Below are 57671 nucleotides of genomic sequence, written 5' to 3'. Positions count from 1 at the left end.
CGGGCCTTGCTCTTGTTTCCGTGCTTGCTGCTTTTCCTGCAAAGCCTCTTGTTTGGCCGCTCCCGCTCCAATCAGCTTGCAAGGAGGCGGGCTGCTCATAAGCGAGGTGCAGACGAGGTCAACTTTTAACTTTTTGGCAAGAAGCAGTGCGTCTTTCGTAGACATTACGCCTAGATCTTCACCCTGGAGCCCAGTGACTTGAACTTCAGATGCTTTAATTTTCTCATTCTTAATAATCATTGTGAATACACCTAATCTTTCGTTATAATGAACCCATCCACCCGTAGGTGGATAGAAGTTGGCCTAGCACATACATCATTTTGCCATGAAGTTATATAAGGAGATGTCGATTACCCCATGAATAATAAACAATTAGAAGAACAAATGATCGAGAATTACAAACGTGAAGAGCATATGATGATTTTGGTTTTTGCACAGTGGTGTATTAACCATGGTCTGGACCCTGCAGCACTTTATCATAGCGCCTATCCGGACCAGCCGAATAATGAAGCACTAGAGAAAGCTCTTGAACTAACGGTACCAAAAGAGGAAGCTGGCGAGGTACCGGATGACACTTTGCTAGGTGTGCTTTCCCTCTTTGGCAATGAAGAGCTGGCATTCATTGTGACACAAGAAATCGATAAGCGGCCGAAGCGCGCGCGATAAGCGATTTCTCAACCATCTAGCCTCGGCCCGCTAGATTACGTAACTGTGCTGATGACTTAACTGAAAAGCTTCTGCCAACAGTTCCACTGTCTGGAGTCTCGTTTCCACCTGGTGGCCGCCGGCGACGACCATGACTTCATCTACACTGTAGCTCTCAGCGAGTCGCAGGATTTGTTCTCTGACTTCACCTGGATTACCTACGATCATCCGTGAGCGATTGTCTCTCACGCGGGTTTGATCCCAGTCGGAGTACACGTATTCCGCTGCTTCTTTCGGCGATTTCACTCCGGTGAACTCGCCTTTTTCCATTTGCAGAATACGCAAATCGATCGAGGTCGCGAGTTCCTCCGCTTCTGCTGTCGTTTCTGCGCACAGCGCATAGATGCAGACCGTCGCCTGCGGGACGACATTCAATGCGGACGGCTGGAACGAGCTGCGGTAGCTGCGCACCGCATGCTGGCCTCCCGCGCCGTTGATAAAGTGCGCGAAGCAGAAGGCTGCGCCTGCCTGCGACGCATAGACCCCGCTCTGCCCCGTGGAGCCGAGCAGCCACACCTGGGGCATCGAGGCCACCAAAGGGGTGGCGCGGATGCCCTCGAACACGTGCCCCGGTTCCACCGAGTCGGTGAGGAACCGCAGCAGATCCGTGACTTGCGCAGGGAACCGCTCAAGTCCCTCGAACAGATCGGCGCTGACGCCACGCAGCGCTTTAGCTGTATGCGGCGTGCCGCCAGGCGCACGCCCGATTCCAAGGTCGATGCGCCCAGGATAGAGCGCCTCCAGCATGCGGAAATTTTCAGCAACCTTATAGGCGCTGTAATGAGGCAGCAGCACACCGCCGGAGCCAAGCCGAATTCGGCTTGTACGAGCAGCTAGGGTGGATAAGAAAACCTCTGGCGAGGAGCCGGCAAGTCCCGCTGAGTTATGATGCTCTGACACCCAGAATCGGGTGTAGCCGAGACGGTCAGCGAGCTGCGCGAGCGCAATGGTTTGTTGTAATGCTTCACTATGGGTAAATCCGGATGATACCGGTGACTGATCAAGAATACTTAGCTTCAGCATAGTCATCCCTTCTTTCTAAGTCTTCTGCCGATGATGATACTGATGTCAATTATACAACGCCCAGCTCACAAAAGAAAAAAGGACAAACCGAAGTGGCGTTGTCCTGTTGGGCGAGTTGATACCGTGGTAGTCCATATAACGTTATTTTTTTTCTAGAACAAATCGAATGCACCATAAGTCCCTGCCATAAAAGTCAGAAGTAATGGCATTAGCTGGCTTTGAAAAGTCATGATCTCCAGCCAGTTGTAAACCCGCTTCGTCAATTAAGCTTAAAAATTTCTCCACATGTACATCTGGATAATCAACGGTAATAATCAGTTTACCATCATCTTTTAGGACTCGCTTAAACTCTTCAAGGGCACGAAACTGTACACTCATGTCTTCGATGTGTTCCATAACCGAAATACAAAATGCAACATCAAACTTCGCGTCTTCATAGGGCAATTTTGAAATATCAGCTATTGTGATAATTGGCTTACTTAAAGTGGAAAGGTTAATTTGATCTATATTCTCTTTCCTCACATAATATTCCAGCTCTTTGATAATTTCATCTCTATCTAAAATGCGTTCATCCATATCACAAGCGTACACTTCTTTACACTTGTCTACGAGATAATACTTAAATGGATGACCCAAGCCACATGCAGCATCTAGAACAACGTGATCTTTTTCAACAAAATGGGAAGCCCAGATGTATTCATAGTGTCGGCTCCACCAATGATTAGGCAGCGGATAGAATATGTCTTGATTCTTTATATCATCGTATGTAAAAAAGCGAGACGCGTAGTTATCCATATCATTTCCCCATTCAAAGTTCTTATATTTCAGCATCGTTATGTAGGCATTCAGACTTTCATCTCTGATAGTTACTAGAAAACCTTACGTTGGCTATTTCCAGTTGCGCCTCTATTTCTGCCAATCGCTCTTGCTTTCCTGCTCCTAATCGACCGAAGTGCCTGCGTACAACCCATTAGTCCAATCCCACCAGCCATATAGCCAGCTAGCACATCACTGGGATAATGAACACCTAGGTAAATCCGGCTTACGCCAATACATAAAATGACAAAGGCAGCTACAGTTGGTATCCACCATGCGGATCTCCAGGTTTGGCGCACATTCACCCATAACAAATACGCAAGCAGTCCGTAAAACAGAAGCGAAACCATCGCGTGACCACTTGGGAAGCTGAACCCATCAACTTCTACTAACCAACCGTCTGAGGATGGACGATCACGTTCAATAAGTCCCTTAAGTCCTGTATTTAGCCCCCAAGCGCCAAGTACACCAAGGAATAAGACAAGTGTTTCCAACCGATGTTTATATTTAAAAATTAATAGTGCAGCAACTAGAAAAAAGAGAATGAATTCGGTGGATCCACTACCCATGAAGGTGAATACTTTCGCAACGGCAGTCAACAGGTCTCCTCGCTGCTCTTGAATGTAACCGCCTACATGTTGATCAAAATCTTGCAGCCATTTCGCCGAAAAGCTCTGCGACAGTACAATAAAAATAAGGAGCAGAGCACCTGCTCCCCCAAAACCCCATGCCATATCTCTAACGACAACTTTCCCCTTCATCTTTTCTCATGCCTCCCACGGCGAATTGTTCATTCCTTCTCTCTCATGCTGCTTGACGCACTTTGCGGCGCCCTTGTCGTTTCTTAATAATCAATGGGACGATAGCAAAAACGGCATACATCACTACGGCTCCAAGAAACTTCCATGACCAAATATCGTTTAAGGAAGCACCAAATACGTTATACACAATCGCACCTGGAATAATTCCAATGAACGTAGCCCACGTATAGTCCCAAAAGCGGATCTTGGATAGTCCAGCACCATAACTAATACCATCGAATGGAAAGAAAGGCATGAGCCGCATATAAAGTACGACCATGAACCCTTTTTCCTCCGCTTTTTGATCAAAGGATAACAGTTTGGGACTTCGTAAAATACGTTGAAAGCTGCCGCGGCCCCATCTGCGCGTAATGTAGAAAGACAATAAGGCGCCCGCGCCTGCACCTATAATATCGTAGACCGTCCCCCAAAAAGCGCCAAATACATAACCACCATAAAGCGTCAACGGTGTTGCTGGGAATAAAACTAACGGCCGCAACGTATAGGCTAGGATATATAACAGTCCGCCCAGCGGACCTAGATCTCGCAGCCATCTCGTGAGCCAATTCAGATCTATGTGCTTCCAAACACCCGTCCATTTGAGAATCAATAAGCCGATTACAGCAATCCCAAACCAACTAATTAGCAACCAAAGCGGCTTTGAACGCGCCATGGCTCGCCTCCTTCTTACTGCTGATTCCTTATTCTTACAGGTGATTATTCCACTCCATCTTACACAAATGTAGGGGTCTATATCAACTCGACGTAGAAGGTCGATAGGCGGACATCCTTTTCTCTCTTCTCGCTGAAGGAAATCATTGATGCCATCAGTTGGATATGATAAACTGCTCCCATCTTCTCTCCACTTCTATCCATTCATTTCTAATATGCCATGCCACCTATATCCCGCACCCACTGGAGGGGCTACCTATGCTGCTTCGACGCAAAAGTATTTTTCTGACGCTATGGCTCTCTTACATCCTTATTCTTCTCATTCCCGTAACAGGTACGTTCATTTTGTACACTAATATGGAAAAAAATATGGTCGATAACGCCAACCGATCGAATTTGGCTATGCTCGAACAAGCTCGCCAAGTCGTAGACAACAACCTTCAAGAAATCGAACAACTCGGCATTCAGATCGCTACACAACCTAAGCTTCAAACCCTATGGACCATCAAGGACAGCGAAAAATACATTCAATATGAAGAGGCCGTGCGTGCGTTAAAAACCATTCGCAACAGCTCACCTTTCATCGAGGATTTCTACATCTATTTGCGTGATGATGATACGGTTATTTCCCCTAATTTAAAAACAGATGCCCCTACTTTTTTCACAAATCTCTACCCGCTTCCTGGTAAAAGCTTAGATCAAGTCCGTGATGAGCTGCTTACCGGCTATCATTACTTAACCTACCTGCCTACTTCCGACACAACTGCTGATCCTGCAACCAAAAGCGTCATTGCCAGCGCAATCTCTCTCCCTCTTGGCGAGACAAGCAATGTGAAAGGCACAATCGTCATGCTGATCAATGAACAGCAAATCCTGCATCTATTGAAAGGCATTCAATGGGTTAATAATGGCTCCATGTTTATCTTGGATAATACAGGGCAAGTGATTCTCTCTACTTCGAACAAGTACAAACTGTCCCCAAGCTTGCTTGCAGAAACAACGGGCAGTAATGGCTATGAAACCTATGCGGCTGACGGCGAGGCACACATGCTTTCGTTTACGACAGGAGCAAGTGGCTGGAAATATATTTCCCTGGTTCCGAAGAGTGTCGTCTTAGAACGCGTAAACGAAATGAAAACATGGGCCATTTATTTGCTTATTCTTGTTGTCGCTGCCGGAAGCGCTGCCGCTTATTGGATGGCCTACCGAAGCTATAGCCCGATTCGCGATCTTGTCTTTTCGATTAATAAAGGTAACAATGTGCCACGCCAAGGTTTATCCAATGAGTATGAATATATTCGAAACTCCATTGCCGCATCTGTAGCCGAGGGCAAGGCACTCGAACAACAGCTAGCAGGTCACCTTCCTGTTGTACGTGCGAACTTTCTAACCCGCCTCTTGAAAGGGGAAGTGGATCCATCCGAATTAACGGATGATTCCCTCGCCTTCATCGATGTTCAATTCCCCCATCCCTATGTGTGTGTCATCATCCTTGAAGTGGATGAAAGCCGGGATTACCGAATTGAAGAAAGCGATCGGGATCGCGCCCTCGTCCGATTTATTTTATTTAATTTAAGCAGTGAATTCATTGGAAATTCTGGTTATGTCACAGAAACAGATAACAATCGACTTGCGCTGATTCTTAATGTACCCGATGCTTCTGAGGAAACGCTTCTTAACCGAGACCGCTTAATTGCCGAGCTCAAAGGCGTGATTGAGGAACGATTCCGTATGAAAATGACAGTTGCAACCAGTTCGTTAAGATTCGGAAGATCCGAAACCTCACATTGCTACAATGAAGCGCTAAATGCCCTGGACTATCGGATTATTCACGGAATTAATTCTGTCATTCATTACGATGAAATTCGCTTCTTAGAACGAACGTATTACCACTACCCGATGGAAGTGGAAGCTCACATCATTAATTGTCTCAAAAGCGGTGAATATGAAGCCGTTGAACGGCTGCTCAACGAGCTGTATCAGAATAATATGGGGTCACGCGACACAACTCCTGAACTTGGCAAGCTTCTCTTCATGAACTTGTTAGGGACCGTGCTGAAAGTGACGAATGCCCTGAAGCTAGATGAGAAGCAGTGGCAGGAGGATGGCTCCGATCCTGTAAAATTGATTATTAACAGCACTTCGGCTGAGGATATGTTGAAAAAAGTGAAGGAGCTCTGCCTCTTTATTTGTAGTAGCGTACAAGATGCGCGATCGGAACATAGTGAACGTTGGCATGAGCGTATGAAACTATATATCGATCATCATTACAGCGATCATTCGCTTAGTTTAACAACCATTGCTGATCATTTTGGCATGACACCGCAGTATCTGTCTGGCTTATTTAAAAAGCAGTATGGGATCAATCTTACAGACTACATGATTGAGGTTCGAATGAAAGAAGCGAAGCGTTTTCTGGAGACTCCAGGGATGACGATCCTGCAGGTTGCCGAGCAAGTGGGCTATTCCACGGATATTGGTTTTATCCGCGTTTTCAAGAAAGTGGAAGGTATTACACCCGGAAAGTATCGTGAAATGCTGCTAAGAGAGGACCATCTGAAAGATAGTTAGCCCTCCTGAAATATGGTTTACTCTTGATCTGAAGCCGTGTTTATCGTTCAGTAGAACGTATTGTAGGCACCAAAAGTCTGTTCTTCTATATTGAAATTGCGGGCACCGATACCGCAAAACCAATATGTACAGGAGGGTCACACACGTATGAACAGAAATAAAAGAACGATGAAATTGACCTTGATCTCGGCTGCAGCACTTTCCGTCTTAATCACAGGATGTAGTAAAGAGACAGCCACTCCATCACCCGCAGTATCAAGCGCACCTGCAACCACTACTTCGTCTGCAGTCCCAGAATCGAAGTATCCTAATTCCCTTACGTACTGGGTAGCTATGAACGGTAATGCCGCAGCTGTTATGAAGAACTACAATGAAATGGCCGCTTATAAAGAAATTGAGAAGAAAACAGGTACAAAAGTTGACTTCCAGCACCCGCCTACAGGCCAAGAGAAAGATCAGTTCAATATTATGCTAGCATCGAATAGCTTACCGGATGTTGTGGAGTATAACTTTGCTACGTTACCACAAAGTGCAGATTCCCTCATTAAAGGGAAGCAAATACTTCGTCTAAATGAACTCATCGAAAAGAATGCCCCGAACTTAACGAAGGTTCTGAAAGATCATCCTGAATTCCGTAAAATGATTACAACGGATGAAGGCAATATCTATGTGATGCCATTCTTACTTGGAGATGAACTGTTAAGCGTAGTCAACGGCCCTATTTTCCGCCAGGATTGGCTGGATAAACTAGGATTGAAGGCCCCAACAACCATTCCAGAATGGGAATCGGTTTTAACCGCATTTCGTGATAAAGATCCAAACGGTAATGGCAAGAAGGATGAAATTCCGTTCTTTATGAACTTAGGCGGAGATTTCGACGCGAATAACCTGCTTGTTGGTGCATGGGGGATTACGACGGATTTCTACAATGATAAAGGTAAAGTCAAATACGGCCCGATACAGCCTGAATACAAAGAGTTCCTTGCTACGCTTGCCCGCTGGTACAAAGATGGCTTAATTGATAAAGATTATGCCAGCATTACCGACGGCAAGCTGAAAGATTCCAAGATTACGAACAGCCAAGTTGGTGCTTATTCCGGGTACGCGGGGTCTGGGCTCGGCCGTTACTTAACCTTGGTACAACCGACTAACCCTACTTTCGCCTTATCCGGTGTCCCTTATCCGAAGCTGAAGGAAGGCGCTCCAGCCTCTCTAGGCCAATATACGATGCCATTCACAGGTTATGGAGCTGCCGTCTCAGCGAAAGCCAAGAATCCGGAAGAAATTATCAAATGGCTTGATTTTAAATACAGTCAAGATGGTGCAATGCTGATGAACTTCGGTATTGAAGGCCAAAGCTACAAAATGGAGAACGGCTATCCCAAATACACAGACATTATTATGAATAACCCGGATAAATTACCTGTCCCCCAAGCGATGGCAAAATTTTTCCAAGCTAGCTGGAATGGACCCTTCGTTCAAGATAAACGTTACATCGAACAGTACTATACAATCCCTGCCCAACGTGAAGCTCAAAAGACATGGACAAATGCTGATCATTCCAAACAAATGCCAGGTGTTAGCCTGACAGCAGACGAAAGCTCCAAAACAGCCTCCATTATGAATGATGTGAAAACATACCGGGATGAACTGTTCAATAAATTCGTTATGGGTGCTGAGCCCATTGAGAACTTCGATAAATATGTGCAAACCATGAAAAGTATGGGCATTGAAGAGGCTGTTAAAGCTCGCCAAGCAGCCTTAGATCGATTCAACAGCCGTAAATAATCATAAGATCAGACGCTAAACTCACGGTGCGGGAGAAGAGCTCCCCGCCGTGTGGCGTCTTCTTGCACCCATTTTTACCGACTCAACAGCTGAAGGAGGGGCCCCGTGATGCCCACAGCACGTAAAGAACAGACCGGCTCCGTGAAATCAGCCGTCGACAAAAACAAGTTCTCTTACCGTTTCATCCGCGATGCGAAAATGAATAAATATGTGTACATCATGCTGCTGCCCGTCGTCGTTTACTACATTCTTTTCTATTACGTCCCAATGTATGGTGTGCAAATTGCTTTTAAAGACTATGCGCCTGGTATTGGAATTTTGCACAGCCCTTGGGTTGGATTCAAACATTTTCAAGACTTCTTTTCCAGTTATTATTTTTGGCGGATATTACGCAATACCTTGCTGATCAGCGCCTATGATTTATTGTTTTCCTTTCCCGCCTCCATCATTTTGGCGCTTCTGCTTAACGAGCTGCGCAGCCGGTTTCTGAAGCGTACTGTTCAAACGATTACGTATATGCCACATTTTATTTCAATTGTCGTCATATCGGGTATGCTCGTTGATTTCTTAGCCCGTGATGGATTAATTAACAATATCTTAAGCTCTTGGTTCGGATTTGCACCTGTTACGTTCCTGCAAGAATCTGGCTGGTTCCGCTCTGTATATGTATCTTCGAACATTTGGCAAAATATCGGCTGGGGCTCCATCATTTATTTATCCGCGATGTCCGGCATTGATCCTTCGTTGTACGAAGCTTCCAAAGTGGATGGCGCCAATCGATGGCAGCAAACGTTCCGTATTACCCTGCCGGGTATCATGTCCACGATCGTGATTCTTCTCATTTTGCAAATAGGAAATTTCATGACCATCGGTGCTGACAAGATCCTATTGTTATACAATCCAACAACCTATGAAACAGCTGATGTCATTGGCACTTTCGTCTATCGCAAAGGAATTCTCGAATCCAACTTCAGCTACAGCTCCGCTGTTGGACTCTTCAACTCTCTCATTAACTTCACGCTGCTCGTTCTGGCCAATACATTAAGCCGACGCACCAGTGATAATAAGCTTTGGTAAAAGGAGGCTGCAATCATCATGAGTAGAAGCTGGGGAGAACGTATTTTTGACCTATCCAATTCCTTATTCTTAATCCTACTTTCTTTAACAACGCTGTATCCGTTTCTTTATGTATTGATCGCCTCTCTCAGTGACCCAGCTTGGATTGTGCAATTCCGCGGGCTTCTTTGGTACCCGAAAGGTATCAATTGGGAAGCTTACGTACTGGTTTTCAAAAACCCGGCCATCATGTCCGGCTATCTAAACACGATCCTGTACGTCACGCTCGGTACCTCGCTAAACATTCTGATGACATCCCTGGGCGCTTATGCACTTTCAAGGCAGAACCTGATGTGGAAAAATCCCGTCATGTTCATGATTGTGTTTACGATGTTTTTCAGTGGCGGATTGATTCCAACCTACTTGCTTATTAACGACTTAGGCATGGTGGATACCCGCTGGGCACTTCTGATCCCCTCAGCCATGAGTGCTTACAACTTGATTATTATGCGAACCGCTTTTCAAGGTGTACCTGTTAGTTTAGAGGAATCCGCTAAGTTAGACGGCGCTAACGATTTCACCATTCTTTTCCGAGTTATTCTACCACTCTCGATGCCTGTAGTGGCCGTGATGGTGCTCTTCTATGGGGTTGCTCATTGGAACGCCTGGTTCAGTGCTCTGATTTATTTACGAACACGTGACCTTTACCCGTTGCAGCTCATTTTGCGAGAAATTTTGATCACGAATAGTACCGAATCGATGATGACGGGTGTCGGTGGGAACGATAAGATGCCTATCGGAGAAACGATCAAATACGCGACGATTATCGTAGCAACTGCGCCTATTCTATTCCTCTACCCTTTCCTGCAAAAGTATTTCGTGAAAGGCGTTATGATCGGCGCGATCAAGGGTTGATCAACACGGCAACTATTTCATGATCACATAGTGGTCTTATTCCCCGGAATCCCCGATAAAAAGAAGAATAAGCAATTCAAACTTGCTTATTCTTCCGATCTTCTTAAGAAATTCGCCCATCCCCCACACCTTTCCCGCTATTTTCCCCTTTAATCAATTGAGCTAAAGTTAAAAACCAAATAAACAATAAGTACAACCTGCAAGACACCAACGAGTAGGTTTAACGTTAATGCCAATTTGGCATATCTGCTTTTTAAACGACTCCCACTCAAACAAACTCCGGTTATGAAAAAAATGATTCCTAATAAATTAGAAAATAAGAAAAAAGAAATAAACGATAATCCCGCTGCTGCCATGGCTAGCTTGATTCGTATACTCATAATAAGCTCCTCGCATTCGGCTTTACTCAAATTGATTTCAATTGACTAATCGAAAGGTTTGAATTTACACTATAGGAATAATTTAGGTTATTAAACATAAAGGCGTCAAGCTCCGCAAACGTTGCCACATCAACAAGCAGTTAGGAGATACGCATATGAAGAAAATTGTTATTCTACTTCTATTAACTACGCTGTGCCTCTGGCAATATGTAAGAACCTCGTCTGCTGGCGAAGATCCCTTCTTACGCTCCGATTATAGCAAGCTTCGTCCTGTGAAGATTGAGCGGGTCATACCAACCAAAGAAATGAAGCAGCTTCAAGAGATTGTGAACGAGGCCCGGGAGAAAGGGCTCAAGATTTCGATTGCCGGCCAGCGGCACAGCCAAGGCGGGCATACGTATTACAAGGACAGCATCGTGCTGGATATGACCCCATTTAACAAGGTTCTTGCCTTCGACAAGACGGCAAAGATAATAACCGTACAGTCCGGAGCCACTTGGGCGGATGTGCAGAAGTACATTAACCCTTACGGGCTTGCTGTGAAGACTATGCAATCTCAAAATATTTTCACCATCGGAGGCTCGATCTCCGTAAATGCACATGGCCGTGACATTCGAAATGGCTCTCTCATTAGCACGGTTGAATCCTTCCGACTATTGGGGGCTGACGGCGTTACTCGAAATGTTTCACGTTCTGAAAATGCCGAGCTATTCCCGCTCGCGTTAGGTGGATACGGGTTATTCGGTGTCATTTTGGATGTAACCTTGTCGCTGACGGAAGACGAAGTGTACGAGATGACAAGCGAAACAATGACTATAGATGCCTATACTGACTACTTCCTTAACCAGGTTAAAAAGAATCCCGACATCCACATGCATCTCGCACGCATATCTGTCGCACCAGATACATTTTTAAACGAAATGTATGCTACGAATTACAGGACACGGTGGGATCTCCCTGTTACCGACTACAACCAATTAAAGCTGAAAGACAGCTATGTGTTGCCACTCAAGTTTCTGTTTGGGCTCAATCGCTCCTTTGATTGGGCGAAAAATAAATTCTGGGACTTACAACGGTATTTCCTTATTGGCCGCAGCACAATTCTAACTCGCAATAACGCTATGCGATCTGAATCTGATTTTATGGATTACAGCTCGGATACCAAAAACGATCTTCTCCAAGAATACTTCATTCCCGTGGAACATTTTGAGAATTTTATTAACCACATGAAACCTATCCTGCAAGAAGAACAATTAAATCTATTAAATATTACGGTTCGTTACGTTAATCATGATGAAGAAGCTTTGCTCTCCTATGCGAAGAGCGACATGTTCGCCCTTGTATGTCTATTTAATACCCCGCTAAGTCGCGAGGCGCAAGCTCGTATGACTCATGGAATCCAGCGAATCATTCATCAATTAAAGTCCTTTAATGGCTCTTACTATTTGCCCTATGCTCCCTTCCCATCGGTAGAGCAGTTCCGAACGATATATCCTAAAGCGGATGCCTTTTTTCAAGCCAAAGATCAGTGGGATCCACAGCATCTTTTTATGAACCAATTCTACGATGATTATAGGGGGGATTAGGATGAATGTCGGACTACTCATACGATCCCAAAGCTTAGCGACATTAGCAGCGGGAATGATTTACCCTTACTACTTGCTATTCTTGAAAAATCTCGGCAGCACCTATTCGGCCTACGGACTCGCTTTCGCTATTTTTACGATAAGCTCTGCCGCCTCTTCCTTCTGGCTCAATAAACTAGTTGACCGCTCCTCCGTGAACATGATGGCAGGCGGTTCGCTCGGAATGATGGCAGCCATGCTCGTCTTCCCGTGGATTCCTTCCTATGGCTATGTCTTACTTCTACAAGCATGCATGGGCGTCTGTAACGCTATGCAAAAAATGAGCGAACGCGGATTGCTCGCAGATGGGACTGAGCGAGGTAACCGCGGAGGCACGCTTGGCCATTACCATTTCTGGACATCGGTATCTTCAGGTTTCGCAGTACTCATCGGAGGCTATATCATTGATTGGCTGACGATTGATGTGTTGTTTTATGTTAGCGCGGGAATTTATGCGGTCAGTGCATGGATGACGCTACGAATGCGGAAAGATATAGTTAAGAAACATACACTTTCATAAATAGAAATGAAAACCTTGAAAACCGCAGCCTCATGGTTTTGAAGGTTTTCTCTTTATTCACAGTTGGCAAGTAATTCTTATGGATTGTGATCATGCAATTTAGTATAATAGCGGATGGGATTTAATATTGTAGAAAAATGTTTGATTTTGTCGAATTGGAAAATAACCCCTTTGACTATATCCGACTTTTTTAGTAGGATATAAAAGAAGTCATTGGTTCATTCCATATACATATTAGATATAGAGGAGAGAAACACCATGAAAAAAGCAATATTCTCAGTTCTTGCAGCAACTGTATTACTAACAGGCTGTGGGGCAGCAAAGACAGACACAGCATCACCTGCAGCATCCGGTGCGCCAGCAGGCAAATCAGATAAGAAGATTATCCTTATTACACCTGAGAAGATCGGTGTGAACCCGTTCTTTACACAAATGGATGAGGGTGTAAAGAAAGCTAGTAAAGAATTTGGTGTAACCGTTAAAACTGTTGAATCCGCAGATGCGAGCGCGATCGAGCAAAACTTGCGCGCTGCCGTTGCTGACAACTATGATCTCATCATTACAAGCTCTTTCACAGCTGAAGATGCTCTTAAAAAAGTAGCAACTGAAAATCCGAAGAAATCTTTCGCGATTATTGATACCGTTGTTGATCTTCCGAATGTTCGCAGCGTTGTTTTCCGTGAACATGAAGCAGCTTACTTGCTTGGAGCAGCAGCAGGTCTATCTACGAAGAAAAACATTGTCGGTATGGTAGCAGCCGTCGATATCCCACTTATCAAGAAATATACGGTTGGTTTCCAAGAAGGTTTGAAAGCAACGAACCCGAATGCGAAATTCATCGTTAACTATGTAGGCAGCTTCACGGATCCAGCTAAAGCAAAGGAATTGGCATTAACTCAATTCTCACAAGGCGCAGACTTCATTGCAGGCGCATCGGCTGTAGGCGATCTTGGTGTATTTGAAGCAGCAAAAGAAAAAGGCTTCTTTACTTCCGGTCAAGATATCGACCGTACAGTAACAGATCCACAGCATATCGTGCTTTCCCAATTAAAAGGAACAGATGCTGTTGCTTATCAAACCGTGAAAGATTTCGTAAACGGCACGTTCAAATTCGGTGCTGTTGACTACGGCTTGAAAGAAGATGGCGTTGGTCTTACATTTGTTACAAGAGAAACGAAATCGGCACTAAGTCCTTTCGTTGGACAAGATGTCATTACGAAGGTAAAAGCTATCCGTGATGATATCGTTTCTGGTAAAGTGAAAGTAGAAAATCCAGTAAAATAATCGCGCGACAATCGTATAGGTTTGACCTGGAAACTGTTTACGGAGACGTAAGCAGTTTCCGCATGTCTAGGTAGAGGAGCGAAAAACCGTTATGCTGCTTCAAATGCGTCAAATTACGAAAACATATGGCAATTTAACAGCGAATTCCGGCGTTGATTTCTCACTGCGTCAAGGTGAGATCCATGCATTAGTTGGGGAAAATGGCGCTGGCAAAACAACCCTGATGCGTATCTTGTACGGTATGGAGCAGCCTTCGGCTGGTCAGATTCTTTTGAACGACAAGGAAGTCGTGTTTACGAATCCTACGGATGCTATCCGCCACCGTATTGGGATGGTTCATCAGCATTTCATGCTCTTCCCGTCATTTACCGTGGCTGAAAATATTGTAATCGGTAATGAACCCAGAGCTGGCGTTGCTTTTGACCGTAAAAAGGCTATCGCTCAGGTAGAGGAGCTTTGTGCCAAATACCGCCTCCCTATTGATCCCCGCATGAAGGTAGCTGATTGTCCGCTTGGATTACAGCAGCGTGTTGAAATTCTGAAGGTATTATATCAAGGCGCCGATATTATTATTTTGGACGAGCCCACTGGAGTACTTACGCCGCTTGAAGCGAAAGAACTTCTCGTTATTATGCGAAGTCTTGCTAATCAGGGCAAAAGCTTCATTATTATTACACACAAGCTGCATGAAGTTATGGAAGTAGCTGATCGAGTTACTGTGCTTCGGGACGGCAAGGTGACGGGCACCGTTGATGCTGGGGCAACAAACGTTGAAGAATTGTCCAAATTAATGGTAGGCAGAGATTTGAAGCAGCTTGAGAAACGGACTTTGAATTCAGGTCAAACAGTCCTTCAGGTTAATAACATTTCTATTCTTGGTGATAAAGGCAAGCCCGTGCTGAATAACGTTAATTTGCAAGTGAAGGCTGGAGAAATCGTAGGTATAGCAGGTATTTCAGGTAATGGCCAATCCGAATTGATACAAGCTATTTCGGGGCTTCAGCCGATTGATCAGGGTGACATTCAACTACTAGGAACACCGATTCGTGGACGTTCTGTTCGCGAAATCAGGGAAATTGGACTATCACATGTCCCTGAGGATCGGTATCAATGGGGTGCAGCCAAAGAAGGTACTGTGCTAGAGAATGGCACGATGGGCCATCATAAAACGACAAGCCGTTCTGGCTTACTTCATGGTCAGGAGCTTCGCAATTTGGTTAGCCGCTTCATTCAACAGTTCCAGATTAAAACCGGCTCGCAAGATACCAAAGTGAAGTATCTTTCTGGTGGCAACTTACAGAAGCTAATTGTAGCCAGAGAAATTGCCCAGAAGCAACCATTCCTCATTGCGGCTGAGCCGACGCGCGGCGTAGATATTGGTGCTATGGAGTTGATTCATGAAGAGCTGCTGCGCAAGCGGGATGAGCAAGGGGCTATATTATTAGTTTCTTCCGAATTAACGGAGATTCTCAAGTTGTCTGATCGTATTGTGGTTATGTACGAAGGGCGAATTGTCGGGGAACTATCGGCCGAAGACGCAACAGAGGAGCAAATTAGTTTATGGATGGCAGGGGGAAATTCAGATGCTTAAAAGTCGACTCAACCTAAGCGCTTGGATTCAGCCGCTGCTTGCCGTTTTCATCGGTTTACTCGGTGGTGCGATTGCCATTCTACTAATTGGCGGGTCCGTCATTGAAACATACACAGAAATGTGGAAAGGTGCCTTCGGCAACTTCTTCTATTTCACGAATACACTAACGCGCGCGACTCCACTCATTCTTGTTGGGTTAGGTGTTTCTATCGCCTTTCGTGCTGGATTTTTCAACATGGGGTCTGAAGGCCAAATGATTCTTGGCGCATTATCCAGCGCTATGGTTGCACTATACCTGCCTGGACCACCGTTCTTTAAATTGTTGGCGGCCATTCTTGGCGGCATTCTGGCAGGTGGCATTTGGTCCGCTTTTGCTGGCTGGCTCGATGCGAAATTCCGAATGAATTTGATCATTACAACATTGTTGCTCAATTATATTGCGGCTTTATTCGCAGGCTATTTAGTGGCTTATCCATTGAAAGACACATCGGGTTCAGCAGCGCTCGCCCAAACGATGATGATTGATAAAGGCGTATGGCTTCCCAAGCTGTTCCAAGGAATGAGCGTCCATGTCGGCTTTATCATAGCCATTGGACTAGCGATTCTCCTGTTCTTGTTCATTAAATATACCGTTGCCGGTTATGAAATTCGGATGTTGGGCTATAACCCGTTGTTTGCCGCCTATGGCGGGGTAAATAGACGGAAAGTAATGCTAACAAGTATGTTCGCCAGCGGCGGCTTTGCCGGGCTTGCTGGCGCCATTGAGGTACTCGGTATGCAGTATCGTTATACGGATGGCATGATCTCAAATCCAGGCTACGCTTGGTCAGGTATTATGGCGACTCTGCTTTCAGGGGCTCATCCGCTAGGTACGGCTATCGCCTCTTTGCTTCTTGCTGCCTTGCAGACTGGAGGCATGGGAGTAGAACGCAATACAGACATTCCACTGCAGATATCCAGTGTCATTCAATCGTTGCTCATTCTCTTTGTAACTGCTAAATTCAGCTTTACCCTATGGAAACGTCGGAAAGGAGGCAAGAGCGATGGAGCATCTTCTTGATGTATCTTTATTTAACTCCATGTTTCGCATGGTCGCTCCTATTCTTCTTGCAGCACTCGGCGGAGCGATCTGTTCGCGGGTCGGATTGTTTAATGTCGGTTTGGAAGGGTTCGTCCTGGTTGGCGCCTTCTCAGCAATTGTTGGCAACTATTACACAGGCAACGTATTCCTTGCCGTGCTCATCGCCATAGCCGTAACCATGCTGTTTTCACTGATATTTGCTTATATGAGTATTCACTTGCAAGCGAATGTCATCGTCGTTGGTATTTCGTTCAACTTTCTTGCCTTAGGGTTAACCGCGTTTTGCTTGAAAGCTATTTTTAATGTAAAAGGCGCTTATTATGATAAAAATATGATTGGGCTTCCGAAGTGGGACATTCCCTTCATCCAAGATATCCCTTTCATTGGCGGGATCATTTCCGGACATTCCCCGCTGGTTTATCTAGCTTTTGCACTTGTATTCGGGCTTCAATATTTGCTCTTTAAATCGGTTCTAGGCTTCCGCATGATTGCGGTCGGAGAAAACCCGATTGCCGCAAAAAGTCTCGGTATTAAAGTCAATCGGATGCAATATATCGCCGTGCTGATCTGTGGTGTTCTCTGCGGACTAGCAGGTGCTCAGCTTTCCTTGGGACAAGTGACGATGTTCACTGAAGGCATGACTGCAGGCCGCGGCTTCATTGCGCTTGTAGCAACGATGCTAGGACAAGCTAATCCACTTGGCGTTATGGCTTCCAGTTTATTATTTGGTTTAATGGATGCATTCAGTATCCGACTGCAAGGTTTCTCACTACCTACGCATTTCACTCAAATGCTGCCTTATATCGTGACATTGCTTGCCATGCTGTTCTTCCGTAAAAACAACTACTTAGCAGATGCACAGAAAGCCAATGGTAGTTCGCGATAAGTGTTTATACAAGCAAGCTTAGGAGGTTAACAGATGAGCAAAGACACCAAAGCGGAGCGCATCAAGCGCATGCAAATTCCCGCTGTAGATGTACCACAGGAGCTTGCGGGTAGAATTCCACCGGGGCAAATGGTCACGGAGCGATTCCCTATTTTACATGAGGGTGAAGTGCCGGACTACGATATGTCCACATGGTCCTTGCGTGTTTTTGGACAAGTAGCCGAAGAGAAAACATTCAGCTACGACGACATACTAGCCCTGCCTCGTACACAAATCCAATGCGACATTCACTGTGTGACCCGTTGGTCCAAGCTGGATACAGTCTGGGAAGGTGTGCGCTTCAGAGATTTCCTTCAACTGATTGATGTGAAACCAGAAGGAAAATTTGTCATGCTGCATGCAGATCATGACTACGAAACGAATGTGCCGCTCGCTGATCTGATGGGTGACGATATCTTGCTGGCGATGAGTTACGATGGAGAGCCGCTTACGCTTAAACACGGCTGGCCGCTCCGACTCGTTGTTCCACATTTGTATTTCTGGAAAAGTGCAAAATGGATTCGCGGTATCGAGTTCATGGCGGAAGATCGCGAGGGCTTCTGGGAACGTAATGGCTTCCATAACGTCGCAGACCCGTTCGAAGAACAGCGCTTCTCCGGCGAAGCCATTCCAATCCCTGAAGATGAGTGGGTCAGAAAGGAGTTCGATTAAGTTGCTTTTATCTATCTTACAAGTCAATTCGGAAGATTTAACTCCCTATGCCATTGTCTGCGGCGATCCGTTCCGAGCAGAAGCCATTTCACGCAAGCTGGACAACGCACGTGAGCTCTCTTTCAGCCGGGAATATCGCACCTTCGTTGGCGAAAAGGATGGCGTGCCCCTCACCGTTGTGAGCCATGGCGTTGGATCCCCTGGCGCTGCTGTTTGCTTCGAGGAGCTCATCAAAGGCGGCGTCACAACACTGATTCGCGTCGGAACCGCTGGTTCCTACTCAGCCGATGTTCCTCCTGGCAGCCTCGTTGTAAGCACCGCGGCGGTACGTGAAGAAGGCTTAACTCGCCAGTTAGTGCCTCATGGCTTCCCTGCGGTAGCTGATCACGCTGTTACACGCGCGCTGTTTGAAGCCGCGTCCGAGACAGATGGACTCGTAAAGCAAGGGATTACCGTTACCTTGGATGCTTTCTTCCAAGGGGTCGAGGAATTCCCGCATCGTAAATACAAGCAAGCTGGCGCTTTGGCTGTTGAGATGGAAATTGCTGCCCTCTATATCATCGCTACGTTGCGTGGCGTGCGTGCTGGTGCCATCGTCGCTTTAGATGGCTACGCAGACGCTGATTTACGGGAAGTATACAATCCGCATACGGATGTCGTTTCTGGCGCTATTGAACGGGAAATTGATGCTGCGATTCGAGCGATTGTGATGCTGCAACCATCGTTTAATCCATCTTGATGAACACAAAAAACCTTCAACCCACTGTCCGTGGTTTGAAGGTTTTTCTTTTATGCCATTAAGCCAACCATTGCTTCACTTTCGCTGAGAAGTTATTCAGCATCTCAACTGTCCCGAATTGACAGCTGAAGTCTTCAATACCGAGGTAGCCGTCGTAGCCAACTGCTTTCAAATCACCAAGCACTTGCTTCCAGTTCACGATACCCGCATCAATCGGTGACCAGTCACTTTTCCAAAGCTTAATGCCGTCTTGTTCTTCGCCTGTAAGCGTCCATGCAGCATTTTTGACATGCACGTGTGCAAGGTAAGGTCCTAGCAATTCAAGACCCATACGGTGGTTCTCGAAGCCTTCATGCACCATGTTACCTGCATCGTGAAGGACACCAATGTGCTCTGGTTTGAAACCAGATACAAGTCGATGCGCCAATCCAGCACTCGCTGTGATCGTATTGTGATGTGTTTCAACTAGACCTTTCACACCATACTGTTGAGAAAGCTCTTGTACATGGTGAAGGTAGTCCACCGCTTTGGCGAACAAATCATTGTAGTTTTGGCTTTTATCGTAACCAGGTACACCCACGCGGATGAAAGGTACGCCGACCTTTTGAGCAGCTTTGAAAACATTCTCTGTTTCCGCAACATCACAGTTATTCAGATAAGGTGTAATGCTTAGGTTCACTAAATTTTCGTTCAATGCAGCCTGCTTAAAACGCTCAAGTTCTGCATCAGACGCCGCTGGGTCGATCGAGCATAGGTTATTTCCCCAGAAGGAAGGCTTTTGTCCAATTGCATTTGCAGGGATATCTTTGAAGCGCCACTCAATGCCAGTAATACCAGCAGCAGCGGCCGCTTTAGCAAGCTCTTCTGGTGTCAAATCTGGTGTAGCTACAGTAAATACGGATAATTTCATATATAAGCCTCCTTAGGTATAAGCAAGATTAGGTTAAATGTTTATCTCTCCTATATTTTGCAGTATAATAAAAACGTATTCATTGCATTAATTGGGCAAAAGTTTGCTTATATTGACTCCAACTCCAGACAAGGAGATCTTCATATGCAGGAAATGTACAATAATCTTCATCAGTTGTTGACTTTTCGACACGCGGTGACCCATAATCCGATTCCACTGGACTTCCACCAGCATCAGGACCAATATGAAATCTACTTTTTCCTTACAGGTGACGTTCATTATTTTATCGAAAAGCAAGTCTATCCCTTACAGTATGGCGACCTGCTGATTATGCATAGCAACGAGCTCCATCGGCCTAATTTTCAGTCCAAAAAACAGCGTTACGAGAACGTCGTTATTCACTTCAATCCTGCAATTCTCCAGCAATTCAATTCTCAACAGTTCAACTTGTTGGATTGTTTTGATAATCGGGTATTTGGTGAGCAAAATCGAATGAGACTGACGCCGCCGCAAATTGACGACATCATGAAGCTCTATGACCGCATGGAGATGCATCGCCGTCCGCAGGCACTGCCAGGTTCCGAGATTTTATACGTATCCACATTTATTGAACTGCTCGTTTTTATTAATCGGATCTTTCAAAATCAAGGTAAACAAGAAGAGCAAGTCATGATGCCGGACAAGCTCTCCTCACTCTTTACCTACATTGATGAAAATTTGGAACAAGACCTGTCGCTAGAGGTTCTGGAGCAAGTCGTTTTTATGAACCGTTCTTACCTATGCCGACTATTCAAAAAACATACAGGCAGCACGATTCACGAGCACATCCTGTTCAAACGTATTGCAAGGGCTAAGCATTTGCTGCGAGAAGGCTCTACGGTCACCGACACTTGTCAGTTAGCGGGCTTCAACGATTATTCGAACTTCATTCGGACGTTTAAGAAAGCCGTCGGACTGCCGCCTCGACAGTACCAGTCACAGCAACGCCGAATTTAACATCAAATGCATGATAGGAGTTGAACCTTGTGTCTCATCATCAGCTTCAATCCCCTTCGAGTTTGGCCCATCTAGCCAGATTTCGAGATTTTTGCACCAAGCTTCCTGAAGTCGAAGAAAAGGTAGATGAATTTGGTCATACGACTTTTCGTGTGAAAGACAAGCCCTTCATCATGCTTGGCGAGACAGATGGTCAAGTCTCAACAGCACTCAAAACCGAGCTTACGACCCAAGAATTCCTGCTAGGTCAAGAGGGTACAGCCTATCAAAAAACGCCTTACATCGGCCGTCATGGCTGGGTGAGTATCCTAAAGGTTGACCTTGTGCCATGGACTGAAATTCAAGATTTAATCGTCGAAGGGTATGCGCGGACTGCACCTAAGAAGCTTGTGCAACAATTAAAAAATCAATAAACCCTAAATCTTATCTGCAACAAAAAAGAGGTTGCCCACGTCTATGACGATGGACAACCTTTTTTAATACAACGAGAAACCTATTTCAGGTTTTCTGGATTCAAAACGAGAAGCTCAGGCAATACAAAGATACCGTCCTTACGGATCAATACATCGTCAAACCAAATTTCGCCGCCGCCGTATTCCGGACGTTGGATATTAACCATATCCCAGTGGAGCGAGGATTTGTTGCCATTGTACGCATCATCATAACAATTACCAGGCGTGAAGTGGAAGCTGCCGTCGATTTTCTCATCGAACAGAATATCCTTCATCGGGTGCTGAATGTAAGGATTCACGCCGATCGCGAACTCACCAACATAACGTGCGCCTTCATCCATATCAAAAATCTCATTAATGCGATCTGTATCATTCGCAGTCGCTTTAACAATTTTACCATTCTCGAAATGAAGCACAACATTCTCAAAGATAAAGCCGTCATGCGGTGACGGTGTATTATAAGAAATGACCCCGTTAACGGAATCACGCACTGGAGCCGAGTACACTTCGCCATCTGGAATGTTCAGTTCTCCGTCGCATTTCACGCCGCCGATCCCTTTGATGGAGAAAGTTAAATCCGTTCCTGGGCCTACTAGGCGCACTTTATCTGTGCGATCCATAAGCTCTTTCAATGGATCCATTGCTTTAGACATTTTGCCATAATCCATCGTGCACACATTAAAATAGAAATCCTCGAACGCATCCGTGCTCATGCTAGCAAGCTGCGCCATCGAAGACGTTGGATAACGTAGAACTACCCATCTCGTATCCTTGATGCGGACATCGAAATGAACCTGTTGATAATACACGGAATTATAAAGCTTCATCCGATCTGCTGGGATATCCGACAGTTCATAGATATTAGCTCCGCCGCGTACACCTATGTAGCCTTGCATTTGTTTCATTTGAAACGCATCAGCGTCAGCCCAAGTCTGCATTTGCGCTTCCGTACCTTCCATAACCAGCTGACGAATGACAGCATGATCACGTAGGTTTACAAAAGGATGCGCACCCGCTGCGTGCACCTTCTTCACAATTTCCTTCACAAGCGCATTATCAATGCCGTAAGCTTCGATTAAAATATTTTCACCTGGCTGTGCCTTAACTGAATAATTCACCAATACGTCTGCTAGCTTTGTTAGTCTAGGATCCAACATTTGTTATCTCTCCTCTTCGTTCGCGGGTTCGATTGGGTCAAAGCCCCTTTCATGCGTTTGGAAGCCAACCGTGGTCAAATAGAACCAATCCCCGTGTTCTTCTTGTTCAGCATCAAGCTCGTAAATTAGAGCGCGAAACTTCCTCAACCATTCAGTAAATTTCGCTTTACTCATTTTGACTTCAACCTGCGTCATGAGAATTGGCCATTGGGATCGATCGGGTGATGGAATTTGAAACGCCTCTTCAGGCGCATGAATCGCTCTGTTTCTAGCATGTCCAAGTACGCTCAAAGTACGTTCTCGATAATAATTTTCCACCTCAGAAACATACGGAAGCAAATTCTCACCAGGCACAAAACCGCGTGCTACGGCACGATAGAATTTTTGCACAATACCATTCTTAAGCTCCGTACGAACAACAAAAATCAAATTATGACGCTCCAGCTCATTCAAATGATAATGCACCTTGGCGCGCGCCATGCCTAACAACTTAGCCAGTTGTTGCCCGGTATAAGCTTTCTCTATTAAATAAAGCAGTACCCTAGCACGAAGTGGATCACTTATGGTTTTGAGTTGTTCGAGTTCTTCAATGATATAAACAGGCTGCAGCTTCATCGCGGATCCGACCTCCCTCTCTAGTTCCAAGCTGAACGTATGTACTAGATGCTAGAACGAGTATTTCTCTCGTAAAAGTCTTGCAACATGCGCCTCTTAGTCAACTTTTAATCTCGTATGGAGATTAATTAAACGACGGTCAAATCTTTTTAACCGTATCATAATGCTAAACAGAATCTATGTCAATTGCGGTTTCCGATACCTTTTGATTCAGTACCAGACCTTTGTCTATGCGACATTTCACCGCTTTAAAGGGTTACCGAAATTAAGCTTTCTACTATGGTAGCAAAAAGGGACGTTTCTGTCACCAATAAAGGTAGAAACGTCTCCAAGAAAATGCAAAGTTTATTCGTAATTTGGCATCTATTAACACTTATTCCATCTATCAAGTGTAAATAGAGCCACTACCACTCTCTCATGCGCGATCTCACTAATCTAGCTCGCGTGATAACCTTACTTTCCATTCTGACATCCTTAATCTCAATCCTAGCATCCACGAACTCAACTCTTCTTTATCGTAACATTCCTATCTTCTCTCATCGTTCCAATTCGCTGAATGGCAGATAACAGATATTGATTTTTGTCAGTTGATATTCCATGATTTGATGTGGAGAGAAAGTGTTGTCAGTCGGTGTTCGAACTCGCAATGCTAAGCAGCACCCGTAGCGCTTCAGCAGCTTCACGCGGTGAGCGCGCACCCGCGATGGCGCTCACTACCGCCACGCCGTCCGCCCCTGCGCGGATGACGGCGCCGGCATTGGTGGCATCGATCCCACCGATGCCCACGAGCGGTAGCTGGATGCCGCCTGCGCGCATCCGCGTTAGTACGGCAGGCCCCTGGACCTCACGCGCATCGAGCTTCGTGCGCGTGGCGTACTGGGGGCCTACGCCAAGATAGTCGGCGCCTTCCGCCAGCGCCGACTGGGCTTCGCCCAGATCGTGGGCCGATACGCCCACGATCATATTCGGCAGCCGCTTCCGCACCGCGGCGGCTGGAGCATCCTCTTGGCCGATATGAATGCCATCGGCCTCAAGCTCTAGAGCCAGCCGTTCATCATCGTTCACGATGAACGGGATCCCGCGCTGCGCGCAAAGGCGGCGCAGCCGCGCGCCCAGCGCGAGCAGCTCCGGCCCCTGCAGGGCGCCGGGGCCCTTCTCGCGCAGCTGGAACATTGTGATGCCGCCGTCGATGGCGGCTTCCAGCACTTCATACGGGTCAGCCCCCCCACAATTCGGGCTGCCCATCACTAAATACAAACGCAGCGCCTTGCGCAGCTGCTCCTGATTCAAGCTCATCGTACACCTCGTGTGGCCGTATTTTTCATGTCAGCAGCTCGAACACCCTGCTGATAGGCCCAATGATTCGTCGGGCCATGCCCGCTTCCGATATGTAAAGGCTTCGAAATAGCAGCTTGAATGAAGCTTTTTGCCAGTTGTAAAGAAGCCTTCGTCGTGTGTCCTTGCGCCAATCCTGACGTCAAGGCCGCTGCAAATGTACAGCCTGTTCCGTGTGTGTGCTGCGTAACCAATCGTTTCGAAGTGAACTCGGTAAAGGAAACTCCATCATACAGCAAGTCCGTTGCTTGCTCCGTATTCGCTTCATGGCCACCTTTGATCATCACATGCTTGCATCCGTACTCATGAATTCGCAAGGCTGCTTTTTGACGAGAATCTGCATCCGTAATCGCTATCCCGCTAAGCGCCTCTGCTTCAGGGATGTTAGGCGTCACCACATCAGCAAGTGGCAACAACGAATGGATCATCGCTTCTATCGCCTCCTGCTGCAAGAGCGAAGCTCCACCCTTGGCTATCATCACAGGATCAACCACAATCTGATTCCAACCAAATTTCTGAATCGCCGCCGCTACAACACGAATAATATCGCCGCTAAAAAGCATCCCTGTTTTCAAAGCATCAGGTCGCAAATCTTCCCCAATAGACGCCAACTGACGTTCAATCGCTTCCGCGCTCATCGGGTAAACCCCTTGCACACCCAGTGTATTCTGCGCCGTTACAGCCGTAATCACGGACATGCCGTACACGCCGAGTTCTTGAAATGTTTTCAAATCCGCCTGAATACCAGCGCCACCGCCACTATCCGATCCGGCAATCGTCAATGCTTTGTAAATCGCCATGATAGTCCCCCTCTCTCACTCGCTATCCCCATCATCTCAGCAGCTCTTTTATCATCCATCTATGTTCTCAATCAGATGCCTATATCGCCACTATCCCCTTGGCTCAGGTCAGCAAACGTTCAACCATATCCTGAGCCAATGGGATAGTGCCCACATGAATGGGCGTAGGAGTCATCCCCCGCCTCAGCGAGCACTAGTCACAACCTATACGCGGCTCAATCCATCCATCGGAGAGCTCGCCGACGCGTAACGCTTCTTCGGAATGCGGCCTGCTTCGAAACCGGCGCGTCCAGCTTCGATCGCGAGTTTCATGGCATAAGCCATTTTGACAGGATCCTTCGCACCGGATACTGCTGTGTTCAGCAGTACACCATCTGCTCCCATTTCCATTGCCAAAGACGCATCCGAAGGTGCACCAATCCCTGCATCCACGATGACAGGAACTGTCGCCTGTTCGATGATGAAGCTCAGATTCAACGGATTAATGATCCCTTGACCCGTGCCTATCGGTGATGCACCAGGCATGATCGCATGTACGCCAAGTGCTTGCAGACGTTTAGCTAATAACACATCGTCCGATGTATATGGAAGTACGATAAAGCCTTCCTCCAGCAGCATTTCTGATGCTTTCAGCGTTTCCACGGGATCGGGTAACAGCGTCATTTCATCCCCAATAACCTCGACTTTGATCATGTCACACAAGCCTGATGCTTTGGCTAACCGTGCGATGCGGACGGCTTCTTCAGCTGTTTTGGCACCAGCGGTATTCGGAAGCAATGTGAAATTCGACGTGTCCAGCATCGACAGGAAATTCGGCTGACTCGCCTCAAATATATTCATCCGTCGTACCGCAAACGTTAGAATTTGAGACTCGCTGATATCCACCGCTTGTTTTTGAATTTGAAAATCAGGAAACTTCCCCGTACCTAGCAATAAACGTGAACGAAACTCATATGGACCGATTTTTAACATATTTTTATCCTCCTCCAACGAAATGAACGATCTCAATTTTGTGTCCTTCTGCAAGCTCAGCTCTAGCGTGATCCTCTTTATGTAAAATGGCTGCGTTGTGCTCGACCACGAGCATTTTGTCGCTTAAATCGAAGTGTGCCAGCAACTCCACAACTGTACGAATCGTGTCAGGCACGTCAACCTGTTGACCATTAATGTGCAGTTTCAATGCTTATCAATTCCTTTCCTGTCGCTGAAAATGTGTCCTGATCCTGCTGACTCACTCGCTTCGTATTTGGCGAAAAATCCGGGCTGAAGGCATCCAGCCAAGGGGCTATCGCACGATTCCCTTGTTCACCTGCGACTTCTCCGCCCACAATCCAATCCGCTATCACCCTCCCGGTGATCGGGCTCAAAAGAATTCCGTTGCGGTAATGACCGCACGCTGTATACAGACCCTCCACCGTCGGCACTTTGCCGATGTAAGGCAGCCCGTCGGCTGTCTGCGGACGCAGCCCCGACCAAGCCTTCTCCCACTCTGCGTCGCCGAGAGCGGGCATCAGCTCCCGCGCGCGTTCCATCAGCTCGGCTAAGCCCGAAAGCGACACCTTGCGGTCATAGCTGTTCGGCACGACCGTCGCGCCGACCACCAGCCGTCCGCCGGCTTTCGGCACGATATAGCACCCTGGCGAGAACAGGGTTTTCTTTAATAAAGGCTTCGGCATCCTTACGGAGAAGCACTCGCCCTTCACGGGATACATCGGCAACTCGACGCCGATGCTCCCCAACAGCTGACCGCTCCACGTGCCTGCGGCGACGACCACGTGGTCGCTGTAGAGCGGACCGGCGGCCGTCTGCACGCCGATGACGCGCTCCTGCGCGGTCAGCAGCCCTTGCACCTGGGCGAACGGTTGCACCTTCGCCCCAAGCACTTGCGCCGCCTGCGCGAATGCCGCCGCAAGCAGCGGAGCGTCTACCTGCCCATCTTCGGGCAGGTAGAGGGCTCCGCGCGTCGCTTCGCTCAGCGCGGGCTCCATGGCCGTGGCTTCAGCGGCGCTGAGCCATTGGGCCTTCTCGCCCGCAGCGCGTTGAAGCTCCGCCCGCGCGCGCAGCTCCTGTTCTTGAACGTCGCTGAGCGCGACGTTCAGCAGCCCCTCACGGACGAGACCGATGTCGATGCCCGTGAGTTCTCGAAGTTCCCCGCTGAGCTCGGGGAACATCGATCTACTCAGGCGCGCCCACTGGAACAGGGCGCCCGTGTCTTCCATCTCGGACTGCGCGCCGAGCATGCCTGCTGCGGCAGCCGAGGCTTCCGTGCCTAGCTGGCTGCGCTCTAGCAGCGTGACGGATTTCCCTCTTTTCGCTAAGAAATACGCGATAGATGTACCAATAACGCCACCGCCAATGATGATGACATCTGATCTTGTTACTGACATTCAACTCACCTCAATCTGTCTAAGCTGATCTTTATAAGCCAGCACGGCTCCCAGAGGATCCGCCGCTTCCCATACTCCGCTCATCACCGCGATTCCAGATGCTCCTGCATCCAGAACGGACTTTACCCTCGCAGGCGTCATCCCGCCTATCGCAATAACAGGAATGTTAACCTCGTTAACTACTTGTCTTAACTGCTCCAAACCCCTAGGCGGCACTCCTTGCTTGGAGTTTGTTGCAAAAATATGACCGAACATGACATAGTCGGCCCCCTCTTTTTCACGCCATTTTGCCTCGTCTGCATGATGCACGGACACTCCGATTCGTTGTATCCCCCGGCATAATTCATCTTGAATAACGAGCGATGGCGTCGTGCCTGGGAGCTGAACCCCGCCTGTCTGCAAGGCTAGAGCAATAGAAGGAAATCCGTTGACGTACACACGCTTAGCTGGAATCCCTTTCTCCAATAAGTACTGCACACCGATAAACACTTCGTCCAAGGACTTCATTTTCTCCCGAATATGGATCGCCGTGATATACGGGTAAATCTCAAGCGCAATCTTTGCCAGTTCAGACCATGAAATCTTCCCGTCCGATATGACATGCAACTCTTTCTCCGACACCTATCGCTCACTTCCTCTCCAGCAAACATCCCCTATCCTCATATGCAAACAACGATCCTGACATCGTCGTGAAACACAAAAAAACCACTTTCCTCAGAAAAGTGGTTGTAGGCTGCCTAATCATAAATAGCGATTAAATTGGCTCCAAAGCTCGTTCCACTTTCCTCCGCTGGCATAAACCAGATCAGGTTCAAAGGGTTCAGTCTACACTGTCTCAGCCTCTCGGCGCCCCTAGGGATTCATTCGTATGCAATTACTCAATATCATAGCATGACAACCAACTCTTGGAAATAACAATTTTCCATCTCCACTTGCCATCGACCTGTCCTTTCTCAGCATGCTGAGAATTACGTCTCCCTATTGAAACCATTTCCAAAACTTCCCGTATAGCATATCAGTAAATCTTATATTAAGGGGTGTTTGCCATGGAACCATTTGTACTGCCAGAACCCGATCGACGAAGACCCTCTTCCCTCCCGCCAGGCTTGATGACCAAAATTGTTATCGGCCTTGTTATCGTTCTCGCCCTTATTTTCGGATCTTCCACCTTCTACACGGTACAGGAGCATGAGAAAGCGGCTATTTTAACATTAGGCAAATATACGACCGAGAAGGAAGCTGGGCTGCACTTTAAACTCCCTTTTCCGATTCAACAGGTCATTGTCCTTCCTGCTAAAAAGACACAACGCATCCAAATTGGCTTCCGTGAAGTGGGTGGTAAAATTACTCCCGTAGAAGAAGAAGCGATGATGATTACGGGGGATGAAAATATTTTGTCCGCTGATGCTGTTGTGGAATGGAATATCAGTGACATGCGTAACTACTTGTACAATATTGATAATGCTGAATTGTTCCTTCGCAACTCCGCGAGTGCAGCAATTCGTTCAGTTATTGGTGCTACAGCCTTAGACTTTGCCATAACTGAAGGTAAGACCGAGGTCCAAGGCAAGGTCAAAGAACGATTGATTGACATGCAAACCAAATATCAAACAGGTATTCATATTGTCGATTTGAAGTTCCAAGATATCGAGCCGCCAGCAGGCGATGTGCAAAATGCTTTTAAAGATGTAACCAATGCACGTGAAGAGAAAAACACGAAAATTAACGTGGCGACGAAATACGAAAATGATATCCTGCCAAGGGAGCGCGGTAACGCTCAAGCACTGCTTGAAAATGCCGAAGCTCAGAAGAAATCACGGATTTTGAATGCGCAGGGGGATGTAGCGAAGTTTAACGCCCTGTATGCGGAATATGCGAACAATAAATCAGTTACAGAGAGCAGGCTTATCATCGAGACGTTAGAAAAAATATTGCCGAATGCCAAAATTTTTATCAGTGACAGCACTGGCGAAACGGTTAAATACTTACCAATTAACGAGCTGTTGCGCCCACCTGGTACTGCAACTGGCACTGCAACTGGCACTGCAACCGGCACGACGCAAGGAGGAGCTGCGAAATGACCTTACAACGTAAATGGATTCTTAGATCCATCCTTGGTGTAGTTATCGTTTTTCTCTTCTTGATCTCCTTATTTATTGTTAAAGAGGGGCAATACCGAGTCGTTCTCAAATTTGGAGAAGCGGTTCGTATCCAAACAGAACCTGGCATTCATTTTAAAATTCCATTCATCGAATCCGTTCGTACGCTTCCTAAATATCAAATGGTGTATGATAGTAAGCCCACTTCCATTTTGACCAAAGATAAGAAGCCAATCGAAGTTGATAACTATACGGTATGGCGGATCGATGATGCGCAGCAGTTCTTGCGTACGATTCAATCAATTACTGGCGGAGAAGAGCGTATTGATGCTGCTGTGTACAACACCGTCAGACGGAAATTGTCAGAGATCAATTACAGCGATATCATTAGCGAAAACACACAACGTGGTAATTTGAACGATGAGATTACGAAGGAAGTTTCCGAGTTAATGGAACGTGATAACTACGGTATCCAAATCGTTGATGTGCGCATCAAGCGCACGGATCTTCCTGATTCCAACAAGCAAAGCGTGTATAAACGGATGATTTCTGACCGTCAATCGATCGCGGCGAAGTACTTGTCCGAGGGTGATGAGGAGTCCAAAAAAATCACTTCCAAAGCCGACAGACAGGCAAGCGAGTTGATCGCGCAAGCCCAAGCAGATGCGAAGAAAATCGTGGCTGAAGGCGAGCAAGAAGCGGCCAAAATCTACAACACCGCGTATGGCCAGGACCCTGCCTTCTACAATTTCTATCGTACGTTGGATAGTTACTTGGTGTCATTTAAAGGAGAGCCTGTTATCATGCTGCCGATCGATTCTCCTTACACGAAAATTTTACTTGGTAAATAAATATGTTATCTCAGAGCATGTCATCTTTGGATGGCATGTTTTTTTATTTATGGCATTAACCTTCATTTGCAATTTTCCTTGACGTGGGTCATGCATGCGTTTATCGTTGTTTTCATGAAATCCAATACTGCTCATTAAGCGTTCCTCTCATATATTCTACCTAGCAGCCTGCGTATCAGGTTGTTCACGAAAGGATGTACACCTAGATGCTGCCTCAGCTGAATCGACAATTAGAAAAGATTTTGCCGCTCATCACTCCCCTAAGTGTTCTTATCGGGGTTCTACTTGGAAGTCACTTATCTGGATTTACTTATCTATCGCCTTGGTTATTTGCTTTTATGACTTTTTCAGGAAGCATCTCTTCCAGCTTTAAAGAGTTCATCAAAGTCGTCGTTCAACCGCTTCCGCTGCTAGCTACTTTATTCATTCTGCATGTCGGGATGCCGCTCATCGCGCTAGGTCTCGGGCATGTTGTTTATAGTCACGAACCTTTGACGATTACGGGGCTTATTTTGGCGGCAGCCATTCCTACAGGAATTACTAGCTTTGTGTGGGTGGCGATTTATCGAGGCAATATCGTGCTAACACTTTCGATCATTCTGATGGATACGATTCTTTCTCCTTTCGTCGTACCCTACACCCTCTCTGTCCTAGTCGGTACTAAAGTGCAGCTGGATACGTTTGCTATGATGAAAGGCTTATTCTTCATGATCGTCGTTCCTTCTCTCATCGGCATGCTGTTGAATCAATGGACACAAGGCAAAATTAAGGAGCAATGGGGAGGCCGTTTGGGCCCATTTTCTAAGATTTTCATGGGCGTTGTCGTTGCCATTAATAGCTCCGTTATCGCACCTTATTTACGTGACTTTAACGCGAAGTTACTCGGATTAGCAGGCTTCGTGCTCCTCGTTGCTTCACTGGGCTACATGCTGGGTTGGCTTGTCGCCAAGTTATTCCGCTGGGAACAAGATGTCGTGGTTGCCCTTACGTTTAACAGTGGTATGCGAAATATTAGTGCGGGCGCGGTACTCGCTGTTGCTTACTTCCCGCCACCCGTGGCGATTCCAGTTGTGCTTGGGATGCTGTTTCAGCAATCACTTGCTTCCCTCTTCGGCTTTCTGTTAAATCGGAAATATGCTTTGAAAAGTGACACCCCAAGTTTAACCGTTAATGGTGTTAAACAGATGTAAGCTATCCACTCTCCTCTATGGTTGGGCGAATGACTGCTCTGTCGTCTTCATGATGTCATTTAATTTATCGCTTAACGCACCTAATAAATCTGCTAGCTGCGATGTTTTACAAATGAGCTGATCCTGCTGATCGGTCCGTTTACTGACGGATTTCACATTCTTCGCTAATTGGGTGGAGAGATGCGAAATTTCTTCCATCGTCACGCTAAATTGTTGTGTGCTTGCAGACACCTGCTGAGATGCTCCGCGAATATCCCGCGTTTGTGCAGCAATGGCATGTACGTCTTTGGCAATAAGCTCAAAAGCACGCCCTGCAGCAACGACTGCATCGTTTCCGTGTTCGAAGGTCACAATCACTTGATCCATGGATGCTATGGATGCTTGATTATTTGACTGAACGTCTTGAATCAGATCTGCAATCTGTTTGGCAGAGGCACTCGTTGTAATAAAAAGACTGCTCAGCGCATCGCTGGCAGCCTCAAGCATAACTTATTTACTTCGAAAGCCGGGTGAATATCACGTAAGAGTAGAGAATAGGAATACAGGAACTAATGACAATGGCCGCTATAAAAATGACGATTGCGATTGATGACGTTAAGAACGCAGCGATCAGCGAAATGACTCCCCCCACCATCATAAGCGGACCACCTAAACGATGTGTTTTCCTCCAAATTTCCTCATTGGCGAGTGTCCATGGCGTTCGTATGCCAAATGTATAGTTAGGCTTCACTTGCGTTAAAAAATTCCCCATCACGGCAAACAGCAAGCCCAGCAAAATCATTGTCATTTTCTTAAAGTCCAGGCTGTACCCCAAGTTAAAGAAGATGATCCCCCAACCTACAATAGCTAAAAGAATGGAAACCCCGAACCGCGTAACCTCATAAGCAGCGGGAAATTTCTCGAAATTTGCTTTCTTCGGATCGATAGCTCTCATAATTCGCATGAACAGCGGCAGCAGACCTAACAGTACCAGCATGAAAAGTGACATTTCTTTGCTCATCGTACCGTTTACTTCATTATTGACTCCAAAATGACTTGCCATCGTGTCTGGAAGACGATTATACAGGATTAATCCACCTAACGCTGGGGATAGACTAATCACAAATAATAAAATTTCTCTCCATTTCTTCATGACTGTTCCTCCTGATCTTTTTTGTTAAGTATGTTAAACATCCATCCGATAACGTCTTCAACAACCGTAGTGTGCAAGGTGTACATGATATGTTGCCCCTGACGTTCATCCAATACAAGCCCCGCTTGTTTCAGCAGGTTCAAATGATGCGAGATACTCGGCTTACTAATCTTAAAATGATCAGCAATATCGCCAGCATTCATACTCTTTTCTCTTAGCAGCTGTAAAATTTCACGACGAGTCGGGTCTGCTAACGCTTTAAACGCCTCATTCAAATGGGAGTCCCTCCTTATTTAGATATTTATCTAAATATATAATAAAATAATACCTCTGATTTGCGAACCTGTCAATTGGCGCCTGCCCTTCTTCAATTTTGGCGATTGGTCAATGTAGGTTTATAATAAGAAGTTGTACTTACTTCTCGCGCCAGTCAGGATGGATATACATGAACGATAAAATTGTAATGCCCGTTTGGACCATTGGCTTGTTCATTGTTGTTATGAATACGACGATGTTCAACGTCTCCATTCCCAGTATTATTCAGGATCTCCACATCACTGCGGATCTCGGAGCTTGGGTCATCTCTAGCTATTCCATTGGCTATGCCTTATCCACAGTCCTATACAGCAGACTCTCTGATGTTCTTCCCATACGCAAGCTGCTAACCGTTGGGCTTATCATCCTTGGACTTTCCTCTGTTTTTGGACTGTTCGCGCGCGAGTTCCACACCTTACTTGCTGCCCGCATTCTACAATCCGCCGGCTCAGGGGTCATGGCCGGTCTTGGACTCGTACTCGCCAGCCGCTACATCCCACTTGAGCGTCGAGGCTCAGCCATTGCGATGATTTCGGCGGGGAGTGCCATGGCCTTCGGGCTCGGCCCGATCGTTGGCGGTTTCATCAGCGAATATTGGGGCTGGAATGGGTTGTTCGCGATTACCTGCTTGGTCTTAGTCATTCTTCCTATTCTTCTACGATTGCTCCCTAAGGAGCAGCCTGTGGCGTTCCGTTTCGACATGCTAGGCGCGCTATTGACGGTCGTCAATGCCGCTAGCTTGTTACTCGCTGTGACACAGATCTCTGGCGTGTGGCTAGCCATCAGTGCCCTCTCCTTCGGTGTCCATGTGTGGCATCTGCGGCGAGCCAGCGACACGTTCATTAACCCCTTATTGCTGGCCAATCCAGCATATCGGAAGCTGGTTGTGATCGGGTTCTGTATCTTGGTCTTGAACCTTGGCAATTTATTCTTAATGCCATTAATTCTGGCTAAGGTGTTCAATCAGTCGGCAATGACCATTGGGTTGACGATTGCTCCTGGAGCTATTTTGTCCGCATTCTTAACCCGCTTCGTCGGTCGATGGATCGATCGATTCGGCAATATGCGGTTTTTGCTTATCGGACATGGGCTATTAACCCTAGTGATGATTGCCTTCTCGCTGCTTATTGGCGCTTCGCCACTGGTTATTCTGATTGGCTACCTTTGCTTCTCTCCAGCATTTTCCGCAACCGTAGCGTCATTAAATAATGAAACGTCACGTATTCTGCCAAAACAGCTAATCGGATCAGGCATGGGACTGCTGCAACTGATACAGTTTTTTGGCGGGGCGATGTCCGTTGCCATTTGCGGCATACTCCTTGAAATTCAAGAGAATACGCCGCTGCTTCAATCGTATAAACATGTGTATGGCTTGCTCATTGTGGTTGGGTTTTGTTCGGTGGGGATGCTTCTATGGTACAAATTCTCGGGGACGAAGACGGAGCATAAAGCCGCATAACAAACTTGTTTACAACAAGGGGAATGTCCTAGAAGATAAGGTAAAAGCAAGCCGCCGCTGTAACTCGAATTTTTCGACTTGCAGTATCCAAGAGGCCACAATCTGCCACCTTAACTCGAATTTTTCGACTTACAGCACTCAAGAGACCGCGATCTGCCGCTGTAACTCGAATTTTTCGACTTACAGCAACCAAGGGACCGCATTCTGCCGCTATAACTCGATTTTTTCGACTTACGGCATCCAAGGGACCCCATTCTGCTACCGTAACTCGAATTTTTCGAGTTGCAGCACCCAAGGGACCCCGATCTGCCACCGTAACTCGAATTTTTCGACTTACAGCGCCCAATTGACCCCGATCTGCTGCTGTAACTCGATTTTTTCGAGTTACAGCTCCCAAGTGACCCCATTCTGCTTCCGTAACTCGAATTTTTCGACTTACAGCACCCAAGTAACCGCATTCTACTGCCGTAACTCGATTTTTTCGACTTGCAGCGCCCAATTGACTTCATTCTGCTGCTGTAAATCGAATTTCTCGACTTACTGCCCCATTCCCATCATTCCTCTGCTGCTCGCCACTCACGTTTCAACATGCCATAGACAACAAGGTCTATGTAATGATCGTAAAGCCACGCGGCATCACGGATCTGGCCTTCCTTCGTAAATCCTAATTTCTCTGGGATTGCTCGGCTTTTGAAATTTTTATCGCCACATCTAATTTCTACTCGATTTAAGCCCAATTCGTTAAACGAATAATTGATAATCCACTGACAGGCTCGTGTCATAATGCCATGACCTTGGAAGCCTTCCCCTAACCAGTAACCCAGACTCGCGTAATGATTAGCCCAATTGATCGGGTGAAATCCGATGCAACCTGCAAACTCTCCTTTAAACCAAATGCCTGCATTGAAGCCATTATTGGATGCCTCTTGATTTTGACAGTGTTGGATGAATGCTCTTGAATGATCACTATGTTGGGTCGCATCCACCCATGGCAACCATTCTCTCAGGTAATCCCGACAAGTGTTAGTTAGTGCAAATAAGGCTTCTGCATCCTTTGGTTCAAGTGATTTGAGTGTAAGGTCAGCGTCAATTTCGATGCGCATATCATCTTCCCCTCCCAGTAATAGCTCAAGTCGTTCCCTTGGCATACACAACAAAAAATAACATCATTTCGCCGATGATGACATAGTTGGGCATCTCAAACATAAGATCTAGCCCAAGAAATACCACTAACAACCCTAGAAATACCGTCAAATGCGCTACCCCTAAGCGTTGATGTGCATGTCTATACTTGTGAAAAACTAGCGATGTTGAGAAAAAGTACAAAAGAACGGAAGCGAAAATAAAACTTAACATAAACCCATAATGTAATTGCTCTAAGAAAAGCAGCTGTATAGATGCGGCAATCATACACAAGGATAAATAAATGAATAAATGGCCATAGATGATGGTTTGTCCTGCCGTTTCCAGCGCTTTGTTCACTTTCTTCTCTACATTCTCAAAATATTGCCACCACATCGCGATGATCAATAGAAAGGTGAGGGCTGCGAAAACGATGGACTGCCATGTCCAATCACTGGATTGCAAGACCGTGAGTATGCTAATAACCGATTCACCAAGTAAAATCAACGTAAATAACGAGAACCGCTCTAATAAATGATGCGTGTTAATCGGCGTTCTCACCAAGTATTTTCGTCCCATTAGGGGCAGCAGGATATCTACCATAATTCCCACGTACAACACCGCGTATCGAATCCACGAATCGAAAAAAAGGGAAAGTGCCGATATAGCAAGTCCGATCCAGAATCGGCTCCCTAAGTAATATGCGGTACTGCGTAGATGATCTTCTTCTTTTCGATGAACAGCCAGGTATTGAATGGCCGTCATCGCTCTCAAACCTAAATAGCCGATAAGAAAGGGCACAAAGTACTGATCAAAATCGACAGATAAGCTAGCCGTCATAATTAGAACAAAAAATAATTGTAGAATAAGAAAAACACGATGCGAGGTACTATCCCGCCCAAACCGATTGATGAAAACTGACTGTCCCACCCAAGCCCACCAAATCGGTATAAAAATAAGCACGAATTTGCTTAAATACTCCAGTGGGATCGTGCCATGATGTACATGCAGCAAGACGTGACTCGCTTTGGAAACGGCCGCTACAAAAAGCAAATCGTAAAACAGCTCAAGCCAGGTGACCTTTTTTTCGACCATTGCTTTGATGTGGTGTAGCCCTGGTGTGTGATTGTTCATTAAAGGGGCTCCTTCTTTAGATAAAATTTCTGATTGCCTTGCCGTTTCATACTCTTGGATTCAGTCTATATCTTTCGTTACTCCGAATGTCATTTACGACCTCGTTCAAATCTCCAACATGGTGTAGACTCGTATCCAGAAAATGCTTCGCTACTAATCTAGCGCTTTCGAATTCATCGATGAGAATTAAGCAGCGTTCACCCATTTGATGCTGGGGGAGTCTCATCTGATCCCTTTGCAGTAGCGTCGCTTTGTCTGTCCACAAAACAACATACACCACATCAGCATGTAACTCTGCTAACTGCGTTTGGAGCCATTCTGCTTCTTCAGGAAATGTCACATAATCGACGACCACGTCTACGCCACGTGCAATAAAATTAGCTGTAAGCCGCCAAATATTATCCCAAATGAGCGATAGCTCAGATCGGCTTTCCCACGGTTTCTCACGACCATTCACATGCATATGACTGACAGCATCCCCTGAAATATAAGCAGAGTTTGGCAAAGATTTGACCAAAGCCCGTGAAGTGGTGGATTTGCCTACACCCGCTGGACCTGATAGTAGATAGACTGTTTGCATCGTTAACCCTCCTTGCCGCTATAAAACATGTTCTCTTCCATGCCTCTCGTTCTCGCACAAAAAAGCTGTATCCAACTATTCGAGATAAACTTTGTTAATCCTGTCTTTCCCAATTGAAAAAGCCGCGTCCATTGAGGACGCAGCTACTAACACAACACTATCCATACCGCTTATAGTGCTGCCATCAACCGTTGTCTTTCCTCAGAACCTACCAAATGGATCAAGTGAGCGAGCACTTTCTTTTGTTCAGGATTTAATCTAGCAAATACCTTCGGCTCCGCATGACACATCTCACGAATCGCAGCTTCTAGTTCATCCCTGAGGTCCGCCGCTTCCGGATCACCGGTGAACGCTGGGAACGCCTTAGCTTCCGTAAATTCCTTGATGACAGCATCGGATAATTTTCTCAGATAAGGCAGCCTTTTCTCACTAATGAACGTGCCCAGCTCATCTAGCAGGAATTGAAAAGCATCGCTTTTTCGGCTTGCACCGAAGGTGAACGACTGCTGTCCACTCAGATCTTCGCAGCTAAAATCAAACTGATCAAACAGCTTACTCTGAATATATACACTGTGGTAGAAGGCATCGCCTTTATTGTTAAACGTCGTCGGTTGTTTATGCTGCTCTTTCTGTTTCGAGTCGATAAAATACAGCTTCGAATATTCATGATTCATCCGATCTTCCCAACGAATATACGTGATGCGAAATTTCGTCTGCGACATCGGATGCACAGATGTAAAGCTTTCCTTTTCCGCGATCAAGCTTGCGTAATCTAACGGTTCCCCATCAATTCGAATCGTGTAGGGCTTGTCCGCGTGCAATTCTAAGAACCATCCAAATTCTCTGCTCAAAAATGCTAGAAAATCCTCAACGACGAACTCTTTGATAATATTGTTAAATGTGACGGTCGTCCCTCTATCCTTATCGGTTACATCAGGCTTCGTCACATGATAAGCATCCAACTGTTTCGCATGAATGCGGATGCTGTATGTATTTTTGAGCAAAAGCCCATCCTCATAGGTTGTTTGCCAGATCGCCTCGGAAGCAAAATGGTGAAACGTTAAGCGGCCTATCCCATTTTTCCCATGCATTGCCGAAGTCGTTCTCCCTCGTTTGTCAGGATCCACACTCTTCTCGGATTCATAGAAAGGCGTAAACTTTCCTTCTAAATCCTTCAGCTTAATACCATAACCATTGTCTGCAATGATGATTTGATCTACGCCGTTTAGTATGTTTTTATGAAGGGTTATGTCTACCGCCGTAGCCTCAGCGTCGAAACCGTTCCAAATATATTCGGCAATAGCTTGCAAATAATCAAACTTACGAAGCGCTTTTTCGATACCTTTTGAGGATATTTTTATGTTGTTCATGGCGATCAACCCTTTCTTCATATAGTCAGCTTGTATACATACATTTATCATATTGCAAAAAGCTCATTTCGTATGTCGATTGATGTCCGCTCTCTACAAGTCTTTTTCGACAAAAAAACTGACACCAAGGGTGTCAGCTTCCATATCTTAATTCAGTTATCGCTTTTTTGTACTTATCGATTCTTTCATAGTCTTGACGGGTAGGATGTTCAATGCGACTGAGATCACAATTATCTTCTAAGTCCAGGAGCTTCACAAATGACGCTAATGGATTAACTTTAATTCGCTTAATGAATCCTTCATACGACTCATCCGGCCTTCTCGTAAGGCAATCTAGCGCTTCTAGGACAGGTAGACTAAAGCCTTCTTTTTTCAAATCAAATAGGGTAAAGCTGGAATCCTCCACGACATCATGTAAAACAGCAACAATGGATTGTTCGGTTGTTTTTGCTCTGCTGGCTAGTCGAATTGGATGCAAAATGTAAGGGTTGCCCCCTTTATCTGCTTGACCATCATGTGCTTTAGCCGCAATTAATATGGCCTTCGTTAATGTGCTCATGGATGTCTCCCTCTTACACTGTTCGTAATAATAGCTTTTTCACCAGTTATAGCATAACTCTTCGATTTTGCATATGGCTTCTTCGTTGTATAATATAAAAATGAGTATGGTACAAGGAGATCGTTATGAATGATAGAGAATGAACATGCAGCAGACATGAATATGGCTGGTGACCGGTTACATCTGCAAGGAGACTGCGAGCGCTGCTTTGGTCTATGTTGCGTGGCCCTTCCTTATGCAGCTTCAACGGATTTTGCTAATCAAAAAGATGCCGGACAACCTTGCAAGAACCTGCAAGCCAACTTTCGCTGTGGTGTGCATACCCAACTCCGGCAGATCGGCTTTCGCGGCTGTACGGTTTATGATTGCTTCGGTGCAGGCCAGAAAGTTTCACAGATCACCTTTCGCGGACAAGATTGGCGGAATGCGCCTGAGAATGCGAAGCAAATGTTTGAGGTGTTTCCTCTGATGCAGCAGCTTCAGGAGCTGCTTTGGTATTTGACGGAAGCTCTACACGTGCACACAACGGAAGAGCTTCATAGTGAGCTGAACATCCTACTTGCAGAAACCGAGCGCCTCACTAGATTAAATCCAGAGAGTCTGGCCAAGCTGGATGTTGCCGCACATCGAGCCGCCGTGAATGTTCGACTTCTTCAAACAAGTGAAAGTGTGCGCGAAAAGGCGCTCCAACAGCTGCCCGTCACCAAAGGGCGCCGTAAAACCTATGGGAGGGGTGCCGATCTGATTGGCGCTAATCTGAAAGGCGCAGATCTACGAGCTAACAACTTGCGAGGTGCTTATTTAATTGCTGCAGATTTGCGAGGGGCAGATCTACGAAAAGTGGATCTCATCGGTGCTGATTTTCGGGATACTGACCTCCGAGGCGCTGATCTGAGTGACAGTCTATTTCTTACTCAGTTTCAAGTGAATGCTGCCAAAGGCGATATACACACGAAGCTGCCAGCGCACTTAACACGCCCTGCACACTGGTCATCTAACGAGACGTCAGAATGAAATAAGCCGCTATGCGCACGTATGTCGCGCTTTAGCGGCTTATTTGCTACTAGAGATCTTAGAGATCCTTAACCATTCGCCAGACAGGATAGGGTTGATCTTCTTCCTTTTCTAAAAGGCGAAAACCGCAGGTCTCGTACAAATGCAGCGCTCGTACATTCGTTGGAGCCACGCGCAAATGATACGATTTCACCGCATATTTTTCAAAGAAACCTTCCGCATAAGCTATTAGTTGTCGCCCGTATCCCTTCCCTCTGTAGGATGGAATCAAGTAGAACAAGTTAGCATAGCCAATGTAACTGCCTTCATGAAACACAATTTGAAGCTCCAATTGGCCAACTGGCTGATTTTCATCTTCAATCAACACGAGCCCCTCTGGAAAGCGCCTAGCACGATCGGCAATCTTTCTCACGTACTCTTCTTCATCCCCAAAGCCTTCTTCACTCCCGAAGCTCACCACGTAGGAGTCTTTCCGAAAGGCGATGATCGTTTCTCTATCCTTCTCCACATCAATCGTTCTGTACTCCATTTGGCGCCTCCCTCATGGCATTTCATCCACTAATTTTAAGCTGACTTTCAGCTTTTATTCGCTATTCTTTCATAATACCATCGTACAATAACAACGTGGAAAACAAAAATAGGAGTGATACATACACGTATGAATATGAAAAAATTAGCAGGCATATGCATTCTAATCCCCATTCTTCTAGCTGGATGCGGGAATCAATCTGACACACCAACTGCAGCTGCTGGCACCGCTCAGTCCGGGCAGCAAACAGAAAAGGCAGCTGGAAATGGCCAACAAAATAACCAGCAAAACCGTCCTGCGATGGACCCTGCACAGCGACAACTTTTCAGTACTTTTCAAATGCTAATGATGCTGGATAAAGCAGATGGGTTGACCATCACGAAGGAGCAAGCGCAAGCTATGCTGCCAGTCGCTGAAGATATCATCGCGAAGAAAGAGCTTAGTGATGATAATAAAACCAAGCTGCTAGCTAATCTGACAGATGCTCAAAAGACTTACCTCACAGATGCGGAATCACGCATGGGTAATCGCGGTAACGGTGGACCAAATGGTCAAGGCAATTCCGATCAAAATGGTCAACGTCCGAGCAATCGAAATGGTGGTGCCGGTGGTCAAGGCGGTAATGGCAATTCAGGCAAAACGCAGACACCAGCTGTATCCCCTTCTCCGTCAGCCAATGCCACAGGTGGGACAGGAAATGGACAGACAGCCGATGGCCAAAAACAGAATGGCGGCGGCTTCGGTGGTGGCAATCGCCCAGCAGGCGGTCAAATGGGAGATGTCGGCAAGCAATTCGTTGAGCTGCTGCAAAACAAGGTGAAATAAGTCGAATATTTCCGAGGAAATATGAATACGACCTCCAACCCTAATAGGTTTGGAGGTCGTTCTGTTTATTTTAAGATCTCAAAGCGGTGATAACTTCCTCCGCTTTCGCTTCACCCGTGGCAACTTGCTCAATATGCTCTGCAAACATATCGCACATGTACACAAACAAAGTAAGAATCTCTAGTACTTCATCACCTTCAAACGTGCGAGAAGCTGATAGGCTATACACATAACGATAGTGGATTTCGCCTTCCTCATTCACACCAAAGTGACCGATTGGTAAGCGCGTATTAATTTCTAGTAAGAGCGAGGCTACCTCTTCACGGGCACCTGCTTGAAGATGAAACGGCAGTGTACTGTAGATCTGCAACAGTTGAATCGCAACAATTTCCTCATCATTCAATGGTAAGAAACTAAAGTGAAGGAAGCGATCCCGTCCTTTACTATCCTCTTGAAATCCTGCCATAAGCACATGAAGCGGAATCGCTTCGGATTTCTCTAATAAGTTCGTGGCGAGCTCAGCTTCATCCAAAATCTCTTTCAATTGCCCTAATTGCGCCAAATGGCGCGCATGTGCAAGCTCAGTCAACATATGTGTTTAATCTCCTATTCTCTCTTGCCCATTGCTTCAACAATGGCGCCCTTCAGCTTAGCTGGATCGCTCTCGAATTGATACAAAGCTTGAATGCTGACACCAGCTGCTTCTACAAAACTCTCTACTTGTTTGTATCTCGCTACGCATGCTTGGTCCGCTTCATCGTATACAGGGAGCTTCGCAAACATATCAAAAATAAGATCCGTATCGTGCGCACGTTTTTCCAGCTTCTTCTCGGTTGATTTATCCGCGTTAAAGACTGCCTTAGTAATTCCCCATGCGCCTGCTTTCGATGCGCGATCACGCCCAGCTTGCTTCAATGTTCTGGCAATTGGCATAGCTGCACCAATACCTGTGGCAACGATTTTCAGCGGCGTACCTACTTGAGCACCTACCCCAGTGAGTGTCGCAATATCGGCGGCAATCTTCGTAAGCTCAAGCCCAATTTGAATAGCTCCACGATCTGTTCGCTTCACGTTAATATTTTTCATTTCTTTCGCTAATTCGTACTGGGCGATTTCATCAAGTTGTTGGTTAGCTGCTGCCACTTTAGCTGGATCACCTGACGCAATGTCAGCATTTAACTGCACCTTTTTGGCAGCCAGCTTCGCTTTGTCCACACCAGCATTTCGCGTGTACCAACGTTTTTCTTTCAGAATATCTGCATACTCAGCTTTTCCTTTGAAATCACGTTTCATTGTAGTCATGGCGCTGCGGTTCAAACCAGCTTTGATCACATCAACCGTTTTGATAGCAATTTTCACACCGCTTACGGCAATACTGACGCCTGGAATAACAGCTGTCAAACTGGCCGTACTCGTCTCCATGATCTCCATAATGCCCTTCGCCACTTTGATACCAGATTGCGCAGCTTGGATTGCATTACTAATAATCTCAAGCGTCCCTCTTGCTTTCTCACCTTTATCGAGCCCGCCATTTTCAGAAGCCTTACTGTACATATCATAAATGCCTTTAACGGCCATAATCGTATTTTTGACTGCGGAGATCGCTTCCGCTACTGTGCCCGTATAATCACTGACGGAGGAGGATCCACCGACCCCTTTTTCTTTCCCCGTTGATTTGGCTGCTTTATCGACTAGACCAGCCGAGCCGCTGACCATTTTACCGCTGGACTCAACTATGGCTGATCCAGTGCCTGCATACTGCCAACGCTTGTTATGACCCGTTCGGTTTGCATCACCAGAAACAGAGAGTGTTTCTCTAATGGCACTCATAATCTGGAAAGGCCCGCTTACAAGATCTGCGGTAGATGCAACTGCGCCCATCGTAGCTGACTGCTGCGCAGTCCCAGCATCCTTCGTCTTATCGTACGACTCTTTCAAATCATCAGCACGTTTACCAAAGCTGTCAGAGAACGTTCCGCCGACCCCAGATGTCATGTCTGCATTATCCTTGGTATCGTCGCCTGTAGGATGCAGAGTAGAAGCCGAAGGTATCGTTGGTGTTTGCACGGTTGGAGCTGGTGTCTGTACAGTCCCTGTTTGTGTTGGCGCCGGTGTTTGCGTTGTTGTCGTCGTTGTTGGAGCTGGTGTCTGTGTGGTAGAAGTAGACTGTGGTGCAACCACCGTAGTTGGCGCTGGCGTTTGTGCTGTTGACGTCCCTTGCGGTGCTACTACATTAGTAGGCGCTGGCGTCTGCACTACAGGCACTGGAGGTGCAGCAGTCCCTGACCTGCGGCGATGGAAGGCAACTGTTGGTGCCACGACGGGGACTGGTACCTGTTGCGGCGCAGGATTACGCTGAATAATCTGATTCGCGTACGCTTGTGTTGCGCGATTTCCTACTGTACGCTGCATTTGCATAAAGATGTTCGTCCCCATGGGTGACACTTGGGAGGCACTCGCATTGGAGTGAGCCGCTTGCATTTGCTGTCCATACTGATGTGAGGGGCTTGCTGGTTTGGTTTGACCTTGCTTTCCTTGAGGCATCCCGGATTAACTCCTTTACTGCATATAATCATTCTTATTCGTGCTACTTGCCGCCTCGTTGTTGAACAACATGAGTTAATTCGTGACCTAACAATTCTTGCCCCTCACGTGTGTCTGGGTTGTATCGACCTTCTCGGAAAAACACATCATTCCCAGTAGCAAATGCCTCTGCTCCTATAGATCGATTAATCTTTGATGACTCTGAATCATTATGTATATTTACGTTGCTAAAATCTGTCTTAAACGCTGATTCCATCTTCGCTTGAATACTTGCATCCATTTTGCTGCCGCTGCCTTGCTTCGCTTTAATCTGCGATTCAATCCCTGCATCCGCTTCAAAACCACCTTCCGAAGATGGCTTCATCTGCAGTTCCTCATCCTCCGACTCGCCGCCTTCTGAGCGTTGGATCGACTCCGATGATGGCTTCATCTGCAGCTCCTCATCCTCCGATTCGCCGCCCTCTGAGCGCTGGATCGACTCCGATGATGGCTTCATCTGCAGCTCCTCATCTTCCGATTCGCCGCCTTCTGAGCGCTGGATCGACTCCGATGATGGCTTCATCTGCAGCTCCTCATCCTCCGATTCGCCGCCTTCTGAGCGCTGGATCGACTCCGATGATGGCTTCATCTGCAGCTCCTCATCCTCCGACTCGCCGCCCTCTGAGCGCTGGATCGACTCTGATGATGGTTTCATCTGCAGCTCCTCATCCTCCGACTCGCCGCCTTCTGAGCGTTGAAGCGACTCCGATGATGGTTTCATCTGCAGCTCTTCATCTTCCGACTCGCCGCCTTCTGAGCGCTGAACATCTGGCTTAGAAGCTCCACTACTCTCTGACGCAGCAATATGGTCAGCTGCTTGTTTGCCCATTTGATCGGCTTCTTGCTCATACGCATCGCCAGCTGGACCAACGGTCATTTTCGTTTGAATAGTCAACATATTGCCAACAGCGCGATTGCCGATAGATCGTTGAATATTCATCAGATCGGAAGATACGGGAGAATTTGTTTTATTGTTTTTCTGATTCGTATGCAAAGAAGAATCTGGTTGCCGGTTAATATGGGATTTTTGCATGGCATAACCCTCCTAGCGAGCTTTTAATGGAAGCATTCATTGCATGTATTACTGGTCTGCACTTCTACAATTCCGTCCCTGTGTGCAAGAAGTCTATCTAGTAACTATATCACAACGCTTTACAGCGGAGTTTACGATTTTATCGGATTGCGATCAATAATGAGCACGGCAATATCATCCGATTGGACAGCGCCATCTGCGAATAAATCCACATCCATCACCATTTGACCAAGCAAATGTTCAGGCTTACTGCCTTGTTCCCTCACCAATACATCCTGGAGTCGGGCAAAGCCATATTGATGTTGCAGTCGGTCTTCCGCCTCTGTAATGCCATCCGTGTACACAATGATGCGATCTCCTAGATCTAGCGTCACCTCGTTATCCATATACACCATGTCGTCCATAACGCCAAGTGGGAGTCCCTTTTTCCCTTTCAAAAGCTCCACCTCACCGCCAGCCCTCACGATGTATGGCGGACAATGGCCTCCGTCACTATATAGAAGCTGTCCTGTCGCCACGTTCAATACGCCGCAGAATATCGTCGCAAACATCGTGGAGTCATCCTTATAGAGCTCTTGATTGACAGCCGTCAGCAGATCACCTGGGGTCAACTCGGCGGACATTTTACCTTTGAGCAGCGTCATCGTCACCGCCATGAATAGAGCGGCAGGGATTCCTTTGTCAGAGACATCGCCGAGCACAAAGAATATGCGATTCTCGTCGATGCGAAAATAATCATAGAAGTCACCGCCGACTTCGCGCGCAGGGCGAATAATCGCTTGCGCCTCTGCTTGGGCTTGAAGCATCCCATTGCCTCCTATTCCAATCTCAGCATCCACACCACGATACGCCAAGCTTAAACTCTTACGAGGAAGAAACCCCATCTGAATGTCGGTTGCGATCCGCAGCTCGCTTTCCATGCGTTCCTTCGCTGCCGTCGTTACTTTCAATGCATGTATGGACTTCTCCAAGGCATCGTACAGCATGGCATTTTCTAGCGAAGCCGCCGTGGGTGAAGCAATGGACTCCAGCAACTGCAAATCGCGATCTGTAAACGGTGCATCGCCCCGTTTGTTCAGAACTTGCAGCACGCCAATGATTTTCCCTTTGCTGACAAGAGGGACACAGAGCATATTGCGTGTTGGATAATCGACGCGCTTGGCCACCTTTGACGACCAGCGCTCATCCCCAGCCGCATCGTCAATCTTGACCGACTTTCCTGTCTGCGCGACCCACCCTGCTATGCCTTCACCGATCTTGAGGCGGATTTCACGCACCTCATCACCTTTTGCACCGAGCGCAAGGTCGAAAAACAGTTCACCTTTCTCTTCATCGACAAGGATTACGGAGGAGGCCTCTGCATGCATGATTCGGGAAGAGGTTTCCATGATTTTGACCAGTAGATCCTGCTTGCGAATCGTAGAGTTCACTTCCAAGCTCACATCAAAAAGCTGCATCGTCCGCTGAAGCTCCAGCTCTGCTGCTTGACGTTTTCGATTCGCTTGCTGCCACTGGATGACAGCGACAAGACACAAGATGACCAGTATAACTTCCATCCAGCTCAGCTCCTTTACGATTCCATCCATTAGTCAGCTTAACTATTCCGATCCCACGGAAAACTGCTCACATATGTCATTATTTAATGGCATTAATAGCTTCATCCTCTGTCTCATACAGTTTAAAGATGCTGCTAAAACCCGACATATCAAAAACTTCTTTTACATGCTCGTTCATACGCGCTAGGGCAAGCTTGCCTTGAATGACTTTGACCATTTTGGCTGCGGATAGCAAACTTCTTAAGCCTGCGCTGCTGACATACTCCAGCCCTTGCAGATTAAATACGAATTTACCGTTGCCTTGCTCAACTAACTTAGCAAAAGCGGATTCCAAGCTTGCGGATGTATTGCCATCCAATCTGCCCTGTAAGCTAACTAGCATAATATCACCTTGCTGCTGCTCGGTAATGTTCATGAAACGCCCTCCTCTTAGATTCGATTTTTTCTCATTAGCAGTACATTCTCCTCATTCAAACGCTCATAATGAAGCTCGTCCATCACCTGCCTGACGAAATGGATACCCAGCCCGCCGATACCTCGTTCCTCGATGCTTAAATCGGTGCGAGGGGTTGCTTTTAACAATGGATTAAAAGGAATGCCACGATCCGTTAGACATAGCTCCCAACCGTCTGGGGTTTGCTCAACATCAAGGCGAATCGTATGCATCCCATTTGACGCAGAAGGGTAGCCGTATAGAATAATGTTTGTTACAAGCTCATCGCAGACCAAATTGATTTGAAACAGGGACTTCTCATCCATACCGAGGGTCCCTGATAAGCCCTGAATAAAGGCCGCTAGACGTTCTAGCTCTTGTAAATCGTTGCTCAATACGATGGACTCCATACTCACACGATCACTCCTACGACATTTTCAAAAGCATGTTTTCCAGCAATCGTACTCTTGCACTTGAAGCGTGAAGCATCCCGATCCCGATCTCTGGATACAACCTCACTAACCGAGACAAACTCTCTCCTTGTAAAGTAAGGACGCGTACCTCATCGAATATCGCCTGTGCCGTAATGGACGATGGGGAACCGTCTAAGGCCGTTGTTTCACCTACCGCTTGCTTAGGTCCCAAAACGCCAATCGTCGCAGTCTCGCCGACCCCCGTCTCATTACTCAATTCCACATGGCCCTCAATAAGAAGATACATGGCAGCATTGGGTTCTCCCCGCCGCAATAAGTAGGTTAAATCTTCATGAACTTCTTCTGTTGCAATTCCCGCAATTAAACCTAACTCATCAACGGACAAGTCCGCGAATAAGCTGACTTGCTTCAAAAAGATCACTTTATCCAACATCGTTAAAAACTTACGTTCTTCCTTCATATCTGCACGCTCCAATGCACTTAGTGCGTAGATAGCAATATCCTTGAGCCAGCTGTCTGCCCATGTTGTAGCCTCTTGAAGCAGCACCAGTGGCTGTAATTCCTCCATGACAACTGCCACGCCTTCTTGTTTCAATTGATCTAATAATGCATAGGCCAATTTGCGATCGCCGAGACCTTCTGCAAGGACCTCTAAACCATTCTCACGGAGTTCTACATTCGCGTCTTGAATAGCCTCACGCAGCGTCATAATAATCCGCTCATCAACGAGCTTAGCCATGACTGACCATGCCCCGTCTATAAGCGCATCATGCAGCTCACCACAGCGCTCCTTCGCCAGTTCTGCAAGACCCATGAGACCAAGCTTCTCAAGTGCAATCGGCAGCACTCGCTCTTGTGTCGATGCTTGCAACCGCTGCACACAAAGTTCCACCAGCAAGGAACGCAATTTGTCTTCCTCCAACAGCTCAGCGAGCGTTGTGACTATGGCATTCCATATGAAAGGATTCGGATGGTGACTGTACTCAAGTAGTGTAGGCAATGCTTTCTTGCCCATATCCACGAAAGCTTGCAGAATGGCTTTGCGCAGCTCCTGATCTGCCATGGATACCATCCCCAGCATGACTGGAATGCTTTCCACGTGCTGAAGCTTACCTAAACAATGCGCAGCTGCCACCTTCACAGCGGGACGTTCCTCATCGAGTAAGGACATGACCCAAGCTGCATACGTATCCAGCTTCAGATCGGCTACGGTATGGCAGCCATAGACAGCCCATTCTCCGCCGGTATCCAGCATTTTGATAATCGCTTCATCACAGGCCGCAAAGCTCTCTTCACTTTCCAGAGCATACAAAGCTTTGACGCCTTCATGTACCACTTTCGGGTGATGATCGAGCAGCTTCACTCGGATAAAGAAATGAGATTGGCTTCTCAGATGCGTAGCCTTTGATATTAGCTTCACACATTCAGCCCTAACCTCTGGATCCTCATCTTCCAAAAAGGAAGCGACCTGCACGAGGTCCTGAATCGTTGCACCCTGCAAGTTCATCGCACGTAATACCGCAATGCGAATCCGCGAGCTCTCTTCTCCGATCATTTGGATCAAATGAGGCAGGAACGCCGAGTCTTTCGCTTTACCGATAATTTCTAAGGCTAGCTCCCGTACATAATCATTAGGATGCTTCAAATAGGCCAGAATCCCCGATAAAGCCTTGGAACTGCGAATGCCCCCGATAAAAGAGCTCGCAATCTCCGATAAATCACCATGCAAAGATTGTACGCTTTTGACCAATTCCCGAATATACAGATTTCTACCGAACCAAGCTACAACGACCAGTATCCCTGCAATCACGACACCTAACCAAGCTAGAGGGGACAATTGAAGGAGACCAAACGAATGCAGCACGGAAAAAAGCGAACCAATGAGTATACCGCCAGAAGCAGCAACCCCTTGTGCAAAATAACGGTAGCCATCCCGTTTGGTAATCGGCATCATTTTGAAGAAAAGCTGATAACAAGGCTCTGCAATGTAATACAACAATATATAGAAAACCGCATATGATCCCGAAACCATCACTAAGCCAAGTGATTGATTCATGAATAGGGCTGTAAGTCCAAAACCGCCAAAGAAGAGAAGCGTAATGCCTAATAACATATTACTGGCGCCTAACCAGTTCATTAAGCGCGTTGATACCGTTTGTAATAACAAACAGAAAGTAAACTGAATTGCTGTAATTAAGCCATAGAATGAGGTTAAGTCCCCTTCGTTAGAGAACTTAGACTCCGCAGCTGTGAAGTATTGATACTCCATCATAAAATAAACGGCGGGCATGAGTGTCATGAGCGCAACGGCACATAATAGGAAAGGACTTTTCAGCATTTGCTTCGCATAGTAGCCGGAGGACGTCTGCTTCTCTTCCTCTGTGCCCGAGACCAACTGCACTTTATTCAGTCGCCTGTCTTCCTTCAAGGTTAACGGGACTAAATATCGCATAAGCGCTCGACGGAAAAAGACAAAACCGAACACCATGAGTATAGGCGCTAGTGCATACACCGCTTCCGTACCTAGTAGTTTTCCTAGCTGATGAGCGAGTAAGCCTGCTGTAATCCCACCCGTCGTTGTCGCAGCGATGAACACAGGCATAAGTCGTTTCGCTTGTTGAGTAGGACACAAGTCGAAAGCAGTACTCCAAAGGAGCAAAGTCAGCTGTCTCACGACAAAGTTTGAAGTGAGGAATAGAATCGGATAGTAATAGCGATAATCAATGCCGCCGAGTTTAAATCCAAGCAATACGGCACCATTTAGGAAGAGCAATCCCATCAGGATGACGTACAGCGTACTCATCATTTTGGCCTTTGGCAGACGGTTCGCTAGCTTAGCTAGGAGCCAACCTTCGAGCGGCATGATAGCAGCTTCCACCATATAAATATAGGGCAAATATTGCACGCCGAAGCGTTGATTAAAAAGTGCCATGAATGCAGTGTAATTCAAGGATTCTGCAATGCCGCTAAAGTAAAAGATCGGCAGCATCATCCAAAGCTTACGACTGTCTTCCGTGCGCAGCCCTATCCACCCTCTTAAGGTTCCTTGCATCTCATCAGGTCCAATCTATTAGTCTATCTGTCAAGGGGACAGTGGTTTGTAAAAGGCTAATCTAGCTTCGCCTTCATAATAATAATTCGGATACGTACCAATTAATTCGAAGCCATTGGCTCTGAACATCTTTTGAATCGGGATATATTCGGGTAAATCACAGGTGTAGGTTAAAATGTAACGCCCCTGTGCGGCACGGGCAAACGTTTCTAACGCTTGAAACAACACCTTCGCAAACCCATGTCTACGATATTCACGATGCACAGCCAAGTAATCCCACAGGAATCCGCCTGACTGATGTTCATTCTCTTTGCAGCTCGTTACCGCGATGATTTCACCATCTTCATTTTCAATAAACCAATGCCGGTGATTGCGCTGGGTTAAGCTTAGCATTGGCGCATGACGGAAATGCTCCAGTTCGCCTGGCGTATGATGCTGATCATCAAAAGATACTGGGGATAAATAGAAATCAGTAATGCGTAAAGCATCCTGCTCCGTTGTTAATTCATGTACAGTCAAATGACTCACTTGCATGTCACAATCTCCTCTTTATGAAACCGATAGTGTTCCATTCCATTCACCTGTCGTACCATGTTGGAAGTATTCATCACACATGTAGAAATACAATTGCGCTGCTTTGTCTTGACGATTTTGCTTAATGACCATTAGGAAAGCTTCACGAGCGTCATAGAAACGTCCGACCTGATAGTACATAACCGCTTGCTCGAACAAGGCTTTCGTCTTCTCTTTCAAAGCGCGAATCGTATCTGCATCACCTTGATAAACATCAAACAAGTGAAGTGGTTCTTTCACACCATCTACTTGTATCAAACCAAGATCGCGATAGAGAAAGTCAGAAGACTTGACCAAGGACTTGATCACGGAATCCGTGATCAGAATGGATGATCCTAACGGATCCGTCATCTTCTCTAACATGGTTGCTAGGTTGACTCCGTCAGAAATTACATTTCCCTCCAAACGCTGTTCCTCCCCAATGATACCTAGGCGGAGAGGCCCCTTATGTAAACCGATGCCGAAATCAAGCGGCGAATAACCTACTTTTAATCTATGCGCGTTGTAAGTATCTAGCTCCTTCCGCATCTCCACGCAAGCGAGCAGCGCTTCATCTGCCTGATTGGGGAAGAGAGCCATAAATCCTGCCCCCAAATACTTATTCATAAGCCCTTCATGCTTGCGGACATAGGGACCAAATCGTTTGAGGAAGGAATTAACGAAATTAAAATTTTCTTCTGGCGATAACTTTTTGGATATTTGGTAAAATCCTCGAATGTTAAAAATCAAAATCGACATATTCTGTTCCACTTGATCGCCAAGCTCGACATCTAGAATGCTTTCTTTGTTCAAGAAGCGCAAGAACTGTTGTGGAACGAATCGATAATAGGATTGACTAAAATTCTCAACTTTGGTGATGTAATCTCGAATCCGAGCAGCCATCGTATTGACGCTGTCGCCCAGGTCCGACACCTCATCCCGTGAATTGATTTGGACAACTGTATCCCAATTTCCTTTGGCAATTTCACCTACGCTATTGCGCAGCTTACGGATGGAAGAAAGCAGAACATACGTCATTAGCACAAGCACGAGCAGTAAACCAACCGAGATAAGAGCAATATTGCGAATAATCGAGTTTAGGACGGATTGACGATGCTTTAGCAGCCCATCTAAGTTCTTACTTGTTTCAAAAACGCCCACAATTTTACCCGCTGAGTTGAAAATTGGTGCAATGGCATAGCGCCATTCTCCAGAGAAATCCTCCCATTGGCCTGTTGCTGGCTTACCTTCCAGAACAACCTGTTGATTCTCTGGTGTTTGCTGGAATGGATTAAACATATGCATGCCATCATCGTCTTCCAAAATACGATAAATGACGCCATCTTCATATTTGTATACCGCCTTGTAAAACCCTTGATTATCATCGGTCGCATTATTCTCGAAGACAGATTGAATCTTCTTGCGGAACGACTGATAAATCGCGCTTCGATAGTCCAGAGGAGAGGTGAGGCTTTCTAGCTTATCTCCATCAACTAGATTTTGACCATTCTTGGCGAGCAAAATCAGCTCACTGAACGTCTCTTCTTCCATTTTCTTCGAGAAGCTGTTGTAAATAACGGTAGAGAGGAGAATCATGGCAACAGCTACGACCGGTATTAAAATGAAAATTTGCTTCATCATAAGCGGTAAGCGTCTCTTAAACAGGTTAACAAACACAATTCTAATCGCATAAAGCACCAGCAAAATGAAGACTACAGCAATCGACCATACCAGGATTGCATGGTTTTGAGCAGACCGACTAAACTCCGCTTCAATAAGTGCAGGTGTGATCGTACCATCAGGCAGTCGGCGATTGATTTGAGCGGACTCTACGATAATGAGGCTGCCATCCGGACCAATACTGCTCGCAGTCGTATCAAAAGCAAGCTCTGCCCCACTTGCCTTAGCCTTCTCATCGTTAACAAGTGACTCTAATACATAAGGTTGTTGCGGATCAAGCCTTGTAATCATACGCGAATTAAAATCAATAAAAATGAGACGTCCCTGATTATCTAAATGCAAGCTTTCTGGGAAATTGCGTCGTGTGCGATCTACCCCGGGAAGCGGATAGACTAATTCGGAACGACCATCGCTCAAGGCACGATAAATCTCACCACTGCGCGTGGAATAATAGATGCTCCCTAACTTAAATCCATCTGCTTCTGATACGTACTTGTTGTCAGGAAGCGGAATCGTATACATAAGCTTAGGTTCTGTGGTAGAACCATTCCCTGTTGGTGTTTCATATAAGGATAATTTTTTCACTTCATCGTTGAAAAAGTACACCATGCCCTCATGCACTTGCACATTGCGCAAAGAGCCGAGTCGATATCTTTTGTTCTGTGAATCGCTATATTCCTGTGTGAATAGACTGCGATCAAATTCACCATTTGGTTTGTAACGTACAATCTGTTCTGATTTCACTGCGATCCCATAGGGATCTAACAGGGTACGAATCGTATACAAATACCCTTGATCATCGACGGCCATATCATTAAAACGATATACTTCACCATTTTTCCCAGTCTCACTAGTTATGGAGAATTGGAGAATACCTTGGTCATTCAATTTGTGAATCGTTTTTTTGGCGTTATCGATGACGAATAAGTTATTTTGTGAGTCTGAGATGGCCTTCGATAATCCGTCGAAAGGCATGCTTTTTTTCCAAGGCCACAGCTGGATGCTCTCTTGATGCGTGCCCAGATAAGTACCTGCAGCACCTAGTAGCAGCAAGACGAGCAGCAATGCCGCAATCGATTTCTTCATCGCTTGTAATCTCCTCTTAATTTGTAATCTGAATGATTTGCATTGCTGCGTTCCAATCAACACCCAGGCCTAAAGACTCGGAAATGAATCGTAATGGCACATAGGTCCTACCATCTAGCAGCAAGGATGGCCCATCAATCACGATAGGTTGCCCATCCATATAGGCTGTAACTTGGTTAATTGAACTCGTAATTGTTGTATATTCCGTACTCACTGTGACTGTAAAACTCTCAGGGTCCCAATCTACCGCCGCTCCGAACGATTCGGAAACAGCTCGTATAGGTAAATAGGCTTGTCCATTTATTATAACAGGCGGAGCTGTGAATTTGATAGAAATATTGGAAGAAAGCACGTTTTCTGACGAAAGAGGTAGAATCGTGACAGGAATCTCTGCAGAATCAGCAGTAGCAGGGATGGACGTCAAGTTCGCCAAGCTTTCTGCAACTGCTGCAAGTTCTTGCAGCTCCTCCGGTGCGTACTTCGACTTCTCCTGCTGCTGCAGCTGGAACAGCAGCTTCTCCACCTGCTGTTCCAGCTGCGCTTGTACGGCCGAATCTGCTGGCAACTCTGCCAGCAAGGCCTGTACCGCGTCCAGCTTCGCGAACAGCGCTGCCTTCTGCGTCGACAGCTTCGCTGCGTCGACGGCTTCGAGCGAGCGGGTCAGCGTCGCCACCCGCTCCGTGTCCTGCTGCGCCTGCGCTGCGCTCAGCGCAGCCTCAAGCTTCTGCTTCGCTGCTTCGAGCGAAGCCAGACCCTCGGATGCGCCTACTTGTGCATCCACCAGCTGCGCCTGCGTCGCGAGAAGCTGCTGCAGCAAGGCTGCAGCGGCTTTCGGCTCGCCGGCGGCGAGGGCTTGCTCCAGCTTCTGCTGCTGGAGCTCGGCTTCGGAGGCCAGCTGATCCTCGCTGGCCTGATCCCCGGCGGCGGGCGTTCCCTCGCCGCCTGAACCGCCATCGCCCGGCTCAGCCGGCGATGCTTCCTCGGACAGCGCTGCGATCAGCGCGTCCGGATTGTTCACGAGCGCCATCTGCGCGAGTGCGGCTTTGGTGTCACCTTTGAGCAGCGCCTCCAGCATGCCTAGCTGAGCTTTCGCGTCCTCCAGCTGCACAGCAATATCCGCGATGTCATTCAACTTCATAGCTGCTACAGCATCTTTCTTAGCAGCCTCCAGCTTCTCGATGTCTTGTTTTAACGTATCAATCTTGCCTTGCAGCTGCTCAGGTGTCTCTAACGAAGCAATCGTGCCAGGTTCCTTGATTTCAACAGTTACCTTGAGCGCATCCACAGCTTTTTGGGATAGGACAGATGAACTAGAAGGATTCGTTAAAGCTTCAGGATCTAAAGCATCATCCATACCGATCCAAGCAGCCCCTGGCGCATCTGATTGATACACCATACCTTGTCCCGATGTTGCCATGGTAGCGGTGGCTGCTTGAAAAGCGGCCGGTGTTAATGCTTCCAGCTTTACTTTATAGGAACCGATAATGACCGTCCCCAAGCCTTCCTCTCCACCTGCGCCTTCTCCTTCTCCGGCATTCTCTGAATTACCGCCCGTTCCGTTATCGGACCCGTTTTGTCCATCACCGTCCGTGCCGTTACTTCCTGTTCCGCCGGTGCCGTTGTTTCCACTATTCCCTGTATTTCCTGAACCACCATTGTTACCCGTACTTCCGTCACTTCCTGCCTGACCCTCAGTCCCAGTACCGCCAGTACTTCCATCACCTGTGCTCGCACCGTTCTCCGTGCTTGGAACAACCAACTGCCCGGTGCTTCCTTTGCCATCCAGTGGCAGTGTTTGAACGACTTTCCCTTTGTTATAAAGCACGACTTTTAGCTGATCAATTTGACTAAATTTAAGTGTTAAATTACGTACCGGCTTATTAATTTTGGTCCGTTTCCCGACCCGTTTACCCGCCTTAGTAAATATCGCATAATCCGTTGCACCCAGCTTTTTGCTCACAGTAATGCTGAAATCGCTAAGCAATTGCCCCACCGCTGGTTTTAACTTCCAAGTACCCACAGGTGCTTTGGGCTTCTCCGGTTTCATTGGCGACAAGCCATCATCTATATCACGATACGGCAGTATCCCCTCGCGAAGCGTACGATTCACAGCTCCCCCTGTACCTAAATCGAGCTTGCCTAGCGCCATTTTATAAGCAATCTGTGCTGAAACAATCTGTTGCTCCGCTTGCTCAACCGCATCCTTATACGGCTGCAGCTCCTCTACTTTCATTAAGCTTAGCTTGAGCTTTTGGTTCGCTTTCGCCAAATTTGCAAGGGCATTGTCTCTATCACGCAGCGCTTGCGCATAGCCCTCTTCGGCTCCCTTCGCTTCTAAAAAGGATTGCCTAACATCCGCAATAACCGCGTTTCGACTTTCGACTTCCTGTAGCTGCGCCTTATTTTGTTCCATCGTCGCTAAAGGCAGCGCATTCGTTAGATCATCTAAATAACGCAGTCCATCAAATTCACCCTGCAGCAATGATTTCGGAATTGGAATGAACCCCAATAGCATAAAAAAGCCCTGCCAATCCTCTTTCACCCGTCCAAGCGTTTCATCATAGCTCGCTTGAAACAGTTCCATATCCATTTCTTTCTCTTTGAATAACCCATCCATCACCCTCATGCGGGCCGGTCCAAATTTACCGCTATATAAATTACGGGTCGTGTTCAGCTTTTCATCCGCCAAACGGCGAGCCTCCGTATCTCTTAAAAGGCTTACTGTCGATTTTTGACCCATAGCGATATAAGTAGGAAGCATCTTTTGATTTAAATCCGCGTAATCGGGCTGGAAGGAGAGATCCACTCTATTTTCCATATCTAGCTGCATTAATTTGCCTAGAGCCAACCGGCTAGACTTTGCCGTCAATTGCGCTTGTTTGTAATCGGACGCTGCTTTCTCAAGCGCTTTGTCCACCTTGTCTTGTTCAGCTGCATCGGCCAGACCATATTTCCGCTTCGTCTTTACCGTATCTACCGCTTTTCTCGCTTCTTCATATTTCTTACGAGAACGTTCTTCCGCCACAGAGTCTTGATAAGCTGTTAAGTAGCTTTTCTCGATGTCATATCGCGCTGTATTTGATTGCTGCCGCAATGTTTCTTGCGCGATAAACAACTGCGACCTCGCATCTGGCACCTTCAAACGCGTGCTTATATCCTGACTTAAATTATGAGGCTTGGCGAATAATCCGGAAGCTTTGGCTTCTTCATTGTTTACCGTATGCTGAGCTTGCTCTAGTTCAATCCGCTTCTTCAGAACATCCGTTCT

56 protein-coding genes and 1 riboswitch (2 of these 57 cut by a window edge) are annotated in these 57671 nt (G+C 46.7%); of the genes, 21 read left to right on the top strand and 35 right to left on the bottom strand.

From position 1 onward, the window contains the following. Nucleotides 1-237 carry the 5' portion of a translation initiation factor IF-3 gene (gene infC, locus AC58QM_RS00510; RefSeq protein WP_497281549.1) on the bottom strand. It extends 249 nt beyond the left edge of the window, so 237 of the gene's 486 nt are visible here — the first part of the coding sequence; it begins with the start codon at nt 235-237; the stop codon falls past the left edge of the window. A 120-nt stretch (nt 238-357) separates the two neighbouring features. Here infC and yxiS point away from each other — a divergent pair, with 120 nt between their 5' ends. Next, nucleotides 358-666 (top strand): protein YxiS, encoded by a 309-nt coding sequence (gene yxiS, locus AC58QM_RS00505; RefSeq protein ID WP_497280450.1) that lies wholly within the window; start codon nt 358-360, stop codon nt 664-666. A 30-nt stretch (nt 667-696) separates the two neighbouring features. On the opposite strand, the gene AC58QM_RS00500 is transcribed toward yxiS, so the two are convergent. The 4 genes from AC58QM_RS00500 to AC58QM_RS00485 all read right to left on the bottom strand — a co-directional run bounded on the left by AC58QM_RS00500 (nt 697) and on the right by AC58QM_RS00485 (nt 4017). Then, entirely contained in the window at nt 697-1728 is a 1032-nt protein-coding gene (locus AC58QM_RS00500) for an LLM class flavin-dependent oxidoreductase (RefSeq protein ID WP_497280448.1), read from the bottom strand. A gap of 141 nt (nt 1729-1869) precedes the next feature. Further along, nucleotides 1870-2523 (bottom strand): class I SAM-dependent methyltransferase, encoded by a 654-nt coding sequence (locus tag AC58QM_RS00495; RefSeq protein ID WP_497280446.1) that lies wholly within the window; start codon nt 2521-2523, stop codon nt 1870-1872. Nucleotides 2524-2597: 74 nt separating this feature from the next. Then, nucleotides 2598-3305: a phosphatase PAP2 family protein gene (locus AC58QM_RS00490; RefSeq protein ID WP_497280444.1), complete on the bottom strand. Its 708-nt coding sequence runs from the start codon at nt 3303-3305 to the stop codon at nt 2598-2600. Between the two features lie 43 nt (nt 3306-3348). Next, nucleotides 3349-4017, bottom strand: a complete 669-nt coding sequence (locus tag AC58QM_RS00485; protein ID WP_497280442.1) for a TVP38/TMEM64 family protein — start codon at nt 4015-4017, stop codon at nt 3349-3351. A gap of 257 nt (nt 4018-4274) precedes the next feature. On the opposite strand from AC58QM_RS00485, the gene AC58QM_RS00480 reads away from it, so the two are divergent. The 4 genes from AC58QM_RS00480 (at nt 4275) to AC58QM_RS00465 (ending at nt 10346) form a co-directional block, all read left to right on the top strand. Beyond that, nucleotides 4275-6587 (top strand): AraC family transcriptional regulator, encoded by a 2313-nt coding sequence (locus AC58QM_RS00480; protein ID WP_497280440.1) that lies wholly within the window; start codon nt 4275-4277, stop codon nt 6585-6587. A gap of 147 nt (nt 6588-6734) precedes the next feature. Further along, nucleotides 6735-8375, top strand: a complete 1641-nt coding sequence (locus AC58QM_RS00475; RefSeq protein WP_497280438.1) for an extracellular solute-binding protein — start codon at nt 6735-6737, stop codon at nt 8373-8375. Between the two features lie 108 nt (nt 8376-8483). Beyond that, nucleotides 8484-9452: an ABC transporter permease gene (locus AC58QM_RS00470; protein WP_497280436.1), complete on the top strand. Its 969-nt coding sequence runs from the start codon at nt 8484-8486 to the stop codon at nt 9450-9452. A gap of 18 nt (nt 9453-9470) precedes the next feature. Further along, entirely contained in the window at nt 9471-10346 is an 876-nt protein-coding gene (locus AC58QM_RS00465; RefSeq protein ID WP_497280434.1) for a carbohydrate ABC transporter permease, read from the top strand. Nucleotides 10347-10495: 149 nt separating this feature from the next. Here AC58QM_RS00465 and AC58QM_RS00460 read toward each other — a convergent pair whose 3' ends face one another. Further along, on the bottom strand, nt 10496-10726 hold the full coding sequence (locus AC58QM_RS00460) for a hypothetical protein (RefSeq protein WP_497280432.1): 231 nt from the start codon (nt 10724-10726) through the stop codon (nt 10496-10498). Between the two features lie 155 nt (nt 10727-10881). Between AC58QM_RS00460 and AC58QM_RS00455 the strand changes: the two genes are divergently transcribed. The 8 genes from AC58QM_RS00455 (at nt 10882) to AC58QM_RS00420 (ending at nt 19163) form a co-directional block, all read left to right on the top strand. Beyond that, nucleotides 10882-12312 (top strand): FAD-binding protein, encoded by a 1431-nt coding sequence (locus tag AC58QM_RS00455; RefSeq protein ID WP_497280431.1) that lies wholly within the window; start codon nt 10882-10884, stop codon nt 12310-12312. 1 nt (nt 12313) lies between these two features. Continuing rightward, entirely contained in the window at nt 12314-12871 is a 558-nt protein-coding gene (locus AC58QM_RS00450) for an MFS transporter (protein WP_497280430.1), read from the top strand. Nucleotides 12872-13129: 258 nt separating this feature from the next. After that, on the top strand, nt 13130-14155 hold the full coding sequence (locus AC58QM_RS00445) for a BMP family lipoprotein (RefSeq protein ID WP_497280428.1): 1026 nt from the start codon (nt 13130-13132) through the stop codon (nt 14153-14155). A 91-nt stretch (nt 14156-14246) separates the two neighbouring features. Beyond that, a complete protein-coding gene (locus tag AC58QM_RS00440; protein WP_497280426.1) occupies nt 14247-15746 on the top strand; it encodes an ABC transporter ATP-binding protein in 1500 nt (499 codons plus the stop codon). Beyond that, entirely contained in the window at nt 15739-16806 is a 1068-nt protein-coding gene (locus AC58QM_RS00435; protein ID WP_497280425.1) for an ABC transporter permease, read from the top strand. Before AC58QM_RS00440 ends, AC58QM_RS00435 begins: the two co-directional genes overlap by 8 nt. Beyond that, nucleotides 16790-17713 carry an ABC transporter permease gene (locus AC58QM_RS00430; RefSeq protein ID WP_497280424.1) on the top strand — a complete coding sequence of 308 codons (924 nt, stop codon included), beginning with the start codon at nt 16790-16792 and terminating at the stop codon, nt 17711-17713. Before AC58QM_RS00435 ends, AC58QM_RS00430 begins: the two co-directional genes overlap by 17 nt. A gap of 33 nt (nt 17714-17746) precedes the next feature. Continuing rightward, entirely contained in the window at nt 17747-18424 is a 678-nt protein-coding gene (locus AC58QM_RS00425; protein WP_497280423.1) for a sulfite oxidase-like oxidoreductase, read from the top strand. A gap of 1 nt (nt 18425) precedes the next feature. After that, nucleotides 18426-19163 carry a nucleoside phosphorylase gene (locus AC58QM_RS00420; RefSeq protein ID WP_497280422.1) on the top strand — a complete coding sequence of 246 codons (738 nt, stop codon included), beginning with the start codon at nt 18426-18428 and terminating at the stop codon, nt 19161-19163. Between the two features lie 58 nt (nt 19164-19221). On the opposite strand, the gene AC58QM_RS00415 is transcribed toward AC58QM_RS00420, so the two are convergent. Next, complete coding sequence (locus AC58QM_RS00415; RefSeq protein WP_497280420.1) at nt 19222-20073, bottom strand: sugar phosphate isomerase/epimerase family protein; 852 nt, start codon at nt 20071-20073, stop codon at nt 19222-19224. Between the two features lie 144 nt (nt 20074-20217). Here AC58QM_RS00415 and AC58QM_RS00410 point away from each other — a divergent pair, with 144 nt between their 5' ends. Beyond that, a complete protein-coding gene (locus AC58QM_RS00410; RefSeq protein ID WP_497280418.1) occupies nt 20218-21069 on the top strand; it encodes a helix-turn-helix domain-containing protein in 852 nt (283 codons plus the stop codon). Nucleotides 21070-21098: 29 nt separating this feature from the next. Beyond that, on the top strand, nt 21099-21482 hold the full coding sequence (locus AC58QM_RS00405; RefSeq protein WP_497280416.1) for an MmcQ/YjbR family DNA-binding protein: 384 nt from the start codon (nt 21099-21101) through the stop codon (nt 21480-21482). Nucleotides 21483-21562: 80 nt separating this feature from the next. On the opposite strand, the gene AC58QM_RS00400 is transcribed toward AC58QM_RS00405, so the two are convergent. The 8 genes from AC58QM_RS00400 to AC58QM_RS00365 all read right to left on the bottom strand — a co-directional run bounded on the left by AC58QM_RS00400 (nt 21563) and on the right by AC58QM_RS00365 (nt 28436). After that, nucleotides 21563-22678 (bottom strand): aminopeptidase, encoded by a 1116-nt coding sequence (locus AC58QM_RS00400; RefSeq protein WP_310499623.1) that lies wholly within the window; start codon nt 22676-22678, stop codon nt 21563-21565. A gap of 3 nt (nt 22679-22681) precedes the next feature. After that, nucleotides 22682-23293 (bottom strand): ArsR/SmtB family transcription factor, encoded by a 612-nt coding sequence (locus AC58QM_RS00395; RefSeq protein ID WP_497280414.1) that lies wholly within the window; start codon nt 23291-23293, stop codon nt 22682-22684. 624 nt (nt 23294-23917) lie between these two features. Continuing rightward, on the bottom strand, nt 23918-24589 hold the full coding sequence (thiE, locus tag AC58QM_RS00390; protein WP_497280412.1) for a thiamine phosphate synthase: 672 nt from the start codon (nt 24587-24589) through the stop codon (nt 23918-23920). Then, a complete protein-coding gene (thiD, locus tag AC58QM_RS00385) occupies nt 24586-25428 on the bottom strand; it encodes a bifunctional hydroxymethylpyrimidine kinase/phosphomethylpyrimidine kinase (protein ID WP_497280410.1) in 843 nt (280 codons plus the stop codon). The genes thiE and thiD overlap by 4 nt, the downstream gene beginning before the upstream one ends. Nucleotides 25429-25632: 204 nt before the next feature. Further along, nucleotides 25633-26400, bottom strand: coding sequence for a thiazole synthase (locus AC58QM_RS00380; protein ID WP_056608186.1), 768 nt, complete (start codon nt 26398-26400; stop codon nt 25633-25635). Between the two features lie 4 nt (nt 26401-26404). Further along, nucleotides 26405-26608 carry a sulfur carrier protein ThiS gene (gene thiS / locus AC58QM_RS00375; RefSeq protein ID WP_497280408.1) on the bottom strand — a complete coding sequence of 68 codons (204 nt, stop codon included), beginning with the start codon at nt 26606-26608 and terminating at the stop codon, nt 26405-26407. Further along, nucleotides 26592-27815, bottom strand: coding sequence for a glycine oxidase ThiO (thiO, locus tag AC58QM_RS00370; protein ID WP_497280406.1), 1224 nt, complete (start codon nt 27813-27815; stop codon nt 26592-26594). The genes thiS and thiO overlap by 17 nt, the downstream gene beginning before the upstream one ends. Then, nucleotides 27816-28436 (bottom strand): thiamine phosphate synthase, encoded by a 621-nt coding sequence (locus AC58QM_RS00365; protein ID WP_497280404.1) that lies wholly within the window; start codon nt 28434-28436, stop codon nt 27816-27818. A gap of 144 nt (nt 28437-28580) precedes the next feature. Further along, nucleotides 28581-28679, bottom strand: a riboswitch (TPP riboswitch). Nucleotides 28680-28861: 182 nt separating this feature from the next. Here AC58QM_RS00365 and hflK point away from each other — a divergent pair. The 3 genes from hflK to AC58QM_RS00350 all read left to right on the top strand — a co-directional run bounded on the left by hflK (nt 28862) and on the right by AC58QM_RS00350 (nt 31955). Continuing rightward, nucleotides 28862-29896 carry an FtsH protease activity modulator HflK gene (gene hflK / locus AC58QM_RS00360; RefSeq protein ID WP_497280402.1) on the top strand — a complete coding sequence of 345 codons (1035 nt, stop codon included), beginning with the start codon at nt 28862-28864 and terminating at the stop codon, nt 29894-29896. Then, nucleotides 29893-30765, top strand: a complete 873-nt coding sequence (gene hflC, locus AC58QM_RS00355; RefSeq protein WP_497280400.1) for a protease modulator HflC — start codon at nt 29893-29895, stop codon at nt 30763-30765. The genes hflK and hflC overlap by 4 nt, the downstream gene beginning before the upstream one ends. A gap of 206 nt (nt 30766-30971) precedes the next feature. Further along, nucleotides 30972-31955 (top strand): bile acid:sodium symporter family protein, encoded by a 984-nt coding sequence (locus tag AC58QM_RS00350; RefSeq protein WP_497280398.1) that lies wholly within the window; start codon nt 30972-30974, stop codon nt 31953-31955. Nucleotides 31956-31970: 15 nt separating this feature from the next. Here the strand turns inward: AC58QM_RS00350 and AC58QM_RS00345 are convergent, their stop codons facing one another. From AC58QM_RS00345 to AC58QM_RS00335, 3 genes are read right to left on the bottom strand one after another with little or no spacing between them, the layout of a single operon-like run. Continuing rightward, nucleotides 31971-32441, bottom strand: coding sequence for a methyl-accepting chemotaxis protein (locus AC58QM_RS00345; RefSeq protein ID WP_497280396.1), 471 nt, complete (start codon nt 32439-32441; stop codon nt 31971-31973). A gap of 7 nt (nt 32442-32448) precedes the next feature. After that, nucleotides 32449-33087 carry an SdpI family protein gene (locus AC58QM_RS00340; protein ID WP_497280394.1) on the bottom strand — a complete coding sequence of 213 codons (639 nt, stop codon included), beginning with the start codon at nt 33085-33087 and terminating at the stop codon, nt 32449-32451. Then, nucleotides 33084-33362, bottom strand: coding sequence for an autorepressor SdpR family transcription factor (locus tag AC58QM_RS00335; RefSeq protein ID WP_497280392.1), 279 nt, complete (start codon nt 33360-33362; stop codon nt 33084-33086). The genes AC58QM_RS00340 and AC58QM_RS00335 overlap by 4 nt, the downstream gene beginning before the upstream one ends. Nucleotides 33363-33532: 170 nt before the next feature. On the opposite strand from AC58QM_RS00335, the gene AC58QM_RS00330 reads away from it, so the two are divergent. Further along, a complete protein-coding gene (locus AC58QM_RS00330) occupies nt 33533-34861 on the top strand; it encodes an MFS transporter (protein ID WP_497280390.1) in 1329 nt (442 codons plus the stop codon). 28 nt (nt 34862-34889) lie between these two features. Here AC58QM_RS00330 and AC58QM_RS00325 read toward each other — a convergent pair whose 3' ends face one another. From AC58QM_RS00325 to AC58QM_RS00300, 6 genes are all read right to left on the bottom strand, one after another. After that, nucleotides 34890-35360, bottom strand: a complete 471-nt coding sequence (locus AC58QM_RS00325; RefSeq protein ID WP_497280388.1) for a hypothetical protein — start codon at nt 35358-35360, stop codon at nt 34890-34892. A gap of 55 nt (nt 35361-35415) precedes the next feature. Further along, nucleotides 35416-35964 (bottom strand): GNAT family N-acetyltransferase, encoded by a 549-nt coding sequence (locus AC58QM_RS00320; RefSeq protein WP_497280386.1) that lies wholly within the window; start codon nt 35962-35964, stop codon nt 35416-35418. Between the two features lie 25 nt (nt 35965-35989). After that, nucleotides 35990-37078 (bottom strand): low temperature requirement protein A, encoded by a 1089-nt coding sequence (locus AC58QM_RS00315; protein ID WP_497281548.1) that lies wholly within the window; start codon nt 37076-37078, stop codon nt 35990-35992. 85 nt (nt 37079-37163) lie between these two features. Continuing rightward, nucleotides 37164-37697 (bottom strand): P-loop nucleotide/nucleoside kinase family protein, encoded by a 534-nt coding sequence (locus tag AC58QM_RS00310; protein ID WP_497280384.1) that lies wholly within the window; start codon nt 37695-37697, stop codon nt 37164-37166. Nucleotides 37698-37867: 170 nt separating this feature from the next. Then, on the bottom strand, nt 37868-39067 hold the full coding sequence (locus AC58QM_RS00305; protein ID WP_497280382.1) for an ATP-binding protein: 1200 nt from the start codon (nt 39065-39067) through the stop codon (nt 37868-37870). Between the two features lie 133 nt (nt 39068-39200). After that, nucleotides 39201-39626, bottom strand: a complete 426-nt coding sequence (locus AC58QM_RS00300; RefSeq protein ID WP_497280380.1) for a GTP pyrophosphokinase — start codon at nt 39624-39626, stop codon at nt 39201-39203. 129 nt (nt 39627-39755) lie between these two features. On the opposite strand from AC58QM_RS00300, the gene AC58QM_RS00295 reads away from it, so the two are divergent. Beyond that, nucleotides 39756-40640 carry a pentapeptide repeat-containing protein gene (locus AC58QM_RS00295; RefSeq protein WP_497280378.1) on the top strand — a complete coding sequence of 295 codons (885 nt, stop codon included), beginning with the start codon at nt 39756-39758 and terminating at the stop codon, nt 40638-40640. A 58-nt stretch (nt 40641-40698) separates the two neighbouring features. Here AC58QM_RS00295 and AC58QM_RS00290 read toward each other — a convergent pair whose 3' ends face one another. Continuing rightward, nucleotides 40699-41169 (bottom strand): GNAT family N-acetyltransferase, encoded by a 471-nt coding sequence (locus tag AC58QM_RS00290; protein WP_497280376.1) that lies wholly within the window; start codon nt 41167-41169, stop codon nt 40699-40701. Between the two features lie 129 nt (nt 41170-41298). On the opposite strand from AC58QM_RS00290, the gene AC58QM_RS00285 reads away from it, so the two are divergent. Beyond that, entirely contained in the window at nt 41299-41994 is a 696-nt protein-coding gene (locus tag AC58QM_RS00285) for a hypothetical protein (RefSeq protein ID WP_497280375.1), read from the top strand. Nucleotides 41995-42064: 70 nt separating this feature from the next. On the opposite strand, the gene AC58QM_RS00280 is transcribed toward AC58QM_RS00285, so the two are convergent. The 10 genes from AC58QM_RS00280 to AC58QM_RS00235 all read right to left on the bottom strand — a co-directional run. Continuing rightward, complete coding sequence (locus AC58QM_RS00280; protein WP_497280373.1) at nt 42065-42586, bottom strand: YbjN domain-containing protein; 522 nt, start codon at nt 42584-42586, stop codon at nt 42065-42067. A 14-nt stretch (nt 42587-42600) separates the two neighbouring features. After that, nucleotides 42601-44538: a hypothetical protein gene (locus AC58QM_RS00275; RefSeq protein WP_497280371.1), complete on the bottom strand. Its 1938-nt coding sequence runs from the start codon at nt 44536-44538 to the stop codon at nt 42601-42603. A 43-nt stretch (nt 44539-44581) separates the two neighbouring features. Beyond that, entirely contained in the window at nt 44582-45610 is a 1029-nt protein-coding gene (locus AC58QM_RS00270; RefSeq protein ID WP_497280370.1) for an eCIS core domain-containing protein, read from the bottom strand. Between the two features lie 131 nt (nt 45611-45741). Then, nucleotides 45742-47166: a PP2C family protein-serine/threonine phosphatase gene (locus AC58QM_RS00265; protein WP_497280368.1), complete on the bottom strand. Its 1425-nt coding sequence runs from the start codon at nt 47164-47166 to the stop codon at nt 45742-45744. 79 nt (nt 47167-47245) lie between these two features. Further along, a complete protein-coding gene (locus tag AC58QM_RS00260) occupies nt 47246-47581 on the bottom strand; it encodes an STAS domain-containing protein (protein WP_497280366.1) in 336 nt (111 codons plus the stop codon). A gap of 14 nt (nt 47582-47595) precedes the next feature. Continuing rightward, nucleotides 47596-48009 carry an ATP-binding protein gene (locus tag AC58QM_RS00255; RefSeq protein WP_497281546.1) on the bottom strand — a complete coding sequence of 138 codons (414 nt, stop codon included), beginning with the start codon at nt 48007-48009 and terminating at the stop codon, nt 47596-47598. A gap of 16 nt (nt 48010-48025) precedes the next feature. Beyond that, nucleotides 48026-51085, bottom strand: a complete 3060-nt coding sequence (locus tag AC58QM_RS00250; protein ID WP_497280364.1) for a HEAT repeat domain-containing protein — start codon at nt 51083-51085, stop codon at nt 48026-48028. Between the two features lie 30 nt (nt 51086-51115). Further along, the gene (locus AC58QM_RS00245; RefSeq protein WP_310499589.1) at nt 51116-51619 is read right to left on the bottom strand and encodes a GNAT family N-acetyltransferase; all 504 of its coding nucleotides are present in this window, start codon (nt 51617-51619) and stop codon (nt 51116-51118) included. Between the two features lie 15 nt (nt 51620-51634). Next, on the bottom strand, nt 51635-54403 hold the full coding sequence (locus AC58QM_RS00240) for an adenylate/guanylate cyclase domain-containing protein (protein ID WP_497280362.1): 2769 nt from the start codon (nt 54401-54403) through the stop codon (nt 51635-51637). A gap of 16 nt (nt 54404-54419) precedes the next feature. After that, nucleotides 54420-57671 carry the 3' portion of a stalk domain-containing protein gene (locus AC58QM_RS00235; RefSeq protein WP_497281544.1) on the bottom strand. Its footprint extends 147 nt past the window's final position, so only the last 3252 of its 3399 coding nucleotides appear in the window; the start codon falls outside the window, past its right edge; the stop codon is at nt 54420-54422.

The sequence above is a fragment of the Paenibacillus sp. J22P165 genome, from assembly GCF_059692015.1.
This window is presented reverse-complemented; position numbering and strand designations above follow the sequence as displayed.

Coding starts and splice junctions, on each gene's coding strand:
- yxiS (WP_497280450.1), top strand. CDS start 358: ATGAATAATAAACAATTAGAAGAACAAATGATCGAGAATTACAAACGT.
- AC58QM_RS00500 (WP_497280448.1), bottom strand. CDS start 1,728: ATGCTGAAGCTAAGTATTCTTGATCAGTCACCGGTATCATCCGGATTT.
- AC58QM_RS00495 (WP_497280446.1), bottom strand. CDS start 2,523: ATGGATAACTACGCGTCTCGCTTTTTTACATACGATGATATAAAGAAT.
- AC58QM_RS00490 (WP_497280444.1), bottom strand. CDS start 3,305: ATGAAGGGGAAAGTTGTCGTTAGAGATATGGCATGGGGTTTTGGGGGA.
- AC58QM_RS00485 (WP_497280442.1), bottom strand. CDS start 4,017: ATGGCGCGTTCAAAGCCGCTTTGGTTGCTAATTAGTTGGTTTGGGATT.
- AC58QM_RS00480 (WP_497280440.1), top strand. CDS start 4,275: ATGCTGCTTCGACGCAAAAGTATTTTTCTGACGCTATGGCTCTCTTAC.
- AC58QM_RS00475 (WP_497280438.1), top strand. CDS start 6,735: ATGAACAGAAATAAAAGAACGATGAAATTGACCTTGATCTCGGCTGCA.
- AC58QM_RS00470 (WP_497280436.1), top strand. CDS start 8,484: ATGCCCACAGCACGTAAAGAACAGACCGGCTCCGTGAAATCAGCCGTC.
- AC58QM_RS00465 (WP_497280434.1), top strand. CDS start 9,471: ATGAGTAGAAGCTGGGGAGAACGTATTTTTGACCTATCCAATTCCTTA.
- AC58QM_RS00460 (WP_497280432.1), bottom strand. CDS start 10,726: ATGAGTATACGAATCAAGCTAGCCATGGCAGCAGCGGGATTATCGTTT.
- AC58QM_RS00455 (WP_497280431.1), top strand. CDS start 10,882: ATGAAGAAAATTGTTATTCTACTTCTATTAACTACGCTGTGCCTCTGG.
- AC58QM_RS00450 (WP_497280430.1), top strand. CDS start 12,314: ATGAATGTCGGACTACTCATACGATCCCAAAGCTTAGCGACATTAGCA.
- AC58QM_RS00445 (WP_497280428.1), top strand. CDS start 13,130: ATGAAAAAAGCAATATTCTCAGTTCTTGCAGCAACTGTATTACTAACA.
- AC58QM_RS00440 (WP_497280426.1), top strand. CDS start 14,247: ATGCTGCTTCAAATGCGTCAAATTACGAAAACATATGGCAATTTAACA.
- AC58QM_RS00435 (WP_497280425.1), top strand. CDS start 15,739: ATGCTTAAAAGTCGACTCAACCTAAGCGCTTGGATTCAGCCGCTGCTT.
- AC58QM_RS00430 (WP_497280424.1), top strand. CDS start 16,790: ATGGAGCATCTTCTTGATGTATCTTTATTTAACTCCATGTTTCGCATG.
- AC58QM_RS00425 (WP_497280423.1), top strand. CDS start 17,747: ATGAGCAAAGACACCAAAGCGGAGCGCATCAAGCGCATGCAAATTCCC.
- AC58QM_RS00415 (WP_497280420.1), bottom strand. CDS start 20,073: ATGAAATTATCCGTATTTACTGTAGCTACACCAGATTTGACACCAGAA.
- AC58QM_RS00410 (WP_497280418.1), top strand. CDS start 20,218: ATGCAGGAAATGTACAATAATCTTCATCAGTTGTTGACTTTTCGACAC.
- AC58QM_RS00400 (WP_310499623.1), bottom strand. CDS start 22,678: ATGTTGGATCCTAGACTAACAAAGCTAGCAGACGTATTGGTGAATTAT.
- AC58QM_RS00395 (WP_497280414.1), bottom strand. CDS start 23,293: ATGAAGCTGCAGCCTGTTTATATCATTGAAGAACTCGAACAACTCAAA.
- thiE (WP_497280412.1), bottom strand. CDS start 24,589: ATGAGCTTGAATCAGGAGCAGCTGCGCAAGGCGCTGCGTTTGTATTTA.
- thiD (WP_497280410.1), bottom strand. CDS start 25,428: ATGGCGATTTACAAAGCATTGACGATTGCCGGATCGGATAGTGGCGGT.
- AC58QM_RS00380 (WP_056608186.1), bottom strand. CDS start 26,400: ATGTTAAAAATCGGTCCATATGAGTTTCGTTCACGTTTATTGCTAGGT.
- thiO (WP_497280406.1), bottom strand. CDS start 27,815: ATGTCAGTAACAAGATCAGATGTCATCATCATTGGCGGTGGCGTTATT.
- hflK (WP_497280402.1), top strand. CDS start 28,862: ATGGAACCATTTGTACTGCCAGAACCCGATCGACGAAGACCCTCTTCC.
- hflC (WP_497280400.1), top strand. CDS start 29,893: ATGACCTTACAACGTAAATGGATTCTTAGATCCATCCTTGGTGTAGTT.
- AC58QM_RS00350 (WP_497280398.1), top strand. CDS start 30,972: ATGCTGCCTCAGCTGAATCGACAATTAGAAAAGATTTTGCCGCTCATC.
- AC58QM_RS00345 (WP_497280396.1), bottom strand. CDS start 32,441: ATGCTTGAGGCTGCCAGCGATGCGCTGAGCAGTCTTTTTATTACAACG.
- AC58QM_RS00340 (WP_497280394.1), bottom strand. CDS start 33,087: ATGAAGAAATGGAGAGAAATTTTATTATTTGTGATTAGTCTATCCCCA.
- AC58QM_RS00330 (WP_497280390.1), top strand. CDS start 33,533: ATGAACGATAAAATTGTAATGCCCGTTTGGACCATTGGCTTGTTCATT.
- AC58QM_RS00320 (WP_497280386.1), bottom strand. CDS start 35,964: ATGCGCATCGAAATTGACGCTGACCTTACACTCAAATCACTTGAACCA.
- AC58QM_RS00315 (WP_497281548.1), bottom strand. CDS start 37,078: ATGGTCGAAAAAAAGGTCACCTGGCTTGAGCTGTTTTACGATTTGCTT.
- AC58QM_RS00310 (WP_497280384.1), bottom strand. CDS start 37,697: ATGCAAACAGTCTATCTACTATCAGGTCCAGCGGGTGTAGGCAAATCC.
- AC58QM_RS00305 (WP_497280382.1), bottom strand. CDS start 39,067: ATGAACAACATAAAAATATCCTCAAAAGGTATCGAAAAAGCGCTTCGT.
- AC58QM_RS00300 (WP_497280380.1), bottom strand. CDS start 39,626: ATGAGCACATTAACGAAGGCCATATTAATTGCGGCTAAAGCACATGAT.
- AC58QM_RS00295 (WP_497280378.1), top strand. CDS start 39,756: ATGATAGAGAATGAACATGCAGCAGACATGAATATGGCTGGTGACCGG.
- AC58QM_RS00290 (WP_497280376.1), bottom strand. CDS start 41,169: ATGGAGTACAGAACGATTGATGTGGAGAAGGATAGAGAAACGATCATC.
- AC58QM_RS00285 (WP_497280375.1), top strand. CDS start 41,299: ATGAATATGAAAAAATTAGCAGGCATATGCATTCTAATCCCCATTCTT.
- AC58QM_RS00280 (WP_497280373.1), bottom strand. CDS start 42,586: ATGTTGACTGAGCTTGCACATGCGCGCCATTTGGCGCAATTAGGGCAA.
- AC58QM_RS00275 (WP_497280371.1), bottom strand. CDS start 44,538: ATGCCTCAAGGAAAGCAAGGTCAAACCAAACCAGCAAGCCCCTCACAT.
- AC58QM_RS00270 (WP_497280370.1), bottom strand. CDS start 45,610: ATGCAAAAATCCCATATTAACCGGCAACCAGATTCTTCTTTGCATACG.
- AC58QM_RS00265 (WP_497280368.1), bottom strand. CDS start 47,166: ATGGAAGTTATACTGGTCATCTTGTGTCTTGTCGCTGTCATCCAGTGG.
- AC58QM_RS00260 (WP_497280366.1), bottom strand. CDS start 47,581: ATGAACATTACCGAGCAGCAGCAAGGTGATATTATGCTAGTTAGCTTA.
- AC58QM_RS00255 (WP_497281546.1), bottom strand. CDS start 48,009: ATGGAGTCCATCGTATTGAGCAACGATTTACAAGAGCTAGAACGTCTA.
- AC58QM_RS00250 (WP_497280364.1), bottom strand. CDS start 51,085: ATGCAAGGAACCTTAAGAGGGTGGATAGGGCTGCGCACGGAAGACAGT.
- AC58QM_RS00245 (WP_310499589.1), bottom strand. CDS start 51,619: ATGCAAGTGAGTCATTTGACTGTACATGAATTAACAACGGAGCAGGAT.
- AC58QM_RS00240 (WP_497280362.1), bottom strand. CDS start 54,403: ATGAAGAAATCGATTGCGGCATTGCTGCTCGTCTTGCTGCTACTAGGT.